The 57671-nt window shown below is 45.8% G+C and carries 34 protein-coding genes (2 of these 34 cut by a window edge); 5 read left to right on the top strand and 29 right to left on the bottom strand.

Annotation, left to right across the window (positions count from 1 at the left end; all coding sequences use genetic code 11):
* On the top strand, positions 1–142 hold the 3' portion of the coding sequence (locus DYD21_RS15645; RefSeq protein ID WP_116037945.1) for a type II toxin-antitoxin system RelE/ParE family toxin. It extends 158 nt beyond the left edge of the window; 142 of the gene's 300 nt are visible here — the last part of the coding sequence; its start codon lies beyond the left edge, outside the window; the stop codon is at positions 140–142.
* A gap of 44 nt (positions 143–186) precedes the next feature.
* Here the strand turns inward: DYD21_RS15645 and DYD21_RS15650 are convergent, their stop codons facing one another.
* The 16 genes from DYD21_RS15650 to DYD21_RS15725 form a co-directional block, all read right to left on the bottom strand.
* Positions 187–699, bottom strand: a complete 513-nt coding sequence (locus DYD21_RS15650) for a phosphoheptose isomerase (RefSeq protein ID WP_116037946.1) — start codon at positions 697–699, stop codon at positions 187–189.
* Between the two features lie 507 nt (positions 700–1206).
* On the bottom strand, positions 1207–3204 hold the full coding sequence (locus DYD21_RS15655; RefSeq protein WP_116037947.1) for a glycoside hydrolase family 9 protein: 1998 nt from the start codon (positions 3202–3204) through the stop codon (positions 1207–1209).
* A gap of 253 nt (positions 3205–3457) precedes the next feature.
* Positions 3458–4726 (bottom strand): AGE family epimerase/isomerase, encoded by a 1269-nt coding sequence (locus tag DYD21_RS15660; protein WP_116037948.1) that lies wholly within the window; start codon positions 4724–4726, stop codon positions 3458–3460.
* Between the two features lie 4 nt (positions 4727–4730).
* Complete coding sequence (locus DYD21_RS15665) at positions 4731–5837, bottom strand: glycosidase (protein WP_199535573.1); 1107 nt, start codon at positions 5835–5837, stop codon at positions 4731–4733.
* 80 nt (positions 5838–5917) lie between these two features.
* Positions 5918–7834 carry a sodium:solute symporter family protein gene (locus tag DYD21_RS15670; RefSeq protein WP_116037949.1) on the bottom strand — a complete coding sequence of 639 codons (1917 nt, stop codon included), beginning with the start codon at positions 7832–7834 and terminating at the stop codon, positions 5918–5920.
* Between the two features lie 99 nt (positions 7835–7933).
* Complete coding sequence (locus DYD21_RS15675; RefSeq protein ID WP_116037950.1) at positions 7934–10564, bottom strand: T9SS type A sorting domain-containing protein; 2631 nt, start codon at positions 10562–10564, stop codon at positions 7934–7936.
* Positions 10565–10673: 109 nt separating this feature from the next.
* On the bottom strand, positions 10674–13784 hold the full coding sequence (locus DYD21_RS15680) for a TonB-dependent receptor (RefSeq protein ID WP_116037951.1): 3111 nt from the start codon (positions 13782–13784) through the stop codon (positions 10674–10676).
* Between the two features lie 444 nt (positions 13785–14228).
* Positions 14229–15440 (bottom strand): GAF domain-containing sensor histidine kinase, encoded by a 1212-nt coding sequence (locus tag DYD21_RS15685; RefSeq protein WP_116037952.1) that lies wholly within the window; start codon positions 15438–15440, stop codon positions 14229–14231.
* A 28-nt stretch (positions 15441–15468) separates the two neighbouring features.
* On the bottom strand, positions 15469–15843 hold the full coding sequence (locus tag DYD21_RS15690) for a response regulator (RefSeq protein WP_158607327.1): 375 nt from the start codon (positions 15841–15843) through the stop codon (positions 15469–15471).
* A 20-nt stretch (positions 15844–15863) separates the two neighbouring features.
* Complete coding sequence (locus DYD21_RS15695; protein ID WP_116037954.1) at positions 15864–18056, bottom strand: PAS domain S-box protein; 2193 nt, start codon at positions 18054–18056, stop codon at positions 15864–15866.
* Positions 18057–18203: 147 nt separating this feature from the next.
* A complete protein-coding gene (locus DYD21_RS15700) occupies positions 18204–18617 on the bottom strand; it encodes a response regulator transcription factor (protein ID WP_116037955.1) in 414 nt (137 codons plus the stop codon).
* Positions 18618–18865: 248 nt separating this feature from the next.
* Complete coding sequence (locus tag DYD21_RS15705) at positions 18866–19519, bottom strand: response regulator transcription factor (protein WP_116037956.1); 654 nt, start codon at positions 19517–19519, stop codon at positions 18866–18868.
* Between the two features lie 7 nt (positions 19520–19526).
* Positions 19527–24515, bottom strand: coding sequence for a PAS domain-containing protein (locus DYD21_RS15710; RefSeq protein ID WP_116037957.1), 4989 nt, complete (start codon positions 24513–24515; stop codon positions 19527–19529).
* Positions 24516–24793: 278 nt separating this feature from the next.
* Positions 24794–25942 (bottom strand): prephenate dehydratase, encoded by a 1149-nt coding sequence (gene pheA / locus DYD21_RS15715; RefSeq protein WP_116037958.1) that lies wholly within the window; start codon positions 25940–25942, stop codon positions 24794–24796.
* A gap of 176 nt (positions 25943–26118) precedes the next feature.
* A complete protein-coding gene (locus DYD21_RS15720) occupies positions 26119–26907 on the bottom strand; it encodes a hypothetical protein (RefSeq protein ID WP_116037959.1) in 789 nt (262 codons plus the stop codon).
* Positions 26908–26917: 10 nt separating this feature from the next.
* Positions 26918–36163 (bottom strand): MBG domain-containing protein, encoded by a 9246-nt coding sequence (locus DYD21_RS15725; protein ID WP_158607328.1) that lies wholly within the window; start codon positions 36161–36163, stop codon positions 26918–26920.
* A 573-nt stretch (positions 36164–36736) separates the two neighbouring features.
* Between DYD21_RS15725 and DYD21_RS21135 the strand changes: the two genes are divergently transcribed.
* The gene (locus DYD21_RS21135) at positions 36737–36883 is read left to right on the top strand and encodes a hypothetical protein (protein WP_158607329.1); all 147 of its coding nucleotides are present in this window, start codon (positions 36737–36739) and stop codon (positions 36881–36883) included.
* Between the two features lie 58 nt (positions 36884–36941).
* On the opposite strand, the gene DYD21_RS15730 is transcribed toward DYD21_RS21135, so the two are convergent.
* From DYD21_RS15730 to DYD21_RS15770, 8 genes are all read right to left on the bottom strand, one after another.
* Positions 36942–42005: an MBG domain-containing protein gene (locus tag DYD21_RS15730; RefSeq protein ID WP_116037961.1), complete on the bottom strand. Its 5064-nt coding sequence runs from the start codon at positions 42003–42005 to the stop codon at positions 36942–36944.
* A 651-nt stretch (positions 42006–42656) separates the two neighbouring features.
* Complete coding sequence (locus DYD21_RS15740; RefSeq protein ID WP_116037963.1) at positions 42657–44360, bottom strand: ATP-binding protein; 1704 nt, start codon at positions 44358–44360, stop codon at positions 42657–42659.
* A gap of 38 nt (positions 44361–44398) precedes the next feature.
* Positions 44399–45679 (bottom strand): hemolysin family protein, encoded by a 1281-nt coding sequence (locus DYD21_RS15745; protein ID WP_116037964.1) that lies wholly within the window; start codon positions 45677–45679, stop codon positions 44399–44401.
* A gap of 130 nt (positions 45680–45809) precedes the next feature.
* Complete coding sequence (locus DYD21_RS15750; RefSeq protein ID WP_116037965.1) at positions 45810–46586, bottom strand: enoyl-CoA hydratase/isomerase family protein; 777 nt, start codon at positions 46584–46586, stop codon at positions 45810–45812.
* A gap of 7 nt (positions 46587–46593) precedes the next feature.
* Positions 46594–47472: a hypothetical protein gene (locus DYD21_RS15755; protein ID WP_116037966.1), complete on the bottom strand. Its 879-nt coding sequence runs from the start codon at positions 47470–47472 to the stop codon at positions 46594–46596.
* Positions 47473–47484: 12 nt separating this feature from the next.
* On the bottom strand, positions 47485–47916 hold the full coding sequence (locus tag DYD21_RS15760) for a hypothetical protein (protein ID WP_116037967.1): 432 nt from the start codon (positions 47914–47916) through the stop codon (positions 47485–47487).
* A 6-nt stretch (positions 47917–47922) separates the two neighbouring features.
* Positions 47923–48684, bottom strand: coding sequence for a PspA/IM30 family protein (locus DYD21_RS15765; protein WP_116037968.1), 762 nt, complete (start codon positions 48682–48684; stop codon positions 47923–47925).
* A 147-nt stretch (positions 48685–48831) separates the two neighbouring features.
* Positions 48832–50190, bottom strand: a complete 1359-nt coding sequence (locus tag DYD21_RS15770) for a thymidine phosphorylase (RefSeq protein WP_233505562.1) — start codon at positions 50188–50190, stop codon at positions 48832–48834.
* Between the two features lie 627 nt (positions 50191–50817).
* On the opposite strand from DYD21_RS15770, the gene DYD21_RS15775 reads away from it, so the two are divergent.
* Positions 50818–51927, top strand: a complete 1110-nt coding sequence (locus DYD21_RS15775; protein WP_116037969.1) for a 4-phosphoerythronate dehydrogenase — start codon at positions 50818–50820, stop codon at positions 51925–51927.
* Here the strand turns inward: DYD21_RS15775 and DYD21_RS15780 are convergent.
* Together DYD21_RS15780 and DYD21_RS15785 are read right to left on the bottom strand one after the other, a co-directional pair.
* Positions 51904–52677, bottom strand: a complete 774-nt coding sequence (locus DYD21_RS15780; protein WP_116037970.1) for a TatD family hydrolase — start codon at positions 52675–52677, stop codon at positions 51904–51906. The two genes, DYD21_RS15775 and DYD21_RS15780, sit on opposite strands and share 24 nt — an antisense overlap.
* An 84-nt stretch (positions 52678–52761) precedes the next feature.
* Positions 52762–53601, bottom strand: a complete 840-nt coding sequence (locus DYD21_RS15785; protein ID WP_116037971.1) for a hypothetical protein — start codon at positions 53599–53601, stop codon at positions 52762–52764.
* A gap of 149 nt (positions 53602–53750) precedes the next feature.
* Here DYD21_RS15785 and DYD21_RS15790 point away from each other — a divergent pair, with 149 nt between their 5' ends.
* Together DYD21_RS15790 and DYD21_RS21325 are read left to right on the top strand one after the other, a co-directional pair.
* A complete protein-coding gene (locus DYD21_RS15790) occupies positions 53751–54533 on the top strand; it encodes a tryptophan 2,3-dioxygenase (RefSeq protein ID WP_116037972.1) in 783 nt (260 codons plus the stop codon).
* Between the two features lie 189 nt (positions 54534–54722).
* Positions 54723–54956, top strand: a complete 234-nt coding sequence (locus tag DYD21_RS21325) for a hypothetical protein (RefSeq protein WP_233505563.1) — start codon at positions 54723–54725, stop codon at positions 54954–54956.
* Positions 54957–55156: 200 nt separating this feature from the next.
* Here DYD21_RS21325 and DYD21_RS15800 read toward each other — a convergent pair whose 3' ends face one another.
* From DYD21_RS15800 to acs, 3 genes are all read right to left on the bottom strand, one after another.
* Positions 55157–55876 carry a hypothetical protein gene (locus DYD21_RS15800; RefSeq protein ID WP_116037974.1) on the bottom strand — a complete coding sequence of 240 codons (720 nt, stop codon included), beginning with the start codon at positions 55874–55876 and terminating at the stop codon, positions 55157–55159.
* Positions 55873–56520 carry a SatD family protein gene (locus tag DYD21_RS15805; RefSeq protein WP_147303615.1) on the bottom strand — a complete coding sequence of 216 codons (648 nt, stop codon included), beginning with the start codon at positions 56518–56520 and terminating at the stop codon, positions 55873–55875. Before DYD21_RS15805 ends, DYD21_RS15800 begins: the two co-directional genes overlap by 4 nt.
* A 206-nt stretch (positions 56521–56726) precedes the next feature.
* Positions 56727–57671, bottom strand: the 3' end of a protein-coding gene (acs, locus tag DYD21_RS15810) for an acetate--CoA ligase (RefSeq protein WP_199535568.1). Its footprint extends 954 nt past the window's final position; 945 of the gene's 1899 nt are visible here — the last part of the coding sequence; its start codon lies off the right edge, out of view — the gene reads right to left on this strand; its stop codon occupies positions 56727–56729.

Raw genomic sequence — 57671 nt, forward strand, 5'->3', positions numbered from 1 at the left:
ATTTGGATTTTTAAGAAAACTTTCTCAAAAATTTCCGTTCGCGATTTACTATAGAACAAATCAGACTTCTGTAAAGATCTATGCTATTCTGGACCTTCGAAAAAATCCAAGTTGGGTAAGAGATGAACTTAAGGATAGATAATCATCACATCAATCTCTTCAAAGATTTCGTTAATTTTTGGTGCTTTACCGCCCAAAATCATCTTCTACCCGCACGATATCCTCTTCATCGGATGGATTTTCCGGATCGGTATGTTTCCAGATTTCAGCCAGTACGCCCCATTGTTCTAGCCCTACTAAACGATGGCGTTCGCCCTGCTGCAGGCTGACGGACTCTCCCAGTTCAAGCTTTTTAACCGGGGTTTGTTCATCCGTATCACTCACAACCACACCGGCCTCTCCGCCAATCACCCGCCAGATTTCCGCACGCCGGTGATGGTACTGCCACGACAGCCGCTTTCCGGGTGCCACCAGCAGAATTTTCGGGCTTAGTTTATCAAATCCCTTAAAATCTTCTACGCTCAGCCCTGGAAAAAACGTCTGAATAAACGATTCAGCCCGCCCCTCTTCGATCACCAGGAAACCGCCCCAGGGGCGTTCGCTGTCTTTGTCAACGATTGTAAAGCCTTTGCCTTCAATAAATTGCTCAACGGTACTGAATACGTCTTTTTCGGAAAAGTCTTGCGGGATGTTGATCATTGAGTTTGGTTGTTTAGTTGAATTGTGAAACAGAGATAGTGTCTATTTAAAAATTTTAAGGGATATATTACTAAGACATCAAGCAACTTAACAATATCCAATCATTTGGGCTAACTTCTCTTTCCCAAAATAAACAGTGCCACTTGTGGTTCGGGAGGAGGCATAGTTTGGCTCAAAAGATCCGGACACAATCTGGTTTCACGGAACCCACCCCAGCGAAATTGCTGTACGCGGTTCTTGCTATCCCCTCCGCGGATGGGAGGGTTAAATACGAATAGAGATCGAAAAAGTTGGGTAAAAAACTCTCCTCCCCGGAGGAGATAGCCTTCAAAGCGTCTGCCGAAGGCAGGATAGCGACAAGGCAGAGGTGGGTGTTGTGGTACTTGGAACCAGGAAGTTACCCTTGAATTTATTCATGGACCCGTCAACACACCCCTGAAAGCCGAAAGACACGCTGCGCATGCTTTCGGCATTCGGTCCCCTCTAAAGATGGGAATTTTATCGAACTCACTTAACCAGCGTCATCATCCGAACCTGCACCTGTTGATTTACGGTAATCCTGTACAAGTAAACCCCGCTTGCCAGGTTCGATGCATCAAACTCCGCGCTGTGTGTACCGGCCGATTGAGTACCATCTACCAATATTGCCACCTGACGACCGGTGATGTCAAAGACTTCAAGACGCACCTGGCTGCTTTGTGGCAGCTGGTAGTTTATAATGGTTGTTGGATTAAATGGATTCGGAAAATTCTGTGACAACTCTACTGAAACAGGTCGTTCCGAAATCGGTTTCTCTTCATTGCTTGTTTCCACGGCGCCGGACCGATAATAATCCACCCCACCGCTTACATATGTCAGGGCCGCATTCCAGTTGATCGCCACTTCGTTGGTGGAGTAGCTGCACCATGAATCGAGGTAAGACTTTGCCGGCAAGTTTGATGGATAGCTGCAATTATCCTGCTGGCCGTCGTGCGGGCCGCCCACCACCATTCCCGGTACCGGATCGGTGTTGTTATCGGCGGACGATTGCCGGTGATGCGGGTCCATAGGTGTTCGGCTTCCGTATCCCGTTACAAAAGAGTACCCGGTCGCGTTCCGGCCCAGGATGTAATCCAGATTAGACTGTGCTGCATCGAGATAAGATTCATCCATCGTAAGTCTGTACGCCTGGATCAGCAGAACGGAGTGATTCAGCGCCATCGCGTTGCTTCCCCATAAAAAATGCCACGATTCCTGGCCCATGCTTATTCGGTAAGCTGACGATTCATATTCGCTTCTCAACTGGCCGGCCTGGTGCGTAATCCGTCCGGTTATGATTTCCGGGTTGGCCGCATTGGTCAGGTCCTCCAGATGGTGAGCCAGTGAAATCCAGGCAAGCGGGCGCACATACTGCCATGAGGGAAATCCCACATACGTTTGGGATTCATCAAATGCATCCCAGTAGGCATCATCCCCGGTTGTGATGTAGAGCTCTGCAGCCGCCCAGTCGAACTCATCACCCAGGTTATTGTCACCATATTCACCGGTGTAGATGTCATTCGGCTGCTGATAGATCACGTTCGGATTCTCATTTGCCCACTGCCACGCATATTCTGCAGCTTCGAGTGCTTCCGCAGAAAATTCCGGGTCATACGGCTGATACACCCTTGAAGCCACCGCCATCACGGCAGCAAAATTGAGCGTGGCAGCGGTCGATTTCATCACCACATAGCGGTTGGCACTCGCCTGGTGCGGCATCACTTGCCCAGAAAAGTTTTTGGTCGTCAGTTTGTGATATACACCGCCGTCGTTCGGATCCTGCATGGTGATCATCCAGTCGAGATTCCAGCGGATCTCATCCAGCAGGTCGGGCTGCCCGCTGCCGGACTCCGGAATGTTGAGCGTCAGCAGATCATAATACTCAGGAAAATGTTCATAGGCCGCCATCATCGTGTATGTACTGATGCCGGAATTGACGATATATTTGTTAAAATCGCCCGCATCATACCATCCCTTTGGAGATGAAAACGTGTACCCTTCCGGGCGTTCATCCGTTGCAGCCGAAGAGTGCACAATAATCTCCTCATCCGGGTGACCCATCGGCCGCGCCCACGGACCGGCAAATTCCTCTTCCAGCGCCGTGGATGCCCGGTTAAAGTAGTAGTATTTCACTGCTGCCGCCGCAACCGGCAGGTGAACATTATCAGAAACCTGAAACGGCCAGGAATCATCGAGTCCCTCTACTGACACACGGTACGTGCCCGGACTCGCAAGCGAACTGAAATCGGCCACCACAACTGTCTCTTCCGAGTAGGACCAAGTATCGGGTGAGGATGATTCACCCTCAAAAACCACCACACCCGATTCATCCTCAATCACAGCAAACGAAACGGCCTGATCTGAAAGAATGATTGCAACCTTTTCCCCATCCGGATAAAAACCAACCTGGTTTAGTCTGATGTCTTCCTGGGCGATAGCGGTTGCGGCCCAAAGTATCGTGCAAAAAAGTAGTATCCATTTTTTCATCGTATCGGGTTTTAGTTGTGGTATTATTGAATTCCAATGGCAGAATCAGCCAATCTATATCTAAAGGGTATAAAAAATCTATCCATTCAGAGCGACTATTTGTATTTCACCGCAGTGGCGCAAAGTCGCGGGATGTGATTTTACAGCTTACATTTTTTAGTTTCCTGCGTGCTTCTCGCAGTCCTGATTTACCAGGGACTTTTCCTTGCTCATCGAAGCCTTGGCGCAGATGAGACTTCTCACTTTTCACTTTTCACTTTTCACTTTTCACTTTTCTCACTTCCACATCAACTGAATCCATATGAGCCGGCGTGAACCGTTCCATTAAAACCAGGCAGGCTCTTGTGTTGTGATAGGGACATTTCCAGGGGCCGATTTTGTCTTCTTTTTCGTACGGAACTCCGTCTGCACTCACACGAAAGAACCATTCTCCATTTTTTTTATCCCTGATATGATCCTGGATAAACTGCCAAAGCCCGGCAGCGGCATCCAGGTAATCGTCTTCACCCGTGAGCTCATGGATATACAAAAATCCGACTATAGCTTCAGCCTGCACCCACCAGTGAAAATCTCGATCTTTTTGTCTGCCTCCATTCCCGGTGTAGTACATGCCGCCATTCGATCGGTCCACTCCCTCATCGAGTGTGGCGCGGCCTATTTTCCAGGCTTCATCACGCGTTCGCTCAATGAGTTTATCATCCCCGAGGGTTTCAGCGGCATCAATTAACAACCAGGCTGCTTCGATATCGTGGCCGTAGGAATAGGTTTTGGATTTTGCTTTCCACCGGTCTGTAAAAAAGCCGATAAAGTGATGAATCTCCGGGTCGTATATGATCTCCAGCATGTGATTTACCAGGAGCTTTAACCTGCTTTCAAGCCCGCTGTCCGGCCAAACTCTGTAAAGGTTTGTATAGGCTTCCATGATATGGAGATGCGTATTCATGCTTCGTTTCTCATCCGCATCTCCATCGCCGAGACGTGCATCCTCCAGTTCATTCCACTGCCTGTCAAAAGCTTCCGTATATCCGCCATTTTCAGGATCAAATCCGTGCTCTTCCAAAACCTCAAATGTTTCAACCGCACGTTTCAGCGCCAAATCCTTGTTGGATGCACGGAAATATTCACTATAAGCATAGATAGCAAAAGCCTGGGCATAGGCGTGTTTTTTCGTGTCGACCGGCGTTCCTTTAAAGTCGACCGACCAGTAGAACCCGCGGAATTCAGAATCATAAAAGTGATTTTCCAGGTAGTGAAACGACCGCGTTGCCAGCTCCAGGTAGTGCTCATCGTTCATCACCCTGTAGGCGGCAGAAAACGTCCATAACAGCCGGGCGTTTAAAATGACCGCTTTATCCGCCTCTTTGTACAGATGGCCTGAATTATCCAATCGCCCGATAAAACCACCGAACTCCGGATCGACCGCATTTTTAATCCAGAAGGGTAAAATTTCATTCTGAAGTTCGCTTGCCATTTCGGTGCGTAACTGCTCCACCTTGGTATGATTCGAAGAATTTGGTTTCATATGATCAAACTCCCCTGTTTTTTTGGATCAGTTTCAGTCTGTCCTCCACGGAAGCTGCAGATCGCAGCCGGTCTTCAGGCGTATTAAGGCAGTAGTTTAGAAGTCTGTCGATCGTTGTTGTTGCCACATGGCAGCGGGTGTCTGATGAGGCGTAGTAAATAAAAACTTTATCGTCATCATCCCGAATCCAGCCGCTGCAGAACAGTACGTTTGATACATCACCAATTCGCTCCTCTCCTTTGGGCGCCATAAAATATCCGCCAGGCTGATGGATCACTTTCCACGGTTTTTCCAGGTCTGTCACAAACATGTAAAGCACATAGCGCAACCCGGCTGCCGTATTTCGAACCCCGTGCGCCAGGTGCAGCCATCCTTTGTCTGTTTTGATCGGCGGAGGTCCCTGTCCGTTTTTCACCTCTTTGATGGTGTGATATTCGCGGGTTTCAATCACCTCTTCCTTTTCGGCTACCGGGTTTTCGATATCATCCACCAGCGCCCAGCCAATCCCGCCGCCGGATCCTGCACTGATAAATCCATCCTGCGGTCGCGTATAGAAACCGTATTTTCCGTCAATAAACTCCGGGTGCAGTACCACATTTCGCTGCTGGGGTGACGGGGATTTGAAATCGGGCAGCCGCTCCCAGGTTTTGAGGTCTTTCGTTCGCGCAATTCCCGCCTGCGCTTCAGCGGCCGATGTATCGTATTCGGGGGCATTAGGATCTTTTCGTTCCGTGCAGAACACGCCGTAAATCCATCCATCCTCATGTTTTGTCAGACGCATGTCGTACACATTTATATCGGGGCGATCGGTTTCCGGCATCACAAGCGGTTCGTCCCAAAACCTGAATCCATCAATCCCCGTTTCACTCTCTGCGATGGCAAAGAATGATTTCCGGTCGTACCCTTCCACACGGGCAACCATCAAATATTTTCCTTCCCATTTTATCGCGCCGGGATTAAAAACTGCGTTAATTCCAAGCCTCTCCATCAAAAACGGATTGGATTCACGGTTCAGATCAAACCTCCACTCGAGCGGCGTATGCCGGGCAGTCAGAACCGGATGTTTATACCGATCGACCCATCCCCGGCCATCTCCGGAGATTTTGTTCATTTTATTCAGGTATTTCTCGTGCTCTTGTTTCCGCTTCTCAATCCCCTTTTTAAATTCATTTTCTTTCATCTTTTCCATACTCAATTATTTTTTATTTCTGATGAACCGGCGAAATGATCCAAATCACTGCCACTGCTTCCGGTTTCTGTATCGATCAGGCTTTCTGCATTCTTTGCATGTTCGTCGGGATAATCTTCGAGATTATCGTACCAGTTGGTTTTCAAAAATGCCATAGACGCGAGCACCACGGCAACACACATCATAAAGTAGGTGTACTCCTGAATCACCAGGAATATTCCGGTGGCGGTGAGGGCGGTTTGCCAGATTATTCCTACTACTACGTTTACCATGTCGCGCTTAAAATCTTTGTTCCGCTCGATGCCTTCATATTCTGCCGCTACTTTCTCATGAATCGGGCCCCAGAATCCCCAGGGACGAACTTTTAGATAGAAATTCTTCAATACCTCTTCATCGTCCGGAGGAGTGGCCAGCGTTCCCCAGATACATCCGACAACCGAAATCAGGAAGATATACGGAAATGTGTAGAGCGGGGTAACATCTGAGAAAATGGCTGGAATGATCATCGCCGCAATAATCCCGCCCAGCATGCCCCAGAAATAACCGTAGCTGTTAAACCTCCACCAGTACCATTTCAGCAGGTTTGATGCGGTATAGCCGCCATAGAGTGCCGCAACGATCCATTGAATCAGGTCGTTGATGGTTCCCACCATAAAACCAAATGCCGTTCCCACAATCACAACAAGGATCGATGTTCCGTAACTCCAGTAGACGTATGTTTTTTCATCCGCGTCCGGGTTGAAGTATCGCTTATAGATATCGTTTACGATGTATGCTGGTGCTGCATTGACAGTTGCTGCATAGGTGCTCATAAATGCGGCAAAGAGTGCTGCAATCAGCAGGCCAAGCAGGCCCATCGGAATAAAATTGGCCATGGCAAAGGGCAGCACAAGTTCAAAGTCTACATTTTCGCCCATGAGGTTTAGCTGATCGCTGAAGAAAACCAGTGCGAGGATGGTTAATCCCGTAATTAGCATATAGCGGGGAATAAGAAGAACAAGACTTACAAGGCCGCTCATTTTTGCCGCATCTTTAGGAGATTCAGCCGATAGCACACGCTGCATATCATAATTTGGCGCCGGCCCCGCTGCCGACTGAAGCCATCCTTTAAAGAGCATCATCATGAAAAAGATGGTGAACAGATTCCACCCATCCTCGGCGATTTTCAGATTGGCGGTTTCCATAATTCCGGTCCAGTCGAGATCAAGTTCCCATCCAAAAAACGGGTTTTTCCACCCATCTGGGATAACCGCTTCAAGCATCTCCGGAGAGACCGCTTGCATAGCGATAATTCCAACCCAGACACAGGCAATCGTCATAATCACAAACTGCAGTACTTCGGTGAATACCACGCTGAACATCCCTCCTTTCACCACATAAAGCGTGGTGATGGCGGTAATGATCAAGCCGTAGTAGTACACATTGTTCTGGGGATCAGCCGACAATTCATACGGCAGGAAAGCCGCCGCGAACTTACCAATTCCGATAAATCCGTAGGCGATAAATCCAATCACATTAAAGAGTGCAAAAACAACCACAATGATATGCGAAAGGTGGGCTCCGCGACTTTCGCCAAACCGGAACTTGATCCATTCGGCGCCGGTCATCACCCCGGAACGCCTCAGCCAGATCGACAGGAAAACCATCATAAAAATCTGGTTGAACACCGGCCAGAGCCAGGGAATCCAGATGCTGTTCAGTCCGTAGATAAAAAGCAGGTATACCATCCACATGGTACCGCTGATATCGAACATACCGGAGGCGTTTGACAGACCGAGGTAGTACCATTTGATCTTGTTTCCGCCCAAAAAGTAGTTCTGGATGTTTTTTCCTGCGAGATGTGAGATCCAAAAGCCTATGAAAACAGTTGCTACAAGGTAGAGCCCGATGATCAGCAGGTCAATAAAGTGTAAACTCATGAAGCGAGATGAGTGAGGGCAGAGATTCTAATTATGTATCAAAAAAATAGAGCGGCAGGTTTCACCCGGCCGCTCAGATTAAACATCACAACATGAAACTTATTTGATAAGCATCATTTTTCTCACGGAGGAGAAATTGTCTGTCTGAAGTCTGTAGAGGTACATACCGGATGCAAGGTTGCTTGCATCAAATGAGTAGGTATGCTGACCGCTTTGCAGAACTTCATTTGCAAGAACCGCTACACGCTGCCCTATGACGTTATAAACAGCCAGCGAGACATTGCCGGATTGCGGCAGGGTAAAGCTGATCTGCGTCGTTGGGTTAAACGGGTTCGGATAGTTTTGCTGTAGTTCGTAGCCTTCTACGATTTCATTCTTTTCAATATCTGTAATCGTACCGCCTGATTGAGAATAAAGAATAAAATAATCTACCCTTGCATCATCACCGGTTATTGAGAAATTGATTTCTCCGGCAGAATCCAGTTGAAAATGGTATGTGGTTAAGCTTGTCGTTGAATTTGGACTGGATTGGAATCCGCCAAAAGTTCCAACATCTTCTCCATTTACCACTACCTCTGGGAAATTAGCAGAACCACTATTTTCATAATATACTTCCACAAAATAGTTACCGGCTGGGAAAGGAGAATCATCATCCATTGTTTCAAATGTATAATTAATCGTTCCTCCGGTGCCAAGCGCTACTGAGCGTAATCCGCTTGGGACCCATCCTTCAGCATCATCTCCGGCTGAGGGATCCACACCTGCCCAGGATGTGGCATCAGATCCTGTTAAGTTTATCACTGAACTGCCTCCTGACATCATTTCCACACCAGAAAATGTATACCACCCCCATCCCGGAGTCCAGCGAAGCGTATGTTCACCTGCTTCTAAATTTAACGCATCAATGGATTCCTGGGTTAGATTATTCACAACATAACCATCTGGCCTGTCATCGTAATCATTTGTTAACCCTGTAAATAGAATTCCTCCATCATCACCCGTAGTAAGCTGAAATTCATCATCTGTATCCGGATTAATTATCAGGTTTGCACCTCTATCCGCGTCGTTACTTCGGATTTGAATTACGAGTTCATCAATTGAAGCAGGCTCATCGAGTTCAAATGTCCACTCAACATACCCGCTTCCGCCCATAAAAAACTCTACAAAACCATCATAGGTTTCAGCTTCAGCTCCATTACTTACTTCACCATGTTCAGCTTCTACATAGGCTAACTGGTCAATGTTGACTTCTTCACCAGCTTTTGCTTCGATATCTGCCATGTAAGATTCTCTGTTGGCTAACCAGTTGTCTTTTGCAGAACTGTCCTGCCAATTCAGATCACCCAGTGGCAAGCCATTGGTACCTGCTGATAGAAATTCGCTGTTAGTATAAGAGAAATCACCCGGAATAGGCCACATGATCGGCTGTATGCTGTATGTGGTAGGCGAAGGATCTCTACCTGGATCCCAGGTCCAATCCGTTAATGGATCTTGTCTAACTTCACGAAGATCCCGAATATTCGCGATTTGTAATGGCACCAATTCTTCCAGTGATATTTCGGTATCAGGATAATTTGAACCCAGGTCAGGTGCGTTATAGTAACTATAAAGGTTAGGGTCCTGCCCTACCCAGTTATCACCACGATAAATAGCTTCAAAAGTATTAAACATGGAGTCAGTTTCTGCATTGAAAAGCGGTTGAGCCCTCAATGTATCTGCATAATAATCCGCAAACTGGGGATCTCTCCAATGGGCATTATGTGAATAAACAATTCTACGTCCTGCATCAGTAACGCCCGCACCCGGTCCAAGGGGCTCTACATTTATATATCCGGTATAAGGAAAATCTCGGGTAGGAGGATCATTATTAATTCCATCCGCATCTCCTTCACCATGCCAGTAATGATTAATATGTAAATTATTAGCGATATAAGATTCAATGAAGAAATTACCAGCATTAAACATTCGTCCAACATTCATAACCGTATTATGCACGAAACTTACATAATTAATCGGAGCTGCTTCTGATTGAAGAACAGTCATGCCTAAGTTCATAAATGTATTATTCTCAACGATAAGTGAGTCCGCTCCATTTTCAAAGCGAAGACCCCGTCCTTCCCACTGTTGTGATCTGTTGATATGATTTCTAAATAAGCTATTTGTTATATAGACCTTATTATCACTACTATCGAAACCAAATAACGAGAAATCACTACGTTCAAAAACACAGTTATCTACAACTACTCTCGATCCATTTCCTGTTATGCGAATTGGAAGGTAATTTCCGGTACCACCCGCGTCGTGCTGACCAGTTATCCAAAGGTTTTCGAAAGTAACATCACCCGTTGTGGTAAATAATCTACCGGCAGTATTCCCTTCAGCATCTGTTTCAAGTTGTATTTTTGCAGGACCAAAATATGTATCAACCTCATCTTCTCTTTGGCCACGAATATGCAGATGAAAATCTTCATTTAGAATTTCATCCACTACAAAGTACATGCCACCACTTCTCAAAACATATACGCGATCATCGGGTCTGTCTGTATCATTTGCGATTGTGTTTCTAAGTGCGTTTGATATAGGTTCAAAATCATCACCTTCATACCACTCCACTAAACACTCAGCCTCATCCGTCGGGCACTCTGTATACGCCTCCTGTGCGAATGTTTTTAAAGGCAATAACAGAATAGCCCCAAGGATTAATAGTAGGATATTGTATTTATGTATCATATGTATCTCCAGTTTAGTTTATGTATGATTTCAATCATTATTTTATATAATGATATGTTTAAGAAAACAAGCATTGTATATTATAATACTTTAAAAAGGTTTAGATCCATCAAAGCCTAAATCTTAATCCCAGATCCATTGTGAAACCGTAATACTCTACAAATGTTGGGCTGCCAAAACCAAGACTTCGATCACCATCCCCTCCAATTAAATTTCTGTCAGGTGTACTTGTCAGGTTACTAAAGTTGGCAAATAACTCTAAGTTTGCGTTTTGTAAAAACCCTGCTTGAATACGTTGTTTTACAGTCAGATCCCACCGCCTGTAAGCTGCAGAATAACTGTCACGTACAGGCTCGGTAGCACTTGCAACGCCTGTCAATCTATCCCCCTGGTACAAATACGATAACCTAGTAGAAAATCCTTTATAGTCATATCCTACGGTGATATTTGCCAGGTGTGCCGGCTGATCAAATGCACGTGCCCCTGTTCTTAATGTATCTTTATATATCCTTTCAAAAGTTGCAAATGGTGTTCCACAGTTGTTTACACATTCTCGATGAGATGTAACTGTAGTCAAAAATGATGTATCGGAAAACATTCTTGTATAGTTTATATTCAGAACAAGTCCCTGAAACACAGATGGCAGGTACCAAAAATTCGTCTGCCAATCGAATTCTATGCCCCAATATTCGGAATCAAAAGGCGCATTGATGTAGGTAGTGATACGGGGATCATTCCATGTCCAATCAGGTTCATCAGGTGTTCCATCACCGTTAATGTCTCTTCCTTGTGGAATATTAAGTCCATCGGGCAACGGATCCTGAGTGCGCTGATGTGAACGCTTCCATAAAGGGAGGTCTTCTACAGTTTTATGAAATCCTGAAACGGTAAACAGTCCAACATGATTTTGATAAACAGACACAGACGCATCATAGTTGTTTGATTTTGCAGGCCTCAGATCGGTATTGTTCGCGTTGATCTCAGTAAACATTGAATTTACATTGGTTCGCGGTATGTATTGGGTATAGTCAGGTCTGGCGATGGTTTCAGTTCTTGCTAATCGAATTTGAAGCCAATCAGTTGGAGCAATTTGTAAATGAACCATTGGCAGAATAAAACTATAGTTTCTAGTCACATCAAGTTCTGTGACATCTTGTGGCGGTTGTTCCACATTATTCGTTACCACTTCTCTGAATCTTTCAGTAACATATCGGGAATATTCATGCTCCCACCGCACTCCAGGTATGAGTTTCACATATCTTCCAAGGTTAACTTCACTCATAATGTAAGCTGCGTCAATTCTCTCTTCACCAGAGTAGTCATTATTTCTCGAAGCATTTACATTTTCGAAAATCCCTCCTCTGCCATCTCTCCCTACACAATTATCAGCCGCATCTGTGAAAGCTTTTGCATCTTCGGGAGAAATATTATATCCGATTGGAAACCCACCCTCTCCTGAAAGGAAATCATTTCTGGAATATCCTGAGTCAAAATATACAATCGGGATGTATTGATAGTCTGAGTCATTTACAACCTGTTCCTGATACACGTTATACCCATTTAATTCACCATTTGGGAACTGATTGTAAATACATCTCAATAAATCAGCTTCATATCCTGTTGGTTCGCCCGTTTGTTCATTATATGCTAAACCGGCATATGCCCAGCTTCTGCCAAATTGATTTTGCTCATTGGATTTATTAAACCACCGTACCTTACCCCCAGTCTTAACTTCACCGTCTATACGTGAGCCTATATTGAATGGAAATGTAGCATTTAACTGCACCGTATAGTTTGTCTCATCTCGTCTGGTCTCATTGATATTCGTATTATCGAGCCTCATTGCGTCATTAGGCTCATAATAGTTCAAAACTCCTGCAGGTGTCATTCCAACCGAATCGGACGGAAACCCAGGCGCACCAGCTCCCTGAGTTTCAAGCCTGAAATTAGTGTAATAATTTCTTGGACTTTCACTTGCAGAGTGGGTTCTTGACGCACCCGCATCGAATTGAACCCATCCATAATCCTGTTCGACACTTATGGCAGAGGTTAAAATAGTTGTAGTTCCAGAGAATATATTAATCTCACTGCCAGGCCGGTCTGCTAAAATATTATTGGTTCTTCTTACCCCCTCATTTGATAACTCATTATAAAATGTATTGGCAGCTATCTTTCCATTTGGCAATCTGTAATCAAGTAATAAACTACCACCTTGTCTTCCTCTGATTGTATTGTGTTCCTGTGCATTTACACTCGTTAGCCTTACACCAATGTCATCTGAATCGGGAAAATCATACCGTGCATAACCGGCATTTAACTGATCTGCACTCCGATCGTGTTCATCTACATTTACAGTTGCAATAACACCCAGTCTATTGTCTAAAAATCGATTACTGACTGACCCGGAAATTTTATAATTACCATAATAATCCTGCAGCTGGTTGTACCCCCCCTGTCCCTGAATATCAAATAACAATCCCTCAGGAGCATCCCTCAGTCTGAGATCAACAGATCCTGCAATAGCATCTGCATCCATATCAGGTGTGTTCGCTTTTTTTACTTCAATTCCATCAAGCATATTTGATGAAATCAGTGAAAGGTCAATACTGCGATCATCCCCACCGGTAGATGGAACTCTTACTCCATTAACTGATACCGTGCTGAATTTTGGAGACATCCCTCTAATCAGCACTTTATTGGCTTCACCACCACTTCTTTGAATGGCAATCCCAGGTAATCGGCCAATAGATTCAGCTGCATTTACATCTGGAAGTTCTCGAATTCTGTCGCTAGATACGATGTTTGATATTGTATTTGATCTGAGTTGTTCATTTATAGCTCGTGTTTGGCCCAGCGCTTGTGCAGTTATGCTGACTTCATCACCTTCTACGCTATCCCACCTCAATAAAATATCGAGATCTACAACTTCACCTGCTTCAACCTCCACTTCAATTGTTCGTCTCTGATAACCGATATATGAAACCTGTAGCTGAATTGATCCAGCAGGGACATTTACCAAATTATATCTTCCGTTTTGATCTGTAACAACCCCTCTCGTTGTGCCAGCTATCTGAACTGTGGCACCTGCTAATGTTTCTTCTGTTACCTGATCTGTGATAACCCCGGTAATTCTTCCCGTATTTTGCGCAAATACATCAATTGTTATTAACAGCGTGACCAGAGTCATTATACTTACTGAGGATAGTAATCTATTCTTCATATAATTACGTTTTACTAATAATTACGTTTTACTGATTTTGAGAGTGTATTAGAATAAGTGTAATAGTAAACTGGAAATAGCCTCATCTATACTTAAACAAAGCGCTTCCAATATTTTATATTTAAAACCCACCTTTATCATCATTTACTTTGCTTTTAGACTCTCCCTACAATTAATCAATTTGATTTATCTAATGCAAGCACAAAGTAAAATGTTTTTAAAAATTGAATCCGGAGATAATATTTCAGGCTTATTTAGATAGCTAAACCAGAAGTTTTGGCTTGCATTATTTACAAGAGAATTTCTTCCTTTTATAAATCTAAATGATATTTGAGAAATATCAATTGAGGAGAAGCTTTCTTATCTATTTAAATATTGCTGAATAAAAGATGGGCTTATATCAGAATATTTGTCAGCTATGCTAAATAGCATTCGAATACTCCCTCACACCGGAATATTTACCTCAAACCGGCTCCCTTTTCCCGGTTCGCTCTTAATATCAAGTGTGCCGCCGAACAGATCCACAAAATGCGTGACAATACTTAAACCGATACCTGTACTTTTTTCGCCGCTGGTTCCTTTTCCCGGTACCTCCGCTCTTTTTCCTGAGAGCAGTCTTTGAACCAGTTCCGCCTCCATTCCCACACCCACATCACTCACAACAAGCTCGAGATGATCTGTTTTGGGCGTTTTTTCACGAATTAAAGAGAGTGTTACGCTTCCCCCTTTTTTTGTGTATTTAATGGAATTTGACAACAAATTCCCCATGATTTGCTCGAACTTCTCGCTATCAAGAGTAACCGGTTTTTCTAAATTTTCTGTATAAAATTGAAGGTCAATCTCTTTTATTTTCGCCGCCGCTTTGTAGAGCTTTTGCATGTCTTCAGCTACCTTTTGCAGATCTGTCTCTTTCGGTTCGAGCTGAAGCCCGTCAGACTCTATGATGGTGTAGCTCATCACCTCGTCTATCATCTGGTTCAATTGATTTGAACTTTGTTCTATAATATTCAGAAGTTCGAGATGTTCGCTGTTCCCGTTTTTATCCATCTCTTTAAGCATGCTTGAAAGACCGATAATGCCGTTAAGAGGCGAGCGCATATCGTGACTCAGCATCTTCATCAGCCTCATTTTATATTCGTTCAGCTCAACAAGCTTTTTGTTTTGTCGTTTCAGTTCAAGATGGGTCATCACCTGTTTGGCAATGATTTTGAGCTGACGAACCTGCGTTTCTGAAAGTTCTCTCTCCTGGTAGTCCAGTATGCAAAGTGTGCCAATAGGATACTTTCCTTCACTCAGTAACGGTACCCCAATATAATATCGTAATCCTTTATCGCCTTTGATACTATCAATGTGATCAAAACGGGAATCTATAGAAAGGTTTTTAATTTCAAGAATATCGGTATCCTTGATGGTATACTGACAGACCGTTGATTCCCTGGAACACTCCCTGTTTTTCAGTTCAATTCCGGTTGCTGATTTCGTCAGCTGGGTATCGCGATCAATCAGGTTGATCAGAGAAATGGGCGCATTTGCAATTTCAGCAGCAAGGGTCGTGAGGTCATCAAACTCCTCTTCGGGATCTGTACCCAGTATATTGTATGAATAGAGAGCTTTTAGCCTGTCTTCTTCTTTTATCTTTTTATCAGCGTGAATCATTGCAGGCCCTGGTTTTAGGTATCTATGGTTATCTTTCGTCGGACACCAGGTGAGTATTCAGCACTTCATTCAGTTCGCGATAGGTGATCGGTTTAATGAGGTAATCGAGAAATTGAGTCTCTTCCGCCTGAGCCCTGAAAAATGTATCGGAGTTTCCGGTAATGTACAGTGCAGGAATTAATGCAGTGTTTTGTATTTTTTTTACCGTTTCAATTCCGGTCATCCCCACACCAAGCTGAATATCTACCAAAAGCAGGTCCGGCTTAAATTGCGCTAAAATCTCGAGAGCTTCTTCACCGGTTTCGGCTTTCTCTATATGTGTAAACCCAATTCGTTTCAACATCATTTCCAAACTCAGCGAAAGAATCAGGTCGTCTTCAATAATCAGTATTTTTTTATCCATTTCCATTATTCGCTCTGTTATTAACTAAAAAAAGCATTACTTGAACCTTTCGATTCATTTTTGCTGAATGAAACTATTACCATTTCACGATCTACATCTACATCAATGGTTCCATCGAGCTGTGCCACTAATATGTCAACCAGCTTGTACTGAAATTTTTCAGATGCCAGATTCTCTTTGAAATTTTGCACTCGTAACCCGGCTCCGCACAGACTAATTGTCACCGACTTATCATCCGATTTCAGATCCAGCATCAGGTTGCCTTTTCCTGATTCCGGGAGCAAAACATTAATCAATTCATTAATCATTAAACCTGCTGGCACGGCCTGATTCAGGTTTAGAACCGTTTCATCACAATTCAGGTTCAGTTCTGATATAATTTCGTTAGTGAAGCCCTGCTGCGGCAGGAAATTGATGAAGGATTTCAGATAACTGTTGAATCGAATATGAACTACATTTTTTTCCTGGTAGAGTGTTTCATGAATTTTTGCAATTGAAAAGATACGGCTCTGTACTTCGCTCAGTTTTTTAAATACCTCTTTGTCCGTCTCTTCAAGAAGCTGCAGATCCAGCAATCCGGCAATAACCGCAAGATTGTTTTTTACCCGATGATGAACTTCCTGAAGCAGAATCTCTTTCTCTTTCAATGAATTCTGCGCTTTTTCGCGGGCTTCCCGCTCCCTGCACAGCAGATCAGTAATTCGTTCTTCAAGCTCTTTTTGCGGTGTAAGATCTACGTATATGCCGTAAGCTGCAGTCACCTTTCCTTCTTCTGAAATGGGCACCGTACTCACAAGAACAGGAACTTTCTCTCCATTTTTTGTATATCTTACGCTTTCAAACTGAGATAAGGCACCGTCAAAAGCGTCCACAGCTGCCTTTTCCGCTTCTTCACGTGTATCGGCTTTTGTGATCAGATCGTTTAGATTCGTCCCGATTACGTCACCGTTTTTAAATCCAAAAAGCTTATTGAAACCCTCATTTATCCTTATGATTTTGTTTTCCTGGTTGATCATCACAATTCCAATCGGGGCATTCTCGAAAAGCTGACTCATCATTTGGAAGTGGCGGTCACTCGCTGATTTGGCATCAACCAGTTCGGTGATGTCCATCCCGGTACCCACTATGTAGGTGGCGTTTTCATTTTTGAATGAACGGGCATTAAGTTTAAAAACCCGAACATCACCATTTTTAGCCTTCACACGAGCCACCGTTTCAGCGGCGCCCTCTTTTAGTGCTTCATTTAGTTTTTCAGATACAAGCTCCTGATCTTCTTCCACAAAAAAGTCGATCGGTTTCAGGCCGAACATATCCTGCTGTGAATATCCAAGATCATTGAAAAATGCTTCATTCCATTGCAAAAAAGTACCGTCTGTGTCTAATACATAAAATGTTCCGGGAATACTTGCAATAGCTGTTCGGGCAAACTCCTGTTCATTTTTCAGTTTTTTCTGAATCTGTTTTTCCTTGGTAATATCCCGGAAAGAGTTAATTGTAGTGAGGCCCCGGTCTTTGTCCCGAAATAGCACCGATGACACCATAACAGAAATTTCACGGCCTGATTTATGGATGTATTGTTTTTCTCCTTCAAAAAACGATTTTTTCTCTCTTATTTCGGCTGCCTCTTTATTCAGGGGGTGGGTAAGGTCCAGCACGAGCCCCCGTCCGCCATCTATCAATTCCTGGTGAGTGTATCCCAATATTTTGCAGGCAGCAGGATTGGCATCATATATTTCCCCGGTTGGCGTGCCAATGATAATTCCATTTATAGAATGATCAAATTGCTGGCGGTATTTCTCCTGGGAATCGCGAAGTTCACGAATTGCTGATACATTATCGGTGATATCTTCAATAAACAGAATGGCGCCTGTATTTTCGAACGAACGAAGATTTACTTTATACCACTCATTATCTTCGGTTTTTTTATTTGAGTATGTACTCTCAAAAAAATCCTGCTCCCTGTCAAGGATTTTTCGTAAGCCAATGATCAGTTTCAGTGCATCATCGCTTCCTTGTTCTGCGGCTTTACTGCAGTGTTCAAAAAAGTTTGTATTTTTATCTGTCTTAAAGAAAAACCCACTTGAACAATTTTGATCCCATTCCCGATTCGTTATCACAACATCACCGGCTCCGTTTAATATCGCTGCTGCCGATGGTAGTGCATTTAGAAGGCTCATCTGGCCCTTCTCTATCTGTAGTTCTTTTGTACTCATCTTCTCTGTTTACAACATTTAACCCTTTGAACTTCTTTATGCTTGATAGTTACGGAGATTTTCAGGGTTTTGTAAGACGTTAAAAACGTAATTTTAAATGCGTTTTACTGCTACAAATTGCACACACAAATCATGTAGGTATAAATACTAACTCAGAATATCAACCGGTAAATATTGCTCTCCATCCAATACAGAAGTAATCGCCTCTTTGATTTGTTCGGGAGAGGGCTCGTACGTAAGATATCCATCCACGCCAGCATCGAGCAGCGGATTTACAAGTAAGCGGGTTGTATAGATATGAATAGCCAGAAGCTTGGTTTTACTGGTCCTTTTTTTCACCAGCTTAACTGTCTGAACAGCTGAACGTTTTATATTTGGAAGATCTAAAACTACAACAGAATTTTCTTTCCTGGATCTTTTTTCGAGAATAGAGTTCTCACTATCAATCAGCGAGATAATAGCCCTGCCATCGCACGCTTTTGTAATTCTCTCTTTCAAAGCTGACGCTCGTGGCGTATACCCGGTATATAAAAATACGGTTATTTGTTTACTGTTATCCATAACAGGTAAATTTAGGTTGTCCCTTATTAGAAAACTATCTCTAAGAACTTAATTTTCATACCTTTGCCTGTTCAGCCCCAAATCACCATAGCGCATAAGGTTAGCGGAACAACTTTATAGATTACAATGTAGCACTGAACGAGACGTAATTCTATGCGTCAATTACCCTAAAATGAGATAGGCTTTTTTACGTAGTTCTATTTCTGCTTTCGTTCAGAAAAAAGGTAAGGACAAATAATAATCTTGAACTAACCGCCATTAACAAGCCCGTGCTGAAAAGCATATTTCACAAGACCTGCCGTATTACGGGCACCGGTTTTTTGCAAAAGATTTCTGCGATGGGCATCCACTGTACGCGGACTGATATACAGCTTCTCAGCAATCTCCTGATTCGTATGCTCCTTCACTATCATCTGCAAAACCTCCAGCTCTCTTTCGGTAATATGAATTGGATCCGGCACAGAAGATTTTCCCTTATTTTTAACAAGGTCCATCATAATACTTTGTGTCGCCTGATCGCTGAAATAGTGCTTTCCCTCCATAACTTCGTGAATGGCCTTGGTAAGCTCCTCACGGCCAGCACTTTTCATGATATAGCCCGAAGCACCCGCCTGCACCATCTGGCGGATATGTGAGTCATCACTGCTCATTGTTAATGCGAGGACCTTTATATTGGGATATTGATCTTTAACCAGTTTCGTTGTAGCTATTCCATTCATATCAGGCATGTTGATGTCCATGACAATGACATCTACCGGGGTGTTTTTCAAAAGGTTCTTCACCTTATTGCCATTTTCTGCTTCAGCCACTACATCGATTCCTGCCTGCGGTTCAAGCATCAGTTTAATTCCATCCCGAACAATTTTATGGTCGTCTACCAGAAGTACCTTTATATTCGCCATAGCTTTTTTACCCGTTTTGAAGTGGTACAATAATGGTTATTAATGTACCTATATTAATTTTAGAATCAATATCTAAATTCCCTGACATTGCCGCAACCCGGGTCTTTATGCTTTGTAAGCCAAGACCTTCCCCCGGCGGATTCTCCGGATCAAACCCTACCCCGTCATCTTCTACGGTGCAGATAAGTTCATTATCGGAGAAAACCAACTGAGCATTAATAATACTGCAGTTAGCATGTTTAATAGAATTATTCAGTGCTTCCTGCATGATTCTGTAGATATTGATCTGAATATTATCTGGCAATTCCTCATCATCATATTTTTGGAACAGATGAAACTGGATATCCATTGACTGCTTCAGATCATTTATAAGAGACTCAACCGCAAGTTTGAGCCCATAATCCTGGATTGATTTGGGCAGCAAATTATGCGAAATCGATCGTGTTTCCGATATCGCATACTGAAGCATTTGCAGTCCGGTTTTAAATGCCTTCTCCTCTGCGTCGTGCAGATTTTCAACATCGGAATAAACGGTACTCAGGTGCATATTTGCTGCTGATAGATATTGACCCAGTCCATCGTGCAGTTCATTGGCAATACGGTGCCGCTCGCGCTCTTCACCTTCCACTATCGACTTGATGGCAAGTTCTTCTGCTTTTTTCTGCTCCGTAACATCTACTGAAACCACCAGCCTCTGCTGCTCCCCGCGGAAATAGATATTCGACCCTGAAAGTTCACAAAATATAGTCTCACCGGATTTTACTTTTTGTTCCCAAACATCGAACGACGTACGCGGCTGCTTCAGGTTTTCTGCGGCTTCTTTGCGAATCAGATCTTGCTTTTCCGGGAGAAAAAGGTCAAAGATTGTCATTTTTAAGAACTCCTTCTCGCTGTAACCATACGTCTCCATGGCCGCATCATTAACCGAAAGGAACCGGAACGTTTCTGTATCGTAAATCCACATAGGAAGCGGGCTTTGCCGATAGAGCAACCGGTACTGCTGTTCTGACCGCCTTAGTTCTTCTTCAGCTTCTTTCTGAACGGTAATATCGTTCATCGCCCCGATCACACGCTCAATTTCGCCTTCTTCATCCCGTACAATAAACGCGCTGTCGTTCACATGTGCCACCTTTCCATCGCCCCTGATGAATCGATATTCGTACCTCCACTCGGTTTCCCCTGAATCTTCATCATCCTTCATCTTCCGAGTAATCTCATCCCGATCTTCGGGATGAATATGATTTACCCACAACTCATGCCCGTCTTCCAGGTCGGGTATTGCATGTTTATAGTGCGTTTCCAATCCCTCACTCCACCATACAGTGCCCTCTTTTGGGTTATAATCCCAAATCACATCACTGACAACAGATGTTACATATTCGAACCGTTTCTGTTCGTAGTCGAGCCGTTTCTGAATTTTCTTCAGAGCTGTAATATCTTTATTCACTGCCACGGCGCCAGTAAATTCATCGTTGCTGTCTGATAACATCCGCACGGTACTCAGAATCTGAATCGCATTACCTGATTTGGTATACTGGATAACTTCACCGCTCCACTCCCCTTCTGATTTGAATACTTCACGTGTTTCATTCCGCGATATGTTTTCAAATTCTGTTACTATTACTCCTTCAATCGGTTTTCCAAGCACTTCTTCTTCACTCCAGCCGTATAGTTCTTCCGCTGCTCGGTTCCAGCTCGTAATTTTCATTTCATCATCCGTGGCAACTACGGCATCCGATATGTCGGTCAGTAGTTTAGCCTGGTACCCCAAAACCATTTCTGCGTGTTTTGATTCGGTTTGATCAATCATGGCCCCGATGATCCGAACCGCTTCTCCCTCTTTATTCCTGTAGATGTATCCCTGATCGAGAATGTAACGGATTTCTTCAGAGTGGTCGAAAAATCTGTATTCCTTACTCCAAAAACTTTTCCCGCGATCCAGGGCTTTATCAATACTCTCCAGAACACTGTCCACATCTTCCGGGTGAATTCGGCTAATCCAAAATTTCTCCTCATCTGGGATTTCTTTTCGATTGAAACCAAGAACAGTTTCTATGCCTTCACTCCAATTAATTTCTTTTTTCTCCAGGTCCCAGTCCCATACAACATCACTCACCAGGCTGGTGATAATTTTCAGGCGTTTTCTTTCATCTTCCAATTCAGACTCCATCTCCTTAAATGAGCTGACATCCATAGAAACACCTTTGAGTACGCGATCGCCGGTATTCTGATCGGTAACAATATCGGCTTTTTCACTAATGGTGAGATACGTTCCATTTGATTGCTTATAACGAAATGAAACATCAAGCGAACCGTTTTTTTCTGCGTTTTCATACGCCTGAAGTGTTGCCTCTTTATCGTCCGGATGAATCTTTTCGAACAGATCTTTTCTTGACAGAGGCCCCATTGATTTATCAGCATCCAGCAGTCTGTACTTATTATCCCCCCAGAATACCCGTCCTGTTTCCAGGTTTTTTTCCCAGTACCCGATACCGGCAATTTTCTCAGCCACACGCAGCTGATCGAGCGTTCGACGAATTCGAATCTGCTGCTCTTTCGTGCGTGTCACATCGAGCATCACACCGATCATGCGTTTCGGATTACCATTCCTGTCAAATTCAACATCCGCTTTTTCGTAAATCCACTTCTCCTGTTTATTTTTGTGGTTCCGTATTTTGTATTCCGCTTCAAACGTTTCCCCTTTTTCCATCGCTTCAGCAAAATTTACGGCTACATACCGGAAATTGGGATGCAGGCTGTTTTCCCACAAATCAAGTGATACGTTCTTATCTTCCGCGACCCAAAACATCTGCCTCAACAGATCAGATGATTTCACATAACCGCTTTCAATATCAAGTGTATACGTAGCAAGGTTAGCAACGCGCTGTGTTTCCCTCAGAAACCGCTCGCTCTCTTCCAGTTCCTCTTCTTTCTTTTTTCTTGCCGTTATATCCACGTGGGTTCCCACCATTCGCACCGACTCGCCATGTTCGTTCCATTCTACAGAACGGCCGCGGTCAAGAATCCAAACCCAGTGCCCATCTTTGTGGCGCATACGAACTTCACATTCATACAGGTCGCTTTCACCTTCAAAATAACGCTCAACGGTTTCGGTAAACAGCTCCAGGTCATCCGGGTGAACCAGTTGATTCCAGGTTTCGATACTGATCGGTTCCAGTTCTTCGATTGTGTAACCTACAAGCCGGGCCCAAATCTCATCAAATACAACATCCCCGGTTTGCGGGTTCCACTCCCAAAGCCCCACATTCGCGCTGTTTGTGGTTAATTTCAGGCGCTCCCTGCTTTTTTTAATTTGCCGTTCGAGCTCTTTTATATCTGAAATATCAACGTGCGTACCGGTCATACGAACAACATTTCCTTCACTGTCGCGCTCAGTAACTTTTCCACGGTCAATCATCCACACCCAGCGACCATCTTTATGGCGCATGCGAATTTCGGTGTCGTAAACTGGTATTTCACCTGAAAAATGTTGCTCCAGAAGCTGCTTTGTCTCATTAACATCATCGGGATGGGTGAGGGATTCCCATTTTTCAAATGTTATTGGCTCAAGTTCTTCACGAGTATACCCGATCATTTCCGCCCACTCATCATTACACTGAATAGTTCCATCTGCCGGGTTAAAATCCCACAACCCAACACCGCCACTTTCAACCGCCAGTTTAAGCTGCTCCTCAAGACCTTTCACTTCGGTCAAATCGATTCCCACACCAATCTTCAGATCATCCGAAAGTTCCATGTTCATCCAGGTTGTGTTGAGCACTTCTCCATCCCGGGCACATATTCTGAAATTTTCCCAGCTGTGATCCGCCTGCTGCATGTGTTCAACAGCTTTCTTGTAATCTTTTTCATCAGCCATAAGCCGATGAAGGAAATCATCCCGCCTCAGATCTTCCTTGGTGTATCCAAGCCGCTGGCCTGCAAAATCATTGAAATTAATGACATTTTTTTCTTCATCGTGGATGTTAATAAACACCGGCAGGTTGTTGAAAATCTCCAGGAGCTTTTCTTTATCCTTCAGGTTCTCCTTCTCGAGCTTTTCCCTTTCAGTAATATCGTGACCAATTCCTACAATTGTGTTGTCAGACAGTTTTACGTTACTCCAAACCTGTGTTCGAACTTCACCTGATCTCGTTGTGATCTGGAACTCCTTCCAGCCGGTGCCCGGTTTTTGCATAAATTCAACAGCTTTTTTTCGCTCTTCAGGATTGGGATAGCACACCTCAACAAGATCTATATCGTCCTTTTCATCCACCGACCAGCCGATGACTTTTTCAAACTCCCGGTTTACCTCTGTTACTTCAAGGTTTTCATTAAATACCGTTATAAGAATCGGAATTTCATCAAACAGACTCTCAAATTTTTCTCTTTCTAAATCGAGTTTTTTTCTCAGGTTTTTACTTTCCGTGATGTCCGATGTAATTCCAACTACCCGATTTACGCTCCCATTTTCCTGTATCGAATTTCCCTTGGTCCATAACCACCGTTCTTCATCATTGCTATCCAGAATCCGGTATTCAACATTAAAATTGTCGCCGTCTTCAATGGTCCGCTTCGCATTTCTTGTAAAATAATCCAGATCATCCGGATGAAGCCTTTTGTACACATGCCTGAGCGTCATTTCTTCCGAGGCAGGGTAATCGAAAAATCGATTGTGGTTTGATGATGTGATATAGGAGTCGGTGTCTATAAAATACTCCCAGGTAGCTGTTTTTGCCGTTTCGAGAGCCATGGTAAGACTTTGGTCAACCCGCTGCAGTTTTTTCTTATCTGCTGTAATCTGTTTTTGATACTCATTAATCAGGTAATAGAGGCCAAATGCCGTTGCAAGTACATAAAACCACCCTTTTGCAATTTGCAGATTCGTCAGTAGTGAAACATCATCCACAAAGTATTCAAGGATTGTATCCGTTGTGGTAATCCAGATCAAAGCAATGACCAGGTAGATTAATGCAATGCGTAAGGGAGAAAATTTCATAAGCTCTGAGTTACTGCTGTTTACAGATCCGGTAATTATAAATTTTGGATGAAGCCAAATTTCCTGATACTAAAAATCATACCGGTGTGGAATAAATCCTGTATCAAATATAGTTAAGTACCACTCTGAAATCTGCCAAAATACCTGTGAATCCGATGTAAGATCAATTGGGTGAATCATAAAAAATGACGAAGCCCTCATTTCACCCGTTTTGGATCCAATCAACTTTCAATTCAATAAAGATCGTTTTTCCACTTCACGACGTCATCCGTAAACACCTACCATTTGCCTTCACGTACCGGATAGCTTCCTAAAATTTTCACGTATTGAGCCCGTTTTTTCAGTTTTTCAAGCGCATCGGCAACTCGCAGTTCTTCTGTATTTCCTTCCAAGTCGAGATAAAAAAGAGATTGCCAGGGGTGATGGGGACGCGGCCGTGATTCCAGCTTAGTCATATTAATTCCATGATCACCGAGCAAGTTCAGGCAGGAAAGCAACGCTCCTTTTTCATCGGCAGTCGCAAAAATGAGCGAGGTTTTGCAGTTCAGCTGCGGGTCGCACGAAACCTCATCGGTACTTACCACAACAAATCGCGTATAATTCTCTTTCTGATTCGCCAGATCGTGTTTCAGAATTTCCAGATCATATAGTTCGGCAGCGTAAGCACTTCCGATCGCAGCCTGGGAAAGATCCCCGTCGTTTCGCACTTTTCGGGCGGCCATCGCGGTGTCAAAATAACTTTCAACGTGGCAGCGCGGTAGTTTTGCCAGAAAATGGCTGCACTGAGCGATCGCCTGCGGATGAGAAAGCACCCGGCGGATATTATCAAGCTCCACTTTTTGGGGTGCCATCAGGCAGTGGATCACCCGTAAAATTTCTTCCCCGATAATGAAAAGATCTTTTTCTGCCAGCAGATCGTAGGTGTCGTTTATGGATCCGGCCGTTGTGTTTTCAATCGGCAGCATTGCCACATCGGCATCACCTTTTTCAACCGCCTCAGCCGCCTGGTCGAATCGCGTAAACCCTACACACACCACCTCATCGTAGCGCTGCTTGAAGTGACGCATGGCCACCTGGTGGCTAAACGCACCGTCGGTTCCCTGGTACGCCACTTTGATGCTTGAATTCTCAGCTTTTTCATTTTGATGATCCACCAGTGCGTTGGTCTGGTAGCGAACAGAGTGATGGATCACCTCCCGAAAAAGCTGCTCCAGAAAATAGGGATCCATCCCGGCAGCCGACGCCTTCTTTCGAATCGACTCCATCATTTTCTCTTCGCGGCCCGGATCGCGAATCTCTTTGGAGTTTTCCATTTTATTGGCAAGAACATTGCGCACAATACGCTGGCGTTCTCCAAGGGCGTCTATTATGGTTTGATCAAGCCGGTCGATCGTTTGTCTGATCTCTTCCAGGGAGTCGTTTTTCATCTTTAGTAAAAAAATTCCAGATTCTAAATATTCGTAAACGGTTTACCGCCCAGCTGCAAAAATAATGTCGAACTGAGACGGAAAAACCGACTACTGCAATGTAGTAAATCAAGAAGTTCTCTGCATCTTGTCCGGCATGTTATTTATCACCCGGATTCAGCCATCAACAGATGACCTTAACGGTTAAATGCAGGGCGTCCCGGCGGTTCCGGCAGATAGACCGGTGAGGTTCCCGATCCGATAATAGCAGCAGCTGCACTACCCGCCATCACTGCAGCTGTTCCTGCAACCCAGAACCGGTTCCGGTAGAAAAATGAGCCTCTTACCCGTTCTTCATTTTTGGGATTATGGAATGCAACCGGATTCAATTCACGCATATTCACTGAAGAATAACTTTTTACCAGCGACGGGTGAACGCTGTTTTTACTGATGAGATCTTTGCCCTCTATCCGCGTATTGAACGAAATCGAAATCACGTGGTTTTTCCCGGGAAAAATCGAGAGTTCTGCTGATTGATCCGTCACGCCTTCCACTCCTCTTACTTGAAAAGAGCTTTTCAGATATGATCCGCGGACAGTTTCCGTGAAATCTGCCAAAAACCGAATTTCTCCGGAATGTTTGATCGCTATCGATTCTGTATGGATCTGAACTCCCCGAATTCTAATGTTTCCATCTTTCATCCACTCTGCCAGGGAATCTGCATTAACGCGCTTCAGGTCTGAAATAGAAGTTAAAATCGTGATCGATACCTGGTTTTCACCAGTTCGGTCAGCTGTAAGATTATGATGGATATTACCATCAATCCAGAGCTGATGAATACTCATCTCACCCGGTTTGAGACTTTGATCCGCCCGGTTCTGCATTGCTGATACACTCTCGGGCACAGCAATGCTAACTATCCCGATCAGAACTACTGCAATTCCCAACTGTTTCATGATTCCGGTGTTTATAAAATTAATTTTCATTTTGCGCCCCTTATTTGATTAATGTCATTCGTCCGACTTTCATCGCCTCACCCGCAGTGAGCCTGTAGAAGTACACTCCGCTGGCAAGACTGCCGGCATTAAAATGAACATTGTGCCAGCCGGCCTGCTGAATGCCATCCTGCAGCACCATCACCCGCCTGCCCATTATATCATAGACTTCAAGACGTACATGCTCCTGGCCTGGTACCGAGTAGCGAATATTCGTGGACGGATTGAACGGATTCGGATAGTTCTGTTCCAGGGCAAATTCCACCGGCATCAGTTCCTCCTGTTTCTCGAGCAGGAAGTTCATCTCGCCTACGTAGAGTTCATACGTTGTATGCGGTTCGGTCAGCGTGGCTTCCGCTTCTTCACCGCTCTCAAGCAGCCAGGTAAGTTTGGTTACCGGGTTCACCAGAAGCACACCTGCGCTGCTGCTTAAACCGCTGATTTCTGCCTTCCAGCTGAATGTGGATCCCACTTTTCCTTTTAGCTCCAGGTCGTACCTGCTGCCCTGTGCATCAAACCTCGTTTCATCGCGCAGATACCCGCCGCGATACATTTCGGTATCGGAAAGCATCATACCATACCGGCTCATTTCGAGCGATGGGAACGGACGTTTATAGGTGCCCCGATCTTCATCAGACACCGAATAAACCAGTTCCACACCAAATGAAAGATCTGCCCCAAAATCTGCCGTTACGTTTGCCACTTCCGGTGATTTGCTCATTGCTGCCCCGGAAAGTTTGTTGTTTTCCCGGTTATTTTCACCCCTGCGCTGCTCCATTCGGCTATAGGGAATATCAATCCCGTCCAGCGGATTTTGCACGTTGTTGTAGTAGTAATATCCAAGCACGGGATGGAGGCTGTCTGCGGGAATGAACTGTTCTTCATATCCGAACAGGTCACCGCTGATGTTATTCAATTCCTGTACCTCACTCCAGCTTACCACTCCGCGATGCGGGTTGGAGATGATATTCCATCCGGGCTGTAGTTCGATTGTATACGCATCCCGTTCGTTGGTTTTTACGCTCGTTGTTTGCAGTTCAATATCGAGAACGTCTTTGCTGAGCACCCAAAATCCGCGTCCCGGTGCAAAAACGAATCGTTCATCATCGGGATGATACTCTTCATAATACTCGGTGACTGATCCGATATCAAAGAACGCTTTCCAATCCCGACCGTACCGGCCATCAAAGAAACTGTCTACACGCAGGTTATCATTGCCCGGCAAGCCGATGAGGCGATAATCCAGGCTGGTGATTTCACGGTTTTGAGCCGGGGCATCCGGATTGTGACCGAAATTCACTTTGTTTTCTACAACCTGTTCGTGATCATTCTCAGATGACGCTTTCCGCGTTCGAAACTGCATCGTATCACTCCAATCGCTCGTCGTTTGATCGCTTTCAATCCGAAGCCGCCAGTAGTAGGTGTGATAATCCTCAAGCCCGGTAATCTGTGCAGATGCTTCCGCAGAAACCGAATCGGCCAGCAGCTCCACAAAGTTTTCTGATGTGGAAAGCTGCACGCGAACCGGCGATTCACTGTACGCTTTTGTCCATTGAAGAACAGGCGCTGTGCTGATCTCTTCCGACATCATCGCGGGAAAACCGTGTACAGGCGTTTTAGCCACGGTTACAAAATGCCCGCTTTCCGACCATTCAGAGCTGCCGCTGCTGTTGGATGCCTGAACACGCCAGTAGTAGTGCGTATAATCCGAAAGTTCTCTGTTGATTTGGAATGAAAGTTCTGTGTGATTTTGTACGTCACTCAGCAGTTCGCCAAATTCCGGATCACCGCTCAGCTGCACCGAATAATGAGTGGCGTTTTCGGAAGGATTCCAGCTAAGTTCCGGGTGAACGCTCACACTTCCCTCATGTTGATAAGGTCCCACCAGTACTACCGGTTTTGGAACTTCCACTTGTGTAGTGAAGCTCGAGCTCACCGCCCGGTTTGCCACACCATCCCGGTTCGTTACCGCACCCTCTTCAATATCAAGCCGGTAGCCGGTAACATACTCAAGTGTTTCATGGTTGATGATCAGGCTGTTTTCATCAATTGAAAGCTCAATCGGCAGATTCACGCCGTTATGATTTTTCAGCGTGATACGATCAAAATCGGCCTCAAGCACCGGCTGGTCGAAATCAATCGTAACCGGACCATCAACATGCGATTTCTCTTCACCATCAGCTGGGAAAATCTGCACTGCCATCGGTGGCGTCATCAAAACAGAGAAAACACTTTCTTCAAATACGATGGAGTAGTTTTCACCGGCATTGATTGTTCCTGCTGTAATCAGGTAATCCCCGGTTTCTTCTCCCGTTTCGCGTGAAAGTGTACCGGTCAACAGATCCGTGCCGTCATCGAATGCAAACCCTTCAGCACTGAATGTAAACTCAGGATCATCCTCGCCTATAATTTTTGACTGGCCTTCATCAGCTGTGATTTTCAGCTCTTTCGCCTCGATCGTAAAGTCGGCTGCGCTGTATTCGATGGTGTAGTCACCGCTGACGGTAAGCTGATCACCCAGAATTGCGTACGTTCCCGCATCTTTACCCGCCTGGCGGTAAAGTTCGCCTGAAAGAATGGATTCGTCATCATTAAACCCAAACCCGGTGGCGGTGAAGCTTAATTCAGGATCTGCATCTCCATAAACCTTTGAAACTTCTGCAGCTGAAATCTGAAGACTTCTCACCTCAATTTCAAAAAGTGCAGATTCAAAGTCGATTTCATAATTCGAACCGGCTTCGAGCGAACCGACAAGCAGCTCGTATGTTCCGGTCGATTCCCCGCCTTCGCGAGTGAGGGCACCGGTGATGAGTTCATTTCCGTCATTCCAGCCAAAATTATCGGCCGTAAATGTAAACAGCGGGTCATCTTCACCAAATGTTTTATGCTGATCCCCATCGGCTGAAACCGTCAGGGTTCTCTTTAATATTGAAAAAGTGTCTGATTCAAAGTCGATGGTATAATTTTCACCTGCATCCAAATGGCCCGCTTTGATGGTATACTGACCGACGTCCTCCCCAGCTTCTCTGGAAAGTGATCCGCTGAAAATCTCGTACTGATCTCCGAGTTCAAAACCTGAGGCAGTGAATGAGAGCTCGCCATCGGTTTCGCCATACACTTTTTCCTGTCCGGAAGCCGCTGCTACCGCAAGCACTTTCGGGGTGATGGTAAACGGATTGCTTTCGAGCGTAATCGTATAGTTATCACCTGCGGAAAGCGAGCCTGTGGTGATGGAGTATTCACCGATATTTTCACCGGATTCACGTGACAGTGCACCGCTAAATACCTGCTCATTATCGGTAAACTCAAACCCGGAAACCGCAAAGGTGAGCTCCGGATCAGTTTCACCGTACACTTTCTTCTGACCGCCATCAGCCACCACCAGAAGCTCTTTCGGGGTGATGGTGAAGTCGGCCGGGGTGAAGTCAATCGTGTAGTTTTCGCCGGCATCCAGATCGCCCGGAGTGATCGAATACGTTCCCACATTCTCGCCGGGATCCCTGTCAAGAGAACCCGTCAAAATCATTTCTTCATCATTCCAGCCAAAATTGGACGCTGTAAACACGAACTTTGAATCCGCATCACCATACGTTTTGCCCTGACCAGGCTCCGCCACAATCGTCAACACTCGCAGAGTGATCTCAAAATCAGCCGTTTGATAGGTGATCTCGTAGTTGCTACCCGCCGAGAGTGTGTGCTGTTCGATGGAATACATTCCAGCATCCAACCCCGCCGTTCGATTCAGCTCTCCAGTAAACACATCACCGTCAACCAGGCTGCCGGATGTAATTTTGTAGGTCAGGGTTGGATCATTATCTCCGTAGATTACTATCGCTTCATCCGCCGCAATAGTGATTGGTCGTGGGGAAATATTAGCAGAAGCCTGTCCGGCGGTTGTCTGCAGATCGTAGTTATTCGCATCTGCTCCGCCGCTGATTGCAATGCTGCTGAAGGCAACCGGTTTATCGGTATCTGCATCTGAGTCCACAAATGCAGACTCAAAGCTAAAGGTAAGTTCATCACCGCCGATGCGATCATCCTCAAAACCTGCACCACTTACATCACTTGAGCCATCGTAGATTTTATCCTCAGCTGTGAAGTTACTCAGTGCTAACGGACGAGGAGTGATTTCAAAATCAACCGCCGTAAAGCTGATGGTGTAGTTATCACCGGCGTCTAAATTGCCAGCCTCGATTGCATACGTTCCTGCATCTTCTCCTGCGGCACGATTAAGCGTACCGTTCAGAATGTTTTCATTATCATCGCCTTCAAAACCCGTGGCTGTAAACGTCAGCACCGGATCCGCATCACCATAAACCTTGGACTGATCGCTGTTGGCAACGATCGATAAAGCTTTTGGTGTGATTTCAAAATCGGCGGATGTAAAATCGATCGTATAATTATTACCCGCTTCTAAAGTCCCCTGACCAATAGCGAACTGACCAACATTCTCTCCCGCCTCACGATCAAGAGCTCCTGTTATCAGTGCTTCACTATCATTCCAGCCAAAGTTGGCGGCTTCATAGGTGAAGGAAGGATCGGCTTCGCCATAGGTTTTGTCTTGATCGGCGTTAGCGGTTATTGCCAGCACTCTCGGGGTGATTTCAAGATCGGCCTCAACAAAGCTCAAATCGTAGTTTGATCCGGCAGTCAGATCGCCTTGCTCAATAGCATACGTTCCAACATTCTGGCCTGCCGTTCGGTTTAGCTCTCCTGAAAGCCCGTCACCGTCAACCAGGCTGCCGGTTGTAATTTCGTAGGTCAGGGTTGGATCTTCATCTCCATAAGTCACCTGTTGTGCACCTGCACTAACGATAATGGGGCGTTCTGTGATATCTGCGACGGAATGCGGGGCATTGGTCAGCGATATTGTATATCTGTCCACATCTAGTCCGGACAAAGTGACCGATTGTATCGAAACCTGCTTATCAACGTCGGCATCAACATCCGTAAATGCAATTTCCAGAGTACCAATCTGAACATCATGACCGTCATACACTCCATCAAGAGTCAAGCTATTCTGATCAATCATTGCAGCTGATTCTCCATCATACACTTTATCCTGCACCGTAAAAGAACCGGTCAGCAGAAGCTCCCCCGGTTCGGTTTCAAAGGAGACAAGGTTTCCGTATGCCGTTCCAATCATATTAGTTGCAAATGAACGAACATTCAGTGCCGTAGCCGGAGGAAGATCACTGATCGTCTCCGTAAATGTATCATCGCTTGAACCTGACCACACAATCGTGGTGTCGTCCGGAGCGGCATCTGTTGCCCAGACAAATCCCCGATGGGTGATCTCCACATTGCCATCATGCGTTACCTGCCCGGTTACATCCACCGATTCAGAAGTCAGATTGGCCAGGTTCTCTTGTGTAGTGATCGCTGGCGGGGTTAGCTCCAGGAATCCCGGGGCAGGATTCTGTTCATTACCTGTTAAGTAAGGACTTGAAAATGTGGTGCTGGTTTCAACAATCTGCCAAACACTATCAAAATTCCAACCGGCATCAGTGAAAGTGGTCCTTGTTCTCATCTCGGCGGTGGTTTTTCCGGTACCGCCAAATGAAGTAAGTTGGCCTGTAGTTTCAGTATCCCAGAAACTTTCGGTAGCTGAACCGCTGCCGGTACCAACCAGTCCGCCGGCACCATTTTGGTTTACGACCATAATACCACTTGCATAACTATTGCTAATGGCGCCGAAGTTCTGACCAACAAGTCCACCGAAAATATTCTGGTTGAATTGATTACTTGTAACATCGACCGAACTGTAAGAATTGGAAATAGTGCCTGTACCATCATTTGATCCAACAAACCCACCAAGCCGGTTCGAACCGAGCAAACTGCCCAGCGCATAACTACCCTCTATGGCTCCTCCATTCCTTCCTACCAGACCACCTACGTGACTGCTACCGCCCACAATTACGTTCACATAGCTGTCCGTGATTGTGCCGGCGCTACTTCCAACCAGCCCACCGATGTCATTACCGCTATTGGTGTTTTGGTTGACCTGCCCTATGACGTAGCTGTTGCTGACGGTACCATCCAGAAGGTATCCCACCAAACCACCGACAGTATTGCGCCCCCTAATACTCACATCAATCAGACCCAAATTCCGGATTATAGCACCGGTGTTCGTGTAGCCAAACAGACCTACATTGTCGGTTGACCGGTTGATGGTGAGGCCGCTTATCGTATGCCCTTGACCATCAAAGGTGCCGGTGAACGCATTTCCATTCCCGCCGATGGGTTCCCAGCCGGAAACATCATTCCAGGGTGAAACACCCAGATCGATATCGGCCGTTTGTATATAATGAACGTCTAAATAATTCCGAACCGAATTGAGCTGTTCAGCGGTTTCTACCTGGTATGGATCGGCTTCAGTTCCGGTGCCCCCGGCAAATATTGGAATAGTGGTAAAGCTTTGTTCAGTTCCATATGTTGTGCCCTCCGAATTAATCGCATAGGCTCTTATGTAGTATGTTATGCCGGGATTTAACCCGGAAATTGTTTCTGTGAATTCACCCATTCCGCTTCCAACCTGAATTTTAGTGTCGTCTGTGGTGGGGTTGGAGCTAGTGGCATACACAAAACCGCGTTCGTTTACTTCAATTCCTTTATCATCAATTACTTCACCGCTCACCTCGGCCGAGCCGGATGAAATATTTTCAATTGTTGAATGGGTAACAACTTCAGGGATCTGAGGCTCGAAATAACCCGGAGCCGGAAACTGTGCATTCGATTGCAGATAGGGATAGGAAATGCTCCCGGAAGATGGTTCTTCAATCTGCCAGACTGTATCAAAATCCCAGCCGGCGTCGGTGAAGGTGGATTTGGTTTTCATTTGGGCGATTGATAGACCTGTACCGCCGTCTGAATTGACTGAACCAGAAGTTTCTGTGTCCCAAAAGGAGTTTTTAATCTCCCCACCGGAACCCCTATTTCCAACCAATCCACCAACATCTGTACCTCCCTCAACAATGCCAATCGAATACGTTTTATCGTAATAGCCCTGTGTTTGCCCTACCAAGCCGCCAACTGCATCCCCTCCACTTACAGAAACATTTGCATAGGAAGAACTGACATTGTCATTTAGACCACCCCTCCCCACCAGGCCTCCAATCTCTCTGGCTGTGCCATGAACTGTGCCGGTAACATAAGAGTTGGATATAGTACCATTTGAATTACCTACCATTCCACCAACATGTCCATTACCAGTAACGTCGACATCAATTAGGCCCAAATTACTGATAGTAGAGCCTGTTGATGTACTACCAAAAAGGCCAACTCCATAATCACTCTCGCGGTTAATCGTCAATCCTGAAATCGTGTGACCGTTACCATCATAACTACCTGAAAATGGACTTCCTCCGCCACCAGGACCCTCATCCCCACCCTCAATCGGCTCCCAGCCTTCGCCAACATTCCAGGGTGAAACACCCAGGTCGATATCGGCAGTTTGAATAAAATGGGAATCTGCATAATCTCTAACCGAGTCGAGATGTTCAGCTGTTTCTACCTGGTATGGATCGGCTTCAGTTCCGGCGCCTCCGGCAAATATTGATAGCGTAGTAAAAATTTGCTCACTCCCATAACTTGTTCCCTGGCTGTTGATGGCGTAAGCCCGCACATAGTAGGTGGTTTCTGCGCTAAGTCCGGTTATAGCTTCCTCAAATGCGCCCGTTCCGCTTCCAACCTGTATTTTAGTATCAGAGGTGGTGGGACCTGAAGTGGTCGCATACACAAAACCACGTTCGGTTACGAAGTCTCCGCCATCGTCGGTTGCGTTACCGCTAAAGGTAGCTCCGGTCGTGGTGATGGATGATACGAGTGAGGTGGTAACTGTTGGACTACTGCTTATAACAGGCGATGAAACCTGAATATTATTGATACTGTGATTTGTGGTGCCATCTCCATTCCATCCGGCATCACTGATATAGATCCTTACATCATCTACATTAGAAAATGACGCATCTAAAGTAACCGTTATGGGAACGTAGCCCGGATCAAAACCTTCGAATATCATCGAGGCAACTTCGGTGCCATTACGGTACCCTTTTATCGTATTTGTAAATGGCTCGGTTTCTGCCCAGTTATAATAGATAAACTGAATAAGACGAAATTCACTGCCGTCTGCAGATTTAACAGACATACCTTTATTGCCTTCATTGATGTAATCATAGGTTAGCGCTATATAATCTGTGTCAGCGCTATAAAAAAAGTCGTTGTCTTTCCATGAAAGTGAATTTAAAAATGACCCTTCCTCATCTGAAATATTGAAAATCTCAATATCAATATCAGAAATGGCTTGAGAGCCGCCTTCGCCGTCAGATGCGATATTGTCTCCGGTTATGTCGGCAGAATTTTCTGTAAAAGTCAGAGTGGGGCTAGTGCTTAATAACACTCCTGCACTTTCAGTCGTAAAACTCTGTTCACCCCCATAACTCGTGCCCTCTCCATTAATTGCATAAGCCCGTACGTAGTACGTGGTTTCTGCGGTAAGGCCGGTAATGGCTTCTGAAAATGAACCTGTTCCGCCTCCAACTTGCAACCGAGTAGAACGTCCATCTCCTATTTCAGGAGTGATATTTGTGCCATACACAAACCCACGTTCGGTTACGGAGTTTCCGCCATCGTCGGTTACGTCACCGCTGAACGTGGCTCCTGTAGTGGTGATGGATGCAGTAGCTGATGTTGATACGGTTGGAGTCGTTGCACTGGGAACATCGGAATAAACAATGTTATCAAATAGGAAAGAAACATCTTGTGAGCTGATTTCAACCTTATCCACATCATTCCAATTAAGAGAAATTGTGCCTGTATACAAATATGTATTTTGACTTTTTGAATAAACTTCAGATCCATCCCGATATCCTTTAAAGGATAAGTTAGCATCTCCAAAGCCATCGACTAAATAAAAACTAAATAGATTGAAGTGGCTATTATCCGATTTCTGAATGGTAAACATAGTAGCACCACTACTATGCATGTCAATTCCGGGAGTTCCTGATTCTCCCAAACTTGTGCTAACAGAAAAATAGGTCGTTCCCCCTATGAGAGAAAAGCTTAAACCTTGGCTACTAAAGGAATTTCCAAGATTCTGATCTTGGGTAGTATAACTATTAAAATCAACGGTGGTTGTTTGTGCCTGAATACCTATTGGAATCAGGGTAAACAAAATGCCTATCAAAATAGTAGCTACTTCACCAACTAATTTTGTGGAAATATCAAAAGAACGTATCAATCTTGTCATGGTTATACTATTTTTAGATAGAGGTAATTTTTGGTCTTGTTGCCTTGAATGGAAAGCTTGATACATTCATCCCCTCATAGAAATCTGGGCTCTGTTTAAAATTACTGAAAGAAAGTTAGACCCCGACTGCGGAAACCCCGATATAAATTGGACGTGTGCTTTTTGATTTTTCAACGTGTCGTTTTTTGGATGATATCACCTGGAACACGGCTGGGAAGGAAGAATACTATCTATCATTTTTAATGCCACCGAGACGGGTTTAATCCCTTATTCCCGGTTTTCAGCATGTAGTTAGCTATTAATAATCCCCAATCAGTAACCCGTAGTTCGTACCTTTCTTAGGGCTTATCGGCCATTATAAATCTTTGCGTAACTGTTTGACTATAAATAATTTATAGAAGTATATAACTTCAGTGTTTTCACCTATCTATTTGTCTCATATTCATGTATAAGCACCTATAAAAGGAGCAGGCCTCTTTTTCCTCCCTGAATTCAACCAAAACACTGCATCAACAAAAATCGGACGGTCCATTGAGGAGATCTGATATAGCTTTGTTCTCAAGATGAAGGCACATGGATTACAAAAAGAAAGGGTGGCGGCACTCGGTAATTGGGGTAAAGCCTGTTGGGCTCGGCATTACTTTTTTAGGAGAAGCGATCATCATCGAATGGTTCAGCCCGGCGGAATTCAATCTTGGCCATGCTGTTCTATGGTTTTGAATTGGCCTTTCTTATATAGAGATGGAATAAGCAGAGGTGGATAGGAATATGACCGGGCTTATTTCACAATCGTCATTTTATGGGAACTCACGTTGTTCTCGGTGGTCATCCGGTAGATATAGACACCACTGGCCAGGCGGCTCGCATCAAACTGCACGGTATGCCAGCCAGCAGGCTGTTCATCATTGATGAGCACCTGCACGCGCCGGCCGATCACATCATAGACTTCAAGGCGTACCTCCTGCTTTTCCGGGAGGGAGAACCGTATATTGGTAGTCGAATTAAACGGGTTGGGATAGTTGGGGTATAATGCAAAATTTTCCGGCAAGTATTCCCTCTGTTTCTGCTCAAGCCAGTAGCGGTCACCCGTGAATAGCGTATACACGGTGTTTGATTGCTCTGCAACTGCTTCTACGCTCTCTCCATTCTGCAGCAGCCATGATTGATCACTCTCTTCATCTACCATTAAAAGACCGGTATTTGCAGGCATATCGGTGAGTTCCGCACGCCAAGTAAAAACGGTTCCTTCCTCTGCTTTCAGATGAAGATGATATTCACTCCCCCGGCGATTATATGCGGCTACATCTCTGATCAATCCCTGTCGGTTTTCTGCTTCAGGTCTTGTCATCATCATGCCGCTGCGAATCATCTCCATAGGTGGATGATACTTCCGGTACCGGTTCGTATCTCCCTCAAAATCTGTCTGTTTCTCAGCAAGGCCGGGAAAAAGAAGCTCCGTGGTTAATCTTTTTTTCTCATCAAATTCGGCGTGTAATTTTACCGATGGCTGAGTTTCCCGGGATGCTGCAAGCAAGAGTTCACCCTCATTATCCGTTTTCCGCCGGTATTCCATTCCCGAGTATGGAATTTCGAGTGCATCGAGTGCCGTTTCCGGCGGATTGAAATAGTAATACCCGTGAACCGGTCGAAGAGAATCCGCTTCTGTAAAACGACTATTGTAGCTATATGCCTCGCCCTGAATGCTGTTCATCATCTGAACATCCCGCCAGCTGATACTGCCGGTGTGCGGATTGGAAATAATATTCCAGCCCGGGTTCAGCGGAATCGTGTAGGCGTCATTCTCATTCGTTTCTACATTGGTTACAGGCAGCTCCAGGTTCAGATTTCCGTTTCCGGATACCCAGAAACCACTCCCCGGCGTAAAGGTAAAATTTCCGTCACCCTGCCTGAATTCGCGGTACTCATCTTCCGAACCATTCTTCCGAAGTGCTTTCCAGTCTGTCCCGTAATTTCCTTCAAAAAGATCGCTGACCAAATACCGATCCTCACCGGGCAGCCCCACCAGGCGATATTCACGCCCCGAACGCTCCTGCTGATCACCAGTCTGCGAATTCCCAAATTCAATTTGCTCACGGATAACACGATTTGCATCCGCCATTTGAGGAGCCGGCCGTGTTCTGAATGCATTTAATTCAGTCCACTCACTTTGAGTTCTTTCATTTTCTACCCTCACGCGCCAAAAATATTGCTGATCTTGCTCCAATCCGGTTAACTGAACCGATGTTTCGTTTGTCAGCCTGTCTGTCACCGGGGCGTTGAAATCTTCAGATTTTGATAGCTGGACCCTGTAAGTGGTATTGTAGGCCGAACTCCATTCCACTAACGGAGCGATACTGATCTGACCTGCATCCGCAATTGGAAAGACAGAACCGGGCGCTTCGGCAACGGTTATGAAAGACCGCAAATTTGACCATTCAGACCGCCCTGTGCTGTTTTTCGCCCTGATACGCCAGAAATAGCGCTGATTATGGTCCAGATTTCCAGGCAGCTCATATCTTATTTCCTCCAGAACCTCCTCATCAACGAGCGGATTCATAAACTCTCTGTCCCGACTCACCTGTACCTGATAGCTATCAGCATGCAATGCGGGTTCCCACTCCAATGTGGGCTGAACGGCAACCGATCCTACCCGATCAACCGGGTACTGAAGAGCAACCTGCTCCGGCAGAGCCCAGATCGTTGTAAACGACCAGGAGTAGGATTCATTCCCAACTTCATCCGCATTGCGAACCACGTTTGCCGGAATGGTTACCCGGTAATCTGCAAACTGTTCAAAACGGCCATGCTCAATCACAAGCTGATTATTCTCAAGCTCTGACTCAACATCCAGTACCGATCCGTCAGCAACCCTGGTGATGGTGATATCAGCTAAATCTCCGGCATCCACATTCTGGGTGAATGAAATAACCGGTGGCCGGGAAAATCCAACCCCCACAGCTCCATCAGACGGAGAATGGGAGTCTACCACCGGTGGTGACATAATGGTAGTAAATTGCCAGGAAAATTCTTCATTCGGTATTCCATCCAGGTTCTCAACGGCTCCGTCTCCTATCATTACAGAATACGTGGTTTGATGAACGAACTCACTCTGAATTAACGTCATCCGGTTGCCTTCAACGTCGATCCTGAAATCAATTTCCCGGTTTTCCGGATCGGTCACCGTAATCTGATCCGCATCCGCGAGCGTAATGGAGTGATCAAATTCAACCGTAACCGGGGCGTTGGGTTCAATCCGTGTCTCATCCGGCGCCGGTAACTGCTGAACCGCTACAGGCGGTGTTCGAAGAATCGAAAACTCTGCCTGCCTCAGTCTGATCTCGTAATTCGGTCCGGCATCCAGATTTCCCTTCACGATGCTGTACTTACCGGGCATCTCTCCCGGCTCTCGTTCCAGGGAACCGTCTACGATCGAGCGATCATCCCCATATTCAAATCCATTTACCCTGTACGTTATTTCCGGATCGTTTTCTCCTTCAAATTTCCATTTCTCCCCGGTTGCGGTTACAGTCAGTGCTTTTGGTTTGATGATAAACGGTGCCGGCCTGAATGCGATCTCATAATTCTCCCCGGCTGTTAGTGTCCCCTGCCGGATTTCATACCTGCCGGCATCCAGAGTACCGGTGCGCTCAGGCATCCCGCGCAGCTCATCCTCCTCCAGCAGCGATCCTCTTGTGATTCTGTATTCAAGCAGCGGCTCCTCATCACCATACTCAATTTCAACCGGACGCGCCGATACCGATAACGGTCGCGGATGGATATCGGCAAGTACCGACCAGCTTGTGGTTTGCAGCTGGTAATTGTTTTGATCCGCTCCACCCGTAATTTCGATATCTGTAAAGTGGACGATCCTGTTTTGACCGGCATCCGGGGTCTCAAATGCCGCATTGTAATCAAATTCCAGGCGATCCCCTTCCACCCGGTTATCCCGAAAATCTGATCCTGATACATCCGTTGTGCCATCATACCTTTTGTCGCTGGCCGTAAAATCGGTCAGCATCAGAGGGCGCGGCATGATTTCAAACTGAGCCGGTTCAAAAATGATTTTATAATTCTTGCCGGCATCCAGAGAACCTTTTCTGATCTCATAAAATCCAACATCATCACCTTGTTCCCGGTTCGGTGATCCCGTCAGCACACCTTCGTTATCATTGAACGCAAAGCCTTCTGCCATGAACCGGAAATCCGGATCACTGTTTCCATACATCTTAGTCTGGTGGCGGGTCGCTTCAACCTGCAGCTCTTTTGGTTTGATCTCAAAATCGGCTGATGAAAAGTCGATCTCATAATTTTCACCGGCGCTCAATGTATTTTGGTGAATCTGGTATTTGCCTGCATTTTCGCCTTCCTCCCTGGTGAGTGAACCATTCAGAATCTCAATATCCTCACCCGGTGCAAAATTCTGCGCTTCAAATCTTAATTCAGGATCAGCGTCACCATAGGTTTTGGATTGGCCGCCATTCACAACAACCTGCAGTGTTCGCGGAAGGATGTTAAACTCAGCCGGTTCAAACGTAATTTCGTAATTTTCGCCGGCATCCAGCGATCCCTGCTGAATTTCATACTCTCCGGCATTCTGCGATCCGGTTCGGGACAGCTGACCGGAAATCCGATCCCCATCCGCCACTGATCCATCGCTGATGTTATACTCCAGGCCGGGCACTTCATCACCATAGATCATCTCAGCTGATTGAGCCTGAATCGTAATCTGACGCGGATAAATATCAGCCTGCGCAATTCCCCATGTGTAATCCAGAGTATAATTTTGTTGATCAGGACCGCCTGTTAATTCAATATCGCTGAAGAAAACGGTTTTGCCCGTTCCGGCATCCGGATTCTCAAATTGTGCGGTATAAGTGAACTCCAGCTCATCCCCGGAGAGACGATCATCTCCGAAACTGGTCCCGTGCGCATCAGAAGTACCATCATATATTTTGTCATCAGCCGTAAAGCTTTCCAGGATAAGCGTTCGTGGCTGAATCGTAAATTCAGCCGGCTGAAAACTGATATTGTAGTTTGTACCGGCATCAAGATTCCCCCCGGTAATCGCGTACACACCGGCATCCTCGCCCATCTCGCGCTCTAACTCCCCTGAAAGGATCGATTCGTTGTCACCATCTGCAAAATTGGACACGCTAAACTGCAGCTCCGGGTCCGGCTCACCATAGATTTTAGATTGTTGACTCTCTGCCGTTACAACCAGGTCACGCTGCGTAATTACAAAATCGGCAGATCTGAATTGAATTGAATAATTGCTGCCTGCAGATAAATCACCCTGAGTGATTTCGTACCGGCCTGCGTTTTCGCCCCCTTCACGGGTTAGCGAACCGGTAAACAGATCGGGGCTATCATCATACACGAATCCCTCCGCATTGTAGGTAAGCTGAGGGTCATCTTCGCCAAATACTTTGGTTTGATTTTCATCCGCAATGATCTCAAGCTCTGCGGGATGTATCGTGATGACCTGTTCTGAATGTTCACCTTCATCTCCCTCATCGGTTCCGGCCGGCCTTGCTGTCACGGTCGCAGTGCCAGCTCCCCGGATCGCAGCGATATTTCCATCGATGGCAAGCAGATCCGGATTATCCGTTGTATAGATAATTTGTACCCCATCGGAAGTGCTTTCCGGGCCAAGTTCAAACGGTTCTTCACCATACGTTTTATCCCGGAGTGATGCGATTTCGTTATTATCGCTGGAATCTGATTCATCAGACAGATGGATCACAGCATACGGATTCTCTGCAGATCGGAGAAGATCCGGTGAAAACATCATCACATAAAAAACCAGAAAGAATAGAAAAAAAGTACTTTTACGGAGCATCATTTTTATTACAAAATCTGTAGATGATCTAAAATAAGCGGAATACTTGTTTGTAGATTTTAGGTGTTGTAAAAAATCTATTTAAAGGGGGATATGTCTCTGTCAAAAGAACAACCATTAATCGGACAACGGCCTTATCACATTTTTCGTCTGATATCTTTTTAAATATATCCGAATAACCGGATTTTGTTGCATCACAATAGATAACAGTCTTTTGAATGACCTGATCAATCCTGTTAACCGGTTCATGATTCTTCTCAAATCACATTCAACGGACCTTGCAGGACTGCCCCGTCTGCACGCTGTTTCTGCGGGCTGATGGGTTAGCACCTATAACACAAAGCCTTCTTTGGGTACACTGCAATTTATTTGACTTACAATGAAGCTAAATCGATGAGTTATCTGCTGTGCAGAATTGGATTATGGGTTACTCATTTGATCAGTTTGTACGGACAAAACCCCTCTGTCTGTACCCCTTTTATCGGCAATTTACTGGAAAGGGTTAACTGTTTTTGGCGAGATTTTTTTATGGATTTTTTGGGTGAAATTTCTTGTGCAGTTTATGACGTGTCAAAAGAGTGTGCACCTGTTTCAACTTCCGGTCTTTTCGGTTCGGCGAACCGGGTTATGCAGGAAATCAGTTCAACACACCTATCAACGGATCTCTCTTTTTAACGCTTCCACTCGTTTAAGTACTTCATCGCGTGATAAATTCCGGAATCGTTCCGGGAGCAATCGCCGGGAGGTACATTCCGAAACCGCAACCAGGGCCTGCAGCTCAATCTCTTCGGGATAGGTGGGCGGGAGAAAATCGTATAGTACATCGTCCAGAATTTGCGGGGTAACCTCCTTGAGGCCTTCTGCCGCGGCGTGAAATTTTGCCCGCGTAAGAGCCGCTTCCATATCAGCGCCGGAATATTTTATCGTCCCTTTTTTGATCGCTTTCGGCAGGTACTCTTCGGTAAGTTTTAGCCCGGTCTTTTTTTTCATCACTTCAAAAAGCTCCACCCGTTCCTCCTCCGTTTCCGGGTGAAACAGGGCGATGTGCTCTTCTGCACGGCCCTGACGCTTCAGGTCGACTGGCATCAGGTCCGGACGGGCTGTCATCAGGAACCAGACAATTCGTCCGCGGTGATCGGTATTGCTCATAAACGTGGCAATTTGCGAAAACACCCGGCTCGATACTCCGCTGTCGCCCGATGCACTTCGATCTCCCAGGTAGGCATCGGCCTCATCAATCATCACCGCAACCGGGCTCATCGCGCGCAGCAGGCTCAAAATTTTCTCCAGGTTTCCTTCGGTTACACCCTGCCACTGGCTTCTGAAATTTTTCAGCTTCACCATAGGAATTCCCACTTCGCCTGCAAAACTGGTCACCAAAAACGTCTTTCCGGTTCCAACAGGCCCGCAGACGAGATATCCCATCGGAATCACATCACGCCGACCTGATTTGAGGGCATCGGCCGCCAGGCGCAGATGTTTTTTTACCTCTGAATGACCGGCCACCTGGTCAAGCGTGTTGGTCGCAGGTACAAACTCCAAAAGACCATACGCCTCCTCTTCGATCATTCGCTTTTTAATCTCTGAGAGGGAATCAAACGTGATCGGCTCCTTATGCTCACTTGAGTTGGAAAGTATGCTGCGGATGCGCACCAGCCCCAGGCCGGCCGTCATCTCGGTAATCATCTCCATAGGTAAATCAGAATGAATTCCTTCGTTCTTTTTATGCTGGGCAAGATAGGCAGAACGTTCCTCTTCATCAGGCAGCGGCACATGAATATCTGCAGTGTAGGGATGCTGAACCAGCCGCCGGTTCAGATCCGCCATATTTTCCGTAAGCAGAACAGTGGTGAAATCCCCGGCGAGAAAGAGTGGATCATACGCCCATTTAAGCAGGTAAACCAGTGCGTTCCGGTCTTCGGTTCCAGAGGCACCGGCGTCATTCATCGGAACAACCGTTTCGGCGTGATCGATAATCAGCGCCACGCTTTTTTTATCATTCAGCCGGGTCCGGATATACTGTTCAAGTACCGAAAATGCACCAACCGGATCTTTCGGAAGTTTTTTGCTGTAATCGGTTCCCAGGATTGTATCACGGCCGGAAAGCGCGCGGTTAAAATCAGTTTGAGATTTCTGATCCCGAAAATAGATTCCCGTTGCTCGGTCGTAGAAAAGCACAAAATCCCTGGAGCCGAAAAATTCATCGGCCAGAAACGTCTTCAGCCGGTCGAACCGGTTGGGAGAACTCTTCACCCTCACCATATCGTGTACATTGCCATGAACGATAAACTGGTTCAGCGTACGGCTGAGGTATTTCTTGGCAAAGCGGGACGCCCATTCGGGATATTGTTCCAGCATGATTCTTTCGCTTTAATTTTTGGGTTGATTTCCGGCTGCTACTCAGGATCTTTCAGCATCAGTTTCACCGTATCCAGCCGGTTTGGAGTAGCTTTACTGATGATAAATTTATTTCCCTGGATAAAAAGCTCTTCATTCACCTTTGGAATCCGCCCGATGTGATTGATGATATAACCTGCAACCGTTTCAAACTCATCACTGTTTTCTTTCAGGTTAATTTCGGGAAATTTCTCCTGCAGTTCTTCCAGGTCAACGTTTCCACTCAGAACAAAGGTGTTTTCGTTGATTCGTTTCACATATTCATCTTCCTGATCGTACTCATCCTGAATATCCCCGACAACCTCTTCAATCAGGTCTTCAATTGTAACCATGCCGGCGGTTCCGCCATACTCATCAATCACAATAGCTACGGAGCTATTGCTCTGCCGGAATTCCGCAAGCAGATCTTTCGATTTTTTGCTGGATGGAATCAACTTAACCGGGCGGATAATGTCGGCAATCGTCTTTGGCGAATCGAATAAATCATAGGCAAACACCACCCCGGTTATGTCATCAATATTATCCTGGTAGACCGGAATTTTGGAATAACCTGACGCGATAAATGTTTTTTGAATTTCATCAATAGTGGCGTTCTGATCAATTGCAACCATCTCCGTACGCGGTACCATGGTCTCCTTCACACGCTTGTTTGAGAGTTCCAGTACGTTATGCAGAATCTGTGAATCTTCCTGGTCGAAATTCTCACCGCCTCCTGTATCGCGGAGCTCTTTGAGGATCATCTCTACATCCTGCCTACGGAATACTTTTTCACTTCGCTCGGTGCCGCTTTTCAGCATACGGATTAAAAAGCCTGATGCGGAGTTTGCAAGAGAGATAAGCGGACGCAAAACAACGTTGAGAAACCGAAGGGGTACGGCAACCACTTTTACCATAAAATCGGCCTGGATCCGGAAAATCGCCTTCGGGATAATCTCGCCAAAAATCATAATTACAAGCGATGCGATAATCGTCTGAATAAGAAGAACAACAGCTGTTGACGGATATACGCCAGCCCAGGATTCATAAAAAGTGCGGACCGGTTCAAGCAGGTAAATTGCCATCAATGTTGCATAAAGAACATTAATGATGTTATTGCCTACGAGTGTTGTGGTGAGAAAGGTTTCCGGCTTTTCGTTAAAAAAAGCAAGTGAACGGGAGACCAGCGAGCCTTTGCGGCTTTCAATCTCAAGTTTTAGCCGGTTTGCCGAAACGAAGGCAATTTCCGAACCCGAGAAGAACGCGCTCGCCATGATTGTCAGTATGATGATCAGGAATTCCAAAAATCGGTATCAGGCAACGTGAATATTAATACATACGAAACGGTTAAGATAAAAAGAATTCGCCCCAACTCTCTGCCCGTTTTACGGTTTAGAATGCACGGGTAGATTCTTTTCAAAATTTCTTGTTGGATCACTTTCCTTTGAAATCAGGTTTCCGTTTTTCGAGGAATGCAGATGTTCCTTCTTTAAAATCTTCTGTTTCGCATAATTTTCCGAATATTTCCGATTCTTTTTTAAATCCCGATGTGGAGTCTGCCGCATGAATCGCCTCTATCGCTCCTGAAACGGCAACCGGGCCATTTTTGAAAATTTTCTTCAATAGTTCTTCGGCTACAGAATCCGCATCCTCATCAACACGGTTCAGCAGGCCAAAATTGAGTGCCTCCTCGGCTTTAATTTGTCTTCCGGTAAGAATAAGATCTGCAGCACGCGCCTGACCGATCAATTTTGTCATCCTCTGGGTGCCGCCATATCCGGGAATCAGCCCCAGGGAAACTTCCGGCAGGCCAAAAACGGCATTTGGTGTTCCCACTCTCATATGTGCCGAGAGCGCGAGTTCTGTTCCGCCGCCCAGTGCATATCCATCCACCACGGCAATTACCGGTTTGGATGAGCTTTCAATTTTCTGAAAAATCTGCTGCCCTTTTTCCGATGCCGCGGTTCCGCTCTCCCGGTTCAGCCCTGACAGCTCCGAGATATCAGCTCCTGCAACAAACGCTTTATCCCCTGAACCATTCAGGACTACACCTTTCACCGCTTTATCACCGGCAATCTGATCAAAGGCCCGATCCAGCTCATCCAAAACTGCGTTGTTGAGAGCATTCAGTTTTTTGGGACGGTTGATTGTAAGGTGGGCAATTCCGTTTGAATCCGTCGATAGTTCAATCGTTTCGTAATTGGCAGACATAGAAAATTTATTTTACGTTTTGTTCCGTTCGTTTATGAAGTTCTTCCGCCTCTTTTCGCAATTCGGCGAGTTCCAGCTCCTGGTCGAGCTCCTCAAAACCGGGCAGAAGGCTGCGGTCCAGCTCTTCAATAATCGTTGTGGCTTCCTCCATCTCCTCAAGCAGATGATCGAGTTTGTTGCCCACATCCTCCGCATTCGGCATGGTCATCGACTGTTCGTAGATAAACCGCGTGGCATCCTCGATGGTTTCGAGATGAGTTTCGCAGATGAGATATTTTTCTTTGGCTACATCAAACTTATTCAGCCGCTTGCGTAAAATTTTCACTCTTCGCTCTTTCGTATCACGCAGCCGTTTCGACTCAATTTCGCTGATCTGATCCTCCTGCAACTTCACTTCATTTTTCAGCTCTTCCTCCACTTCTGAATTCATGTAGATCTGGTAGCGGCGGTACATATCCAGCAGCGTAAGGTACGTATTCAGTAAATCATCAAGTTTCTTTTCGATATGTTCAAGAACTCCCTGCGAACTGTAGGGCAGCGACTGAAAATTACTTTTCACCTCAGAAGCGATGTGTTTAAGCACCAAAAACCGTTTTTGTGAACGCACATCCAGCTGATAGAAAATGGCTTTATCGCCTTCATCGTCCAGCTTCTCTTTCTGTTTTTTGCGGATAACCGACTGCCGGTAAGAGTTCAGGTTTGGCACAACACCCAGATAGAGCAGCTCCGCTCCAAACGTAAGTGTGAGAATGGTATGCGGGGCAAGTCCGGCATCTGTGAACACAAGGGCTGAAATCGTTGCCAGAAGCAGAGATACCAGGTTTACAGGATGCAAAAACGCTTCCCGTGTAAAATTTATGGAGGATGATTTATCGTCTTTTGCCATGATTTCGCTTTTTTATTGCTCCCGGTTTTCACTGTCTTCACGGTCGGGTCCAACCGTTTTCTTTACCTGCAACTGCTCTGCCTGTTCTTCCAGATCATCATAGAGCATCCCCATTTCCCGTTTAATCTGTTGCAGCGACTCTTTCGCTTTCTGCTTTTTGAGCTCTTCATCTCGCTCCGCCTCCAGTTCAGCGTCGGAGTTGATCAGGTCGTCCATCGCCAGATCAAGCCGGGCTTCGATGGAAGCCATTTTGTATCGCACTTTTCCGAGAAATTCATCTACTGAACCAAGCAGTTCATCTGACTGCATCTGCCGGAGGGCATCTGATGCTTTTTTAGCATACCGGGAGCTTCGAAGTTTTTCGCTCGTATCACGGATTTTGCGATAGTGATCTTTGTACTCCTCCTTTAAACGCTCCCGTTCTTCACGGCTCGACTCACTCATGGCGTGTTACGATTTGGTTCGGTCTTTTTTACCAACCGTTTTGCCTGCTTCAGGCTCCTGGGTTGACTCCTCATCAATAGAGATACTTTTTTCGCTGCTTTTCACACTCTTGCCCATCTCCTGCTTAAACTGGTTAACAAGCTCCTGTGCTCGCAGTTTTTCGGCATTAGCCTCGATCTCCATCGTTTCGGTATCCACGCTGTCGAGCGCAATTTCCATCCGGGCCTCATTTTTGGCCGTCTGTTCATTCAGTCGGTTCAGCATCTCACTGTGGGTCTGATCCATCCCGCCCATTTCGAATGATTCGAGCGTATCGGCAACTTTGGCCTGCCACTCTGCCCGTTCACTGGCTCGCAAGGCTTCCCGTGCCTCCTTAATTTTCCTGTCTTTTTCGCGCATAAACGCTTTTTTCACCTTTTGCGCTTTCTCATACGCCTGCTCGGCAAATTTCAGCTGCTCGTGTGAGTGCTCCAGGTTTTCACGCGTTTTTTCGAGCTGAAGCGCATACCCCTGCGCCAGGTCATCGCGGTCGGCATTGATCGCCGATTTTATCTTTGATGTGATATCCGATATCGCCTTTTCGTAGCGGTCCACCTCTTTTCGAAGCATCACCACGTTGGCCTTCACCGTTGCGATATTTTCATTCATCTGCGGTATCTGATCATTCAGCTCCCTGATGTTCTGTTCCAGGATCAGCTTCGGGTTCTCCATGGAATTTACCATACCGCCAAACATCGATCGTATTGCTCTTATTAATCTGTCAAACATAGTACTTTTTTATTTGTGCCCGTTATTGTGTGACAATCCACTGACTTCTCAAATTCTGCTGTCTGCTGGTACAGATTACAGCTCGGATTTATAAACACGTTTACTTTTTTAAAGGTTTTGTATCAGATGCAACGAATTGCACATCTGCTATCTTGTTATATAATCGTGAACACCGTCTTTATCAACCCTGTTCGCTATTTGAGTAATTTTTTCCGGGGATGTTTCAGACAACGTGATCGCGCGGATCATTTCATCCTTACATTCGGGGATCATCGACTTCTTGTTCGTGTGCAGCTCTGCTAATGTTTCATTTTCTTCAATATAATCCCCAACTTTTTTGTGAAGCAGGAATCCTGCGGCTGGATCCACGTCATCATCTTTAGCCCGGCGGCCTGCTCCAAGTTCGAGTGACACCATCCCCATCGCAAAAGCATCCATTTCCTTAATATAACCGCTTTTTGATGAAATCACCGGTTCGATATGATCCGCTTTCGGATACGTTTCCGGGTTTTCAATCACACCGGTATCCCCATCGTGCGCCTTCACAATGCTTACCCATTTTTTAAACGCAGAGCCATCTTTCACAGACGCCCGGCTTTTCTCAATACCTTCTTCAACGGTTGAAGCTTTCTTGCCAAGGTAGATCATCGTACCTGCCAGCAGGTGCGTGATTTCCATCGCATCGTCAGGTCCGTTTCCCTGCAGCCCGTCGATGCTCTCTTTCACCTCAAGCCAGTTACCAACAGCGTACCCGAGCGGCTGCTCCATATTGGTGAGATAGGCGATGGTTTCTTTGCCAAACTGTTCGCCAATACCGACCAGCGTTTCAGCGAGGCGGATGGCATCCTCTTTTTTCTTCATAAATGCGCCCGATCCAAATTTCACATCCAGCACCAGCGCATCAATTCCTTCAGCCAGTTTTTTGCTCATAATGCTCCCGGCAATCAGCGGAATCGATTCCACCGTTGCAGTCACATCGCGAAGAGCGTACAGCCTTTTATCAGCCGGGGCGATCTCTTCTGTCTGCCCCGCAAGCACCATCTGCTCTTGTTCCAGGATTTCCCGGTATCGCTCAAGGGTGATATCAACGGTGAATCCCGGAATGGATTCCAGCTTATCGAGAGTTCCGCCGGTGTGCCCCAGTCCGCGTCCGGAAATCATGGGAACGGGAACGCCGCATGACGCCACAATGGGGGCAAGAATCAGCGACAATTTATCTCCAACGCCGCCGGTGGAATGTTTATCAACTTTTACGCCGGGAATATCGCTCAGATCAAGCACGATACCGCTGTGCAGCATGGAGCGGGTTAAAGCCGCCGCCTCCTCATCGTTCAACCCGTTCAGAAATGACGCCATCAAAAAAGCGCTCATCTGGTAATCGGGCAGCCGGTCTTCCGTATAAGCTTTTATTAAATCCTGAATTTCCCCATCCGTGAGTTCAAGTCCATCTCTTTTTTTGCGAATCAGTGATACCGGGTTGATATCTTTTACGCTCATATCGTTCATTTCATTCGAGTTTTATGCACTACGGAAAGGTAGTATTTCTGATGATTAAAAAAGAATGAAGAATAGCACCAGTCACGCTTCCTGAATATGCTCAAAACCTTAGTTCGCTTCTAAAATCAGGACCTCAAATTTCCCCCCTTAATAGAGGCTATGAGAAAATTGTTTTCCAAAGAAAATGCACGTAAATAAAGTAAGATTTCTGCCATTTTCTCAGCTCTCAAACTTTCTGACCCTCCCCCGTCCGCTCCCTATCGGGCCCTAACCGGACTTGATAGGGAGGGGAGCTTCAATACAAGCTTTCATACCTTAAAAAATAATGAATACCAACGAATGAGAGTGTAAAATCTCACAGCCTCAATAAAGGGGATCTTCATTAGAGACAAGATCCCTATGTACGCAAAGAATATGAATATACAACCTCCGCGGCTTTGCACCTCTTGCGGTAAAAAATTATTGTTACCGATTATTTGACTCTGCTTCTCTCAATTTCGGCACCACACCCTCCCTTTTCAATAGATAAATCCGGTAGAAGTTTGATTTCAAAGTTAGTACCATCCATGTAATTCATCGAATATTTTCAGGATTGAAGAAAAAATTCCGTCCGTTCTATCCATCTACTGCCCGACTATGAAAGTTTTAGCGAATCGATACCTTTATAAATTCCGGGAATTACTCCCCGATGGCATTGATCTCGATCTTTTTGATCCCGAAGAGCTCCCAAAAAATGCCCCGGAGTATGATGCTCTTTTTGTAAACACCACCACGCCCATTAACGAACAGTCGCTGCCGGATACCGGCAATCTCTCATTTATCGCCACCGGTTCGTCCGGCACGGATCATCTCGACCTCAAATACCTCAAATCCAAAGGGATTCGATATGGCGATGCGGCCGGATGCAACGCCGTTACGGTTGCGGAGTATATCATCACAGCACTGTTTCTTTTTCAGCAGAGATCCCGCATTCCGATGATAGACTTTAAAGTGGGAATAATCGGGAAAGGACATGTGGGCACAGCAGTTTCCCGGATGCTCACACGATTCTCTATTCCTCACCTCGCATACGACCCTCCACGGTCCGATCACGACACCGATTTTCATTCTGCCCACTTCGAAGAGATTAAAGAGTGCAATATTCTCACCTTTCACACTCCGATTACGTATAGCGGAGCGTATCCTACTCATCAGCTACTCAACCGAAGCTGGTTTCAAGGCTGCAATTACCATTTGATCATCAACTCCTCACGTGGTGAAGTGGTGGACGAAGAGTTGATCCTGGATGAAATGGAAACCGGCCGTCTGAAAAGTGCAATTATTGATGTATGGAAAGGCGAACCCGGTTTTAACACCCGCCTGGCGAAAAAAGCGAAGATCGCCACCCCTCATATAGCAGGATATTCCGTGCAATCAAAATTGCGGGCTTCACAGATGATCATCGATCAGTTTTGCCGCCATTTCGGTCTGCCGGTTCAGCCGCCGGAACCAGTTGAAAAAGTTGATCTCAACCTGACCAAAACCTACGAATCACTCGGCCAGGTTCTGGAAGATATCCATCCGATCTGTACATTCGACACCGAACTCCGCAAACTGATTGAATTGCCATCAGGCGAGCGAAAAAAGGCGTTTAAAACGCTCCGTTCTGAATCAGAACTCCGTCACGAATACACCAATATGCGCGTGGACAGCAAACTCCTGAATCAGTTTCCTGAACTCGGATTACTCGGTATCGATCCGAAATAGTTGAAATGCGTTTTTCGTGGTGATGGCGGCGATTTCATCCAGTGAAACTTCTTTCAGACGGGCAAGGTTTTTTGCCGTATACGCCATGAATGCCGGCTCATTTCGTTTGCCGCGTTTCGGTGCCGGAGAGAGGTAGGGCGCATCCGTTTCGAGGATCAGGGAGTCGAGCGGCATTTTTTGAACGGTGGCATCTACTCCCGCATTTTTGAAAGTTGATACACCTCCGACTCCAAGATAAAGCCCGAGGTCGAGCGCGCGTTTCCCTTCATCTTCCGTGCCCGTAAAACAGTGCCAGACGCCGGTCAGCGATCCGTCCTGCTCCTCTTCAACAATATCAAGCAGATCAGCCGTACTGTCGCGATTATGCAGAACAACCGGTTTCTGCACCGCTTTCGCCACTCGGCAGTGCATCCTCAGGCTCTCTTTCTGTTCGGCGATATGATCGGTGCTCCAGTAATAATCGAGGCCGGTCTCTCCCACTCCCACATACTCCGGTGATGCGCAGGTTTCAGCAAGTTTCTCTTCTTCGCTGAGCCGTGAGGATTTCACATCACACGGATGAACCCCCATCATTTTATAAAATGAAATGGTGCTGTGTGAAAGATGATCCATCTGGCTGAGGGAGTTCCAGTCGATCGCGGGAAGAAATATATGACCAATTCCGGCTTCTTCAGCACGGGAAAGCACCTCATCAAGATCATCCGTAAACTGATCAAGATAGAGGTGTGAATGTGTGTCGGTGAGTTTCAAAGGGGTGTGATGATCTGTTCTGTTTTCAATTCACATCAAAACTAAGAAGAATTGCGGTCATTCCTGAACCCGGTTTTTGATCGTTTACCTTTTCGCGTGATACTCAACAAGTCCGCCGATTACACCGGAGGAAACGGAGTGTGAGGTAAAACCTCTTTGAGTGAGGAGTGCAGATAGCAGACTGGAATGTTTGTTAGCAACCGTGCCGGTCAGCACAATTGGCTCTTGTTTGTCCGGTTTGATGGAGGAAAGCTGCTGATCTAAAAAACGCTCGAAACATCCGGTTATAATACGCAAAAGCTGTTTTGAACGGACTTTTTCCAAAACTTTTCCGGCCACAGAAGCAAGTTCCCGGTTGGGATGCGGGCTTTTGTAAATTTTATCCATCCAGTATGCGTACTCTCTATTCTGCAGTACTGAGGCCACCCGGGATGAGGTTTCTTCACCCATTTCATCCCTGAAAAATGCTTTCAAGATCGCACGGCCGATATCCGCTGCACTTCCCTCGTCACCGATTGCAAAACCGAGAGCGGCCGACCGGCGCACAATCTCACCATTTTTATACCGTCCGCAAATGGAACCGGTGCCCATCGCACAGATCGTTCCGTTTCTGTTTTGAAGATGCGCACGCGCTGCCCCGGTGAGGTCATCAAACACATTCACCGCAGATTCCGGAAACACACGAATAATTGACTGTTTGATTTTTGATACCGGTTCCGATCCATAACATCCCGCTCCGTAAAACCATATATGATCGACCTCACCAACATTTTTAAGCACGTTTTTTCGAAGTTCATCACCTATTTGCCCCGATGAATTGTACGCCGGATGGAGACCTTCACCCGAAAAGTAGTTTATTCCAGACGGTGTGATATATGCCCAGTCTGTTTTCGTGCCGCCGCTGTCTGCTATTAAGAGTTTCATACTATCGGTGTTGCGTGCATCTGCTCCATTTATATTCTGTGCACGATCCTGTATTTTTTATTCAGAATCAATTTTGTTTTTCACTGCTCCACATAATGTTGCGCGCTTTTGTACCTTTCATGCGTAAATTGAACCGAACGAAATTCCCCATGAGTTTAACCTACACAAATTACCTGAATGTTGATAAGCTACTGAAACTGCAGGAGCCGAAATCGGAACCTGAAGAGCATGATGAGATGCTTTTTATCATCATCCATCAGAGCTACGAACTCTGGTTCAAACAAATACTGCACGAATTCGACAAACTCAGGACCGATCTTGAAAATGGCAATACCTGGGCGTCTGCCAAAACGATGAGGCGGATTTTAACAATTCTCAAAACCATGGTCTCCCAGATCGATATCCTGGAAACCATGACGCCGCTGGAATTTAACAGCTTTCGCGGGTTTTTGCAGCAGGCGAGCGGGTTTCAGTCGGTTCAGTTTCGTGAGATGGAGATCATCTGCGGAATGCGTTCGGAGCATATCATTAAAGTTCACGCCGATCAGCCGGAACTGCAGCAGCAGCTCATCGACAGGGAAAAAGAGTCTACTCTTTGGGAGAGTTTCTGCAAATACCTCCAAAAGATGGGGCATCCGATAAAGGATCCCAAACGCGTTAATGAGCAGGGACTTGTGCATAATTCGTCTGAGGAGAACCAGAAAACGCTCGTGGAGATTATGAACAATGATCCCGAAGCGGCACTGCTCTGCGAACTTTTTGTTGATTATGATGAAGGGCTGCAGGAGTGGCGATACCGGCATGTAAAAATGGTTGAGCGCACGATTGGGACAAAAAAAGGGACCGGCGGATCGGATGGTGCTAAATACCTCCGGCAAACGTTGAACAATCCTATCTTTCCGGATCTTTGGGCAATACGGACACAGTTTTGAACGGTTCATTCGATCACTCCGTTACTTGAACAGCCTCACAGAAAGCTATTTAATATGGGCAGTACAGAACTCAGCGAAAAAAATTATCTGCGTATTTGTTTTATCAATTGGGCGCTCTCCGTGCCTTTGCTCCTTATTTTTTCGTGGCCTTACTTTATCATAACTCAGCTTTTAGGCATCCCGAAAATCATGGCACTTCCCGGGTCTATTTTCTTTGCGCTTCCGTTTATGCTTACGCTGCTTCATGGACATGTAACGATGGCGGTAGGCGTGGTTCACCGGATCCACTATTACGACTGGCTACAGAGCTACCCGTTTACGTATGGGCTGCTTTTCCATCCCATCATTGTAAAAACACGTTTTCGCCTTTCGCTTTTCTTTGCAAGCGTGCTTCTGTTTCTGGTTGGGTTGTGGATGAGCTGAGTTATATTTTTCTCAAATGAATGAACGTGTGTTATACAGACTGTTTTTCTTGTCAAGGAAGAGCTATCAAAAATCAGTCATCGGATGAGTCATCCATGAATAATATGTTGATTCAGGGTGTCTCGATTTTTCGAATAATTTATCCGATGACCTACTTGAAAATTTTATCGATGGCACAACAGTTATCTATCAGATGAATTCTAAACAAATGCCCTCACCGCTAACCCTGTGAGCAGTGCCAGAAGCGCTGAAAGCAGTGTCCCGATCAATACATATTCCGCAAACGTCCTGTTTTCGAACTCTTTGTAGCGCACTACTCCTTTTGCCGTTAAAATAAACCCGATCGCCGCATACTGCCCGGCAATCGTAAACAGAAATATAAAAATCCGCTCCAGCATCCCGATCACACGGCCGGTATTGTATTCCCGATCCGTTACCGTTGAGTTGATCTCCCCAATCGGGTCCAGTTTCAGAAGCTTTAATATATGGCGGAGAAGTGTGTTCATTTCGTTCATCACCAGGAGAATCCCAAACAGTAACATCATCACCGATAATGCCATTTCTACAGCGCCCGGGCCGGATTCATACAGAAAATCCACAATTGTTCGATCCATTTCTGCATTCAGCAAGGGACTAAACATCAACCCTGTCAACCCAATATACAACAGCAAACCGAACAGACGATTTCTGTAGATTTTCTCCCCATTACGCTCCAGGTAAATGGTGGCAATCGGGAGCAGCAGAAGAGTGATCAGCAGTAGAACCCAGGTCAGGTTCACTTCCATCAGCAGCAGGACAATCAGCGGTATGGCCGCCATTTTCAGGATCGTACCGCTGGTAGCACCGTCATCTTCAAACGTCAGCCGCAAACGGGAAATCAGCACCAGGTTCAGCGTAATAAAAAAGAGCAGCAGATTCATGATGATTCCAGGTTTTCCAGGTACCGATTCATCAACACCGTGATATTGCCGGTCATTTCCATGATGATATCGATGCTTCCGTCTTCCCGATTTTTATAGACGGCTGTTTCTGAGATATCAAGCTCTGCCGCGATTTTCTTCACCGGCAGACCACTGTTTAATTTATTCACTATCATGTATCGCGTTTTTTTCCACTTTTTTATTCCATCTGACATCAGCCAGAGCGAACTGTTTGCCAGGGCAAGCTCGGAGCCCTCTTCGGCTCCCTCGGCGTCTACTCCAAACAGGTACCCGGTTTTTTTCAGCTTTTCGATTCTTTCTCTCGCCGCATAAAACGCCGGGCCATCCATTCCGATCGCCTGTTTTGGGTTTATCGGGGTGACAATCGTGCCGATCGAAATCGCAAAACGAACCGAAACCGGGTGCAGCTCGGCGAGAATCCGCCAAATATCTTTCCAAATACCTGAAGTATCGCCATACACCGCCTGGAATTCATCTCCCAGCGTGATGGTGTAGGGAGAGGCAAGAGACTCCGATTCTTTGCTGATCGTTTCCAGCAATCGCTCCAGCTTCTCCTGCAGTTCTTTCCGGCCGGAAGAGCTCAGCTTTCTCGACTCTACAATATCACCTATAATCACAATCATACAAGCACCATCTCGATTCGAAGAATCTGTGTTCTGCAAAATTCAACTGAATCAGTTTAATTTTTGAATTTCAACCAAAATAGTTGAAAAAATACAATTAAACCAATATGGTTGAATTTAAACATAAATAGTGCCATTCAATGAAAAAGCCGGGGATTCAGAACACCGGCTTTTCATGGATTTCGCGCAAATCTGCGGATCGGCCGTTAGTAGGCTTTACCATTTTTGATATCGTCAACCACGGACGGATCCAGAAGTGTGGATGTGTCCCCCAGGTTTTCGAGATCGTTTGCCGCAACTTTCCTGAGAATTCGCCTCATGATTTTCCCTGATCGGGTTTTCGGCAAACCGGCAACAACCTGAATTTTATCCGGCTTGGCAATCGGGCCGATGATTTTGGTTACCAGATCATGAATCTCTTTTTTAAACGCTTCCGGATTTTCGGGCTCTTTCTCGCAGATCATAAAGGCGTAGACACCCTGCCCTTTCACATCATGCGGATACCCAACAATGGCCGTTTCTACGATGTTTTTATGCTCATCGATCGCGTTTTCAATTTCTGCCGTTCCCAGCCTGTGTCCGGAAACGTTGAGCACATCATCCACACGGCCGGTAATTCTGTAGTAGCCGTCATCGTCGCGCCGGCAGCCATCACCCGTGAAATAGTATCCTTTATAAGCGCTCATGTACGTTTCCAGGTATCGGTCGTGATCTCCCCATACCGTGCGCGCGATACCGGGCCACGGATGTTTAATACAAAGATTTCCATTCACGCCGTTGCCGTCAATCTCTTTGCCTTCCTCATCCATTAGCACAGGTGTGATTCCGGGCAGGGGAAGTGTTGCGAAACCCGGTTTGGTTGGAGTGATGCCTGCCAGCGGGGAGATCATAATACCTCCCGTTTCGGTTTGCCACCAGGTATCCACAATCGGGCAATTTCCGCCGCCGATGTGATCGTTATACCAGTTCCAGGCCTCTTCATTGATCGGTTCACCCACGCTGCCAAGTACTTTCAGCGAGCTGAGATCGTATTTCTTCACATAGTCGATATCGTAGCTCATCAACGCGCGAATGGCGGTTGGTGCCGTATAAAAATGAGTGACTTTATATTTTTCAACAACTTCCCACAGACGGCCGGCATCGGGATAGGT

It is taken from the genome of Rhodohalobacter sp. SW132, assembly GCF_003390325.1.
Classification (GTDB): domain Bacteria; phylum Bacteroidota; class Rhodothermia; order Balneolales; family Balneolaceae; genus SW132.

Excerpts from the sequence above, each read along its gene's own strand:
- DYD21_RS15650 (WP_116037946.1), bottom strand. The coding sequence starts at position 699 with ATGATCAACATCCCGCAAGACTTTTCCGAAAAAGACGTATTCAGTACC.
- DYD21_RS15655 (WP_116037947.1), bottom strand. The coding sequence starts at position 3,204 with ATGAAAAAATGGATACTACTTTTTTGCACGATACTTTGGGCCGCAACC.
- DYD21_RS15660 (WP_116037948.1), bottom strand. The coding sequence starts at position 4,726 with ATGAAACCAAATTCTTCGAATCATACCAAGGTGGAGCAGTTACGCACC.
- DYD21_RS15665 (WP_199535573.1), bottom strand. The coding sequence starts at position 5,837 with ATGAACAAAATCTCCGGAGATGGCCGGGGATGGGTCGATCGGTATAAA.
- DYD21_RS15670 (WP_116037949.1), bottom strand. The coding sequence starts at position 7,834 with ATGAGTTTACACTTTATTGACCTGCTGATCATCGGGCTCTACCTTGTA.
- DYD21_RS15675 (WP_116037950.1), bottom strand. The coding sequence starts at position 10,564 with ATGATACATAAATACAATATCCTACTATTAATCCTTGGGGCTATTCTG.
- DYD21_RS15680 (WP_116037951.1), bottom strand. The coding sequence starts at position 13,784 with ATGAAGAATAGATTACTATCCTCAGTAAGTATAATGACTCTGGTCACG.
- DYD21_RS15685 (WP_116037952.1), bottom strand. The coding sequence starts at position 15,440 with ATGATTCACGCTGATAAAAAGATAAAAGAAGAAGACAGGCTAAAAGCT.
- DYD21_RS15690 (WP_158607327.1), bottom strand. The coding sequence starts at position 15,843 with ATGGATAAAAAAATACTGATTATTGAAGACGACCTGATTCTTTCGCTG.
- DYD21_RS15695 (WP_116037954.1), bottom strand. The coding sequence starts at position 18,056 with ATGAGTACAAAAGAACTACAGATAGAGAAGGGCCAGATGAGCCTTCTA.
- DYD21_RS15700 (WP_116037955.1), bottom strand. The coding sequence starts at position 18,617 with ATGGATAACAGTAAACAAATAACCGTATTTTTATATACCGGGTATACG.
- DYD21_RS15705 (WP_116037956.1), bottom strand. The coding sequence starts at position 19,519 with ATGGCGAATATAAAGGTACTTCTGGTAGACGACCATAAAATTGTTCGG.
- DYD21_RS15710 (WP_116037957.1), bottom strand. The coding sequence starts at position 24,515 with ATGAAATTTTCTCCCTTACGCATTGCATTAATCTACCTGGTCATTGCT.
- pheA (WP_116037958.1), bottom strand. The coding sequence starts at position 25,942 with ATGAAAAACGACTCCCTGGAAGAGATCAGACAAACGATCGACCGGCTT.
- DYD21_RS15720 (WP_116037959.1), bottom strand. The coding sequence starts at position 26,907 with ATGAAAATTAATTTTATAAACACCGGAATCATGAAACAGTTGGGAATT.
- DYD21_RS15725 (WP_158607328.1), bottom strand. The coding sequence starts at position 36,163 with ATGACAAGATTGATACGTTCTTTTGATATTTCCACAAAATTAGTTGGT.
- DYD21_RS21135 (WP_158607329.1), top strand. The coding sequence starts at position 36,737 with ATGGATTACAAAAAGAAAGGGTGGCGGCACTCGGTAATTGGGGTAAAG.
- DYD21_RS15730 (WP_116037961.1), bottom strand. The coding sequence starts at position 42,005 with ATGATGCTCCGTAAAAGTACTTTTTTTCTATTCTTTCTGGTTTTTTAT.
- DYD21_RS15740 (WP_116037963.1), bottom strand. The coding sequence starts at position 44,360 with ATGCTGGAACAATATCCCGAATGGGCGTCCCGCTTTGCCAAGAAATAC.
- DYD21_RS15750 (WP_116037965.1), bottom strand. The coding sequence starts at position 46,586 with ATGTCTGCCAATTACGAAACGATTGAACTATCGACGGATTCAAACGGA.
- DYD21_RS15755 (WP_116037966.1), bottom strand. The coding sequence starts at position 47,472 with ATGGCAAAAGACGATAAATCATCCTCCATAAATTTTACACGGGAAGCG.
- DYD21_RS15760 (WP_116037967.1), bottom strand. The coding sequence starts at position 47,916 with ATGAGTGAGTCGAGCCGTGAAGAACGGGAGCGTTTAAAGGAGGAGTAC.
- DYD21_RS15765 (WP_116037968.1), bottom strand. The coding sequence starts at position 48,684 with ATGTTTGACAGATTAATAAGAGCAATACGATCGATGTTTGGCGGTATG.
- DYD21_RS15770 (WP_233505562.1), bottom strand. The coding sequence starts at position 50,190 with ATGAACGATATGAGCGTAAAAGATATCAACCCGGTATCACTGATTCGC.
- DYD21_RS15775 (WP_116037969.1), top strand. The coding sequence starts at position 50,818 with ATGAAAGTTTTAGCGAATCGATACCTTTATAAATTCCGGGAATTACTC.
- DYD21_RS15785 (WP_116037971.1), bottom strand. The coding sequence starts at position 53,601 with ATGAAACTCTTAATAGCAGACAGCGGCGGCACGAAAACAGACTGGGCA.
- DYD21_RS15790 (WP_116037972.1), top strand. The coding sequence starts at position 53,751 with ATGAGTTTAACCTACACAAATTACCTGAATGTTGATAAGCTACTGAAA.
- DYD21_RS21325 (WP_233505563.1), top strand. The coding sequence starts at position 54,723 with ATGGCACTTCCCGGGTCTATTTTCTTTGCGCTTCCGTTTATGCTTACG.
- DYD21_RS15800 (WP_116037974.1), bottom strand. The coding sequence starts at position 55,876 with ATGAATCTGCTGCTCTTTTTTATTACGCTGAACCTGGTGCTGATTTCC.
- DYD21_RS15805 (WP_147303615.1), bottom strand. The coding sequence starts at position 56,520 with ATGATTGTGATTATAGGTGATATTGTAGAGTCGAGAAAGCTGAGCTCT.